The 57671-nt window shown below is 59.0% G+C and carries 50 protein-coding genes and 3 pseudogenes (1 of these 53 cut by a window edge); 26 read left to right on the plus strand and 27 right to left on the minus strand.

The features are described from left to right. Both V8P77_RS17815 and V8P77_RS17825 read right to left on the minus strand, forming a co-directional pair. Positions 1-214 (minus strand): annotated as a pseudogene (locus V8P77_RS17815) (DUF488 domain-containing protein) (its annotated part extends 39 nt beyond the left edge of the window); the annotation flags it as partial. Positions 215-1113: 899 nt separating this feature from the next. Then, a complete protein-coding gene (locus tag V8P77_RS17825; protein WP_170281502.1) occupies positions 1114-1467 on the minus strand; it encodes a MarR family transcriptional regulator in 354 nt (117 codons plus the stop codon). A gap of 91 nt (positions 1468-1558) precedes the next feature. On the opposite strand from V8P77_RS17825, the gene V8P77_RS17830 reads away from it, so the two are divergent. From V8P77_RS17830 to virB11, 13 genes are read left to right on the plus strand one after another with little or no spacing between them, the layout of a single operon-like run. Further along, positions 1559-2098: a hypothetical protein gene (locus tag V8P77_RS17830; RefSeq protein WP_335913618.1), complete on the plus strand. Its 540-nt coding sequence runs from the start codon at positions 1559-1561 to the stop codon at positions 2096-2098. Between the two features lie 3 nt (positions 2099-2101). Continuing rightward, complete coding sequence (locus V8P77_RS17835; RefSeq protein ID WP_335913619.1) at positions 2102-2764, plus strand: lysozyme family protein; 663 nt, start codon at positions 2102-2104, stop codon at positions 2762-2764. Continuing rightward, positions 2761-3060 (plus strand): TrbC/VirB2 family protein, encoded by a 300-nt coding sequence (locus V8P77_RS17840; RefSeq protein WP_065282894.1) that lies wholly within the window; start codon positions 2761-2763, stop codon positions 3058-3060. Before V8P77_RS17835 ends, V8P77_RS17840 begins: the two co-directional genes overlap by 4 nt. A gap of 4 nt (positions 3061-3064) precedes the next feature. Then, positions 3065-3403 (plus strand): VirB3 family type IV secretion system protein, encoded by a 339-nt coding sequence (locus V8P77_RS17845; protein ID WP_335913620.1) that lies wholly within the window; start codon positions 3065-3067, stop codon positions 3401-3403. Beyond that, positions 3396-5762: a VirB4 family type IV secretion/conjugal transfer ATPase gene (locus tag V8P77_RS17850; protein WP_335913621.1), complete on the plus strand. Its 2367-nt coding sequence runs from the start codon at positions 3396-3398 to the stop codon at positions 5760-5762. The genes V8P77_RS17845 and V8P77_RS17850 overlap by 8 nt, the downstream gene beginning before the upstream one ends. A 14-nt stretch (positions 5763-5776) precedes the next feature. Continuing rightward, positions 5777-6460, plus strand: coding sequence for a P-type DNA transfer protein VirB5 (virB5, locus tag V8P77_RS17855; protein WP_335913664.1), 684 nt, complete (start codon positions 5777-5779; stop codon positions 6458-6460). Beyond that, positions 6457-6690, plus strand: coding sequence for an EexN family lipoprotein (locus tag V8P77_RS17860; RefSeq protein WP_335913622.1), 234 nt, complete (start codon positions 6457-6459; stop codon positions 6688-6690). The genes virB5 and V8P77_RS17860 overlap by 4 nt, the downstream gene beginning before the upstream one ends. A gap of 3 nt (positions 6691-6693) precedes the next feature. After that, complete coding sequence (locus V8P77_RS17865) at positions 6694-7614, plus strand: TrbL/VirB6 family protein (RefSeq protein WP_335913623.1); 921 nt, start codon at positions 6694-6696, stop codon at positions 7612-7614. 52 nt (positions 7615-7666) lie between these two features. Then, on the plus strand, positions 7667-7957 hold the full coding sequence (locus V8P77_RS17870; protein WP_335913624.1) for a hypothetical protein: 291 nt from the start codon (positions 7667-7669) through the stop codon (positions 7955-7957). Position 7958: 1 nt separating this feature from the next. Then, complete coding sequence (locus tag V8P77_RS17875; protein ID WP_335913625.1) at positions 7959-8630, plus strand: VirB8 family type IV secretion system protein; 672 nt, start codon at positions 7959-7961, stop codon at positions 8628-8630. Next, positions 8627-9481: a P-type conjugative transfer protein VirB9 gene (gene virB9, locus V8P77_RS17880; RefSeq protein WP_335913626.1), complete on the plus strand. Its 855-nt coding sequence runs from the start codon at positions 8627-8629 to the stop codon at positions 9479-9481. The genes V8P77_RS17875 and virB9 overlap by 4 nt, the downstream gene beginning before the upstream one ends. Positions 9482-9490: 9 nt before the next feature. Further along, positions 9491-10663, plus strand: coding sequence for a type IV secretion system protein VirB10 (virB10, locus tag V8P77_RS17885; RefSeq protein ID WP_335913627.1), 1173 nt, complete (start codon positions 9491-9493; stop codon positions 10661-10663). Between the two features lie 7 nt (positions 10664-10670). Then, complete coding sequence (virB11, locus tag V8P77_RS17890; RefSeq protein ID WP_335913628.1) at positions 10671-11711, plus strand: P-type DNA transfer ATPase VirB11; 1041 nt, start codon at positions 10671-10673, stop codon at positions 11709-11711. A gap of 140 nt (positions 11712-11851) precedes the next feature. Here virB11 and V8P77_RS17895 read toward each other — a convergent pair whose 3' ends face one another. After that, entirely contained in the window at positions 11852-13633 is a 1782-nt protein-coding gene (locus tag V8P77_RS17895; RefSeq protein WP_335913629.1) for a sensor domain-containing protein, read from the minus strand. Positions 13634-14271: 638 nt separating this feature from the next. Between V8P77_RS17895 and V8P77_RS17900 the strand changes: the two genes are divergently transcribed. From V8P77_RS17900 to V8P77_RS17910, 3 genes are all read left to right on the plus strand, one after another. Beyond that, positions 14272-15204 (plus strand): NAD(P)/FAD-dependent oxidoreductase, encoded by a 933-nt coding sequence (locus tag V8P77_RS17900; protein WP_335913665.1) that lies wholly within the window; start codon positions 14272-14274, stop codon positions 15202-15204. 595 nt (positions 15205-15799) lie between these two features. Continuing rightward, entirely contained in the window at positions 15800-16255 is a 456-nt protein-coding gene (locus tag V8P77_RS17905) for an NUDIX hydrolase (RefSeq protein WP_335913630.1), read from the plus strand. Further along, positions 16236-17273 carry an extracellular catalytic domain type 1 short-chain-length polyhydroxyalkanoate depolymerase gene (locus V8P77_RS17910; protein WP_335913666.1) on the plus strand — a complete coding sequence of 346 codons (1038 nt, stop codon included), beginning with the start codon at positions 16236-16238 and terminating at the stop codon, positions 17271-17273. The genes V8P77_RS17905 and V8P77_RS17910 overlap by 20 nt, the downstream gene beginning before the upstream one ends. Positions 17274-17475: 202 nt before the next feature. Here V8P77_RS17910 and V8P77_RS17915 read toward each other — a convergent pair whose 3' ends face one another. Together V8P77_RS17915 and V8P77_RS17920 are read right to left on the minus strand one after the other, a co-directional pair. Then, positions 17476-17691, minus strand: coding sequence for a DUF3072 domain-containing protein (locus V8P77_RS17915; RefSeq protein ID WP_221977118.1), 216 nt, complete (start codon positions 17689-17691; stop codon positions 17476-17478). A 123-nt stretch (positions 17692-17814) separates the two neighbouring features. Next, positions 17815-18723 carry a nucleotidyltransferase and HEPN domain-containing protein gene (locus V8P77_RS17920; protein WP_335913631.1) on the minus strand — a complete coding sequence of 303 codons (909 nt, stop codon included), beginning with the start codon at positions 18721-18723 and terminating at the stop codon, positions 17815-17817. Positions 18724-19165: 442 nt separating this feature from the next. Between V8P77_RS17920 and V8P77_RS17925 the strand changes: the two genes are divergently transcribed. Together V8P77_RS17925 and V8P77_RS17930 are read left to right on the plus strand one after the other, a co-directional pair. Beyond that, entirely contained in the window at positions 19166-19408 is a 243-nt protein-coding gene (locus tag V8P77_RS17925) for a type II toxin-antitoxin system Phd/YefM family antitoxin (RefSeq protein ID WP_221972372.1), read from the plus strand. Then, entirely contained in the window at positions 19408-19842 is a 435-nt protein-coding gene (locus V8P77_RS17930) for a type II toxin-antitoxin system VapC family toxin (protein WP_335913632.1), read from the plus strand. Before V8P77_RS17925 ends, V8P77_RS17930 begins: the two co-directional genes overlap by 1 nt. Positions 19843-19930: 88 nt before the next feature. On the opposite strand, the gene V8P77_RS17935 is transcribed toward V8P77_RS17930, so the two are convergent. The 7 genes from V8P77_RS17935 to V8P77_RS17965 all read right to left on the minus strand — a co-directional run bounded on the left by V8P77_RS17935 (position 19931) and on the right by V8P77_RS17965 (position 28108). Then, positions 19931-21079, minus strand: a complete 1149-nt coding sequence (locus V8P77_RS17935; protein ID WP_335913633.1) for a site-specific integrase — start codon at positions 21077-21079, stop codon at positions 19931-19933. 367 nt (positions 21080-21446) lie between these two features. Beyond that, positions 21447-23804, minus strand: coding sequence for a hypothetical protein (locus tag V8P77_RS17940; protein WP_335913634.1), 2358 nt, complete (start codon positions 23802-23804; stop codon positions 21447-21449). A 296-nt stretch (positions 23805-24100) separates the two neighbouring features. Continuing rightward, the gene (locus V8P77_RS17945) at positions 24101-24487 is read right to left on the minus strand and encodes a hypothetical protein (RefSeq protein WP_335913635.1); all 387 of its coding nucleotides are present in this window, start codon (positions 24485-24487) and stop codon (positions 24101-24103) included. 414 nt (positions 24488-24901) lie between these two features. Further along, the gene (locus tag V8P77_RS17950; RefSeq protein ID WP_335913636.1) at positions 24902-25636 is read right to left on the minus strand and encodes a DUF6602 domain-containing protein; all 735 of its coding nucleotides are present in this window, start codon (positions 25634-25636) and stop codon (positions 24902-24904) included. Beyond that, positions 25633-26586: an AAA family ATPase gene (locus V8P77_RS17955; protein ID WP_335913637.1), complete on the minus strand. Its 954-nt coding sequence runs from the start codon at positions 26584-26586 to the stop codon at positions 25633-25635. The genes V8P77_RS17950 and V8P77_RS17955 overlap by 4 nt, the downstream gene beginning before the upstream one ends. Beyond that, positions 26586-27098 (minus strand): HORMA-1 domain-containing protein, encoded by a 513-nt coding sequence (locus tag V8P77_RS17960; protein ID WP_335913638.1) that lies wholly within the window; start codon positions 27096-27098, stop codon positions 26586-26588. Before V8P77_RS17960 ends, V8P77_RS17955 begins: the two co-directional genes overlap by 1 nt. A gap of 8 nt (positions 27099-27106) precedes the next feature. Continuing rightward, the gene (locus V8P77_RS17965) at positions 27107-28108 is read right to left on the minus strand and encodes a CBASS oligonucleotide cyclase (RefSeq protein ID WP_335913639.1); all 1002 of its coding nucleotides are present in this window, start codon (positions 28106-28108) and stop codon (positions 27107-27109) included. A gap of 79 nt (positions 28109-28187) precedes the next feature. On the opposite strand from V8P77_RS17965, the gene V8P77_RS17970 reads away from it, so the two are divergent. The 3 genes from V8P77_RS17970 to V8P77_RS17980 all read left to right on the plus strand — a co-directional run bounded on the left by V8P77_RS17970 (position 28188) and on the right by V8P77_RS17980 (position 35374). Beyond that, positions 28188-29081 (plus strand): WYL domain-containing protein, encoded by an 894-nt coding sequence (locus V8P77_RS17970; protein WP_335913640.1) that lies wholly within the window; start codon positions 28188-28190, stop codon positions 29079-29081. Positions 29082-29534: 453 nt separating this feature from the next. Then, positions 29535-32222, plus strand: a complete 2688-nt coding sequence (locus tag V8P77_RS17975) for a PD-(D/E)XK nuclease family protein (RefSeq protein WP_335913641.1) — start codon at positions 29535-29537, stop codon at positions 32220-32222. Beyond that, the gene (locus tag V8P77_RS17980) at positions 32222-35374 is read left to right on the plus strand and encodes a UvrD-helicase domain-containing protein (protein ID WP_335913642.1); all 3153 of its coding nucleotides are present in this window, start codon (positions 32222-32224) and stop codon (positions 35372-35374) included. Before V8P77_RS17975 ends, V8P77_RS17980 begins: the two co-directional genes overlap by 1 nt. A 59-nt stretch (positions 35375-35433) precedes the next feature. Here V8P77_RS17980 and V8P77_RS17985 read toward each other — a convergent pair whose 3' ends face one another. From V8P77_RS17985 to V8P77_RS17995, 3 genes are all read right to left on the minus strand, one after another. Continuing rightward, the gene (locus V8P77_RS17985; protein WP_335913643.1) at positions 35434-36042 is read right to left on the minus strand and encodes a DUF2026 family protein; all 609 of its coding nucleotides are present in this window, start codon (positions 36040-36042) and stop codon (positions 35434-35436) included. 74 nt (positions 36043-36116) lie between these two features. Further along, entirely contained in the window at positions 36117-36995 is an 879-nt protein-coding gene (locus V8P77_RS17990; protein WP_335913644.1) for a hypothetical protein, read from the minus strand. Further along, entirely contained in the window at positions 36995-38644 is a 1650-nt protein-coding gene (locus tag V8P77_RS17995) for an AAA family ATPase (RefSeq protein ID WP_335913645.1), read from the minus strand. The genes V8P77_RS17990 and V8P77_RS17995 overlap by 1 nt, the downstream gene beginning before the upstream one ends. A gap of 611 nt (positions 38645-39255) precedes the next feature. On the opposite strand from V8P77_RS17995, the gene V8P77_RS18000 reads away from it, so the two are divergent. From V8P77_RS18000 to V8P77_RS18010, 3 genes are all read left to right on the plus strand, one after another. Next, positions 39256-42483, plus strand: coding sequence for a site-specific DNA-methyltransferase (locus V8P77_RS18000; RefSeq protein WP_335913646.1), 3228 nt, complete (start codon positions 39256-39258; stop codon positions 42481-42483). A gap of 5 nt (positions 42484-42488) precedes the next feature. Continuing rightward, positions 42489-45311 carry a BPTD_3080 family restriction endonuclease gene (locus V8P77_RS18005; protein WP_335913647.1) on the plus strand — a complete coding sequence of 941 codons (2823 nt, stop codon included), beginning with the start codon at positions 42489-42491 and terminating at the stop codon, positions 45309-45311. Between the two features lie 230 nt (positions 45312-45541). After that, a complete protein-coding gene (locus V8P77_RS18010; protein WP_335913667.1) occupies positions 45542-46636 on the plus strand; it encodes a nucleotidyltransferase family protein in 1095 nt (364 codons plus the stop codon). A 130-nt stretch (positions 46637-46766) separates the two neighbouring features. Here V8P77_RS18010 and V8P77_RS18015 read toward each other — a convergent pair. From V8P77_RS18015 to V8P77_RS18045, 7 genes and pseudogenes are all read right to left on the minus strand, one after another. Beyond that, positions 46767-47034 (minus strand): annotated as a pseudogene (locus V8P77_RS18015) (GMC oxidoreductase); the annotation flags it as partial. A gap of 35 nt (positions 47035-47069) precedes the next feature. Then, positions 47070-47193 (minus strand): annotated as a pseudogene (locus tag V8P77_RS18020) (quinone oxidoreductase family protein); the annotation flags it as partial. Between the two features lie 208 nt (positions 47194-47401). Next, positions 47402-47551, minus strand: coding sequence for a hypothetical protein (locus V8P77_RS18025; protein ID WP_017957033.1), 150 nt, complete (start codon positions 47549-47551; stop codon positions 47402-47404). Positions 47552-47602: 51 nt separating this feature from the next. Further along, a complete protein-coding gene (locus V8P77_RS18030; protein WP_335913648.1) occupies positions 47603-47947 on the minus strand; it encodes a hypothetical protein in 345 nt (114 codons plus the stop codon). Positions 47948-48072: 125 nt separating this feature from the next. Then, a complete protein-coding gene (locus tag V8P77_RS18035; protein ID WP_077979868.1) occupies positions 48073-48474 on the minus strand; it encodes a RidA family protein in 402 nt (133 codons plus the stop codon). 127 nt (positions 48475-48601) lie between these two features. Further along, the gene (locus V8P77_RS18040) at positions 48602-49342 is read right to left on the minus strand and encodes an SDR family NAD(P)-dependent oxidoreductase (protein WP_335913649.1); all 741 of its coding nucleotides are present in this window, start codon (positions 49340-49342) and stop codon (positions 48602-48604) included. Positions 49343-49606: 264 nt separating this feature from the next. Continuing rightward, positions 49607-50464 (minus strand): alpha/beta fold hydrolase, encoded by an 858-nt coding sequence (locus tag V8P77_RS18045; RefSeq protein WP_335913650.1) that lies wholly within the window; start codon positions 50462-50464, stop codon positions 49607-49609. 132 nt (positions 50465-50596) lie between these two features. On the opposite strand from V8P77_RS18045, the gene V8P77_RS18050 reads away from it, so the two are divergent. Next, positions 50597-51169 (plus strand): TetR/AcrR family transcriptional regulator, encoded by a 573-nt coding sequence (locus tag V8P77_RS18050; RefSeq protein WP_111797260.1) that lies wholly within the window; start codon positions 50597-50599, stop codon positions 51167-51169. A gap of 126 nt (positions 51170-51295) precedes the next feature. Next, on the plus strand, positions 51296-52093 hold the full coding sequence (locus V8P77_RS18055; RefSeq protein ID WP_131709727.1) for a carbon-nitrogen hydrolase family protein: 798 nt from the start codon (positions 51296-51298) through the stop codon (positions 52091-52093). A gap of 138 nt (positions 52094-52231) precedes the next feature. Here V8P77_RS18055 and V8P77_RS18060 read toward each other — a convergent pair whose 3' ends face one another. The 5 genes from V8P77_RS18060 to V8P77_RS18080 form a co-directional block, all read right to left on the minus strand. Beyond that, the gene (locus V8P77_RS18060) at positions 52232-53830 is read right to left on the minus strand and encodes an MFS transporter (RefSeq protein ID WP_335913651.1); all 1599 of its coding nucleotides are present in this window, start codon (positions 53828-53830) and stop codon (positions 52232-52234) included. Continuing rightward, positions 53827-54270, minus strand: a complete 444-nt coding sequence (locus V8P77_RS18065; protein WP_131709729.1) for a DoxX family protein — start codon at positions 54268-54270, stop codon at positions 53827-53829. Before V8P77_RS18065 ends, V8P77_RS18060 begins: the two co-directional genes overlap by 4 nt. A 153-nt stretch (positions 54271-54423) precedes the next feature. Continuing rightward, the gene (locus V8P77_RS18070; protein ID WP_335913652.1) at positions 54424-56406 is read right to left on the minus strand and encodes an amidohydrolase; all 1983 of its coding nucleotides are present in this window, start codon (positions 56404-56406) and stop codon (positions 54424-54426) included. Further along, on the minus strand, positions 56406-56696 hold the full coding sequence (locus tag V8P77_RS18075) for a XapX domain-containing protein (RefSeq protein WP_028733436.1): 291 nt from the start codon (positions 56694-56696) through the stop codon (positions 56406-56408). Before V8P77_RS18075 ends, V8P77_RS18070 begins: the two co-directional genes overlap by 1 nt. 65 nt (positions 56697-56761) lie before the next feature. Then, positions 56762-57457 (minus strand): hydrolase, encoded by a 696-nt coding sequence (locus tag V8P77_RS18080; protein ID WP_028733435.1) that lies wholly within the window; start codon positions 57455-57457, stop codon positions 56762-56764. Between the last annotated feature and the right edge of the window lie 214 nt (positions 57458-57671).

Raw genomic sequence — 57671 nt, forward strand, 5'->3', positions numbered from 1 at the left:
ATTGTGGCCCACGTCTTTCGCCGCGTAGAGAAATGTCGCGTCCGCTTGTTCGATCTGGCGTTTCAGCTCCTCGACGGCGGAGGGGTTCTTCTCCAACTCGTCCCGATACCGGCGTTGGAACTCGGTCCATTTGGCGGGGTCGTGGCCAAAACCATCGGCGCAGCGCCGGGCTTGGCGCGATATCCTTCAACCAGATGTCGACTGCTCTCTCTCTCTCTCTCTCTCTCTCTCTCTCTCTCTCTCTCTCTCTCTCTCTGCTGCTGCTGCTGCTGCTGCTGCTGGCATTGCAGCGTCGGGCCGTCGGTGTCCAGCGGACGGCACTGACTAAACGCGGCGATCAGCGCATCAGGGCAGGCGGTGGGCTTGATCCTTCCGATCGCCAAAGACTTTCCCGCTGAGTGAGACTGGAGGCAGCGACCGATCGTTCTCCTATCCCGGCCCGGCCTGGAACCGTTGGCCTGGTCGGGGCTGGCAAAAGTCGCCACGAAGAACTTCTTTGATTCTTTGGCTGCGCCTGCGACCGGATCGCAATCTTCTGCAGAAGGTGTACGACGGCACCGATTTCTACAACGGTCGCAATGTGAACGTGGGCTCATCCAGGCTCGGTCGCCCACCGTCCATGCGGCCTTCGCCAGGCTGGCATTCGAGCAGCGACCGGCAGTCCTTCGCGTGATCAGCCCACGCGCGGGACCTGATAAACGACTACAGGCAGTCCAAGAACCGCGTGCCACCATCGCCTTGACGATGTCCTGCGACCGGTTCGAGTTGAAATGCTGCGGAACAAAGAACCACGTGGGTCAAGCGTCAACCGGTGGCGACCACCTGCCAGCGATCATATGCTGAACCCGCTATATTCTGATGGTTTGTGCGCATGATTGACGGATGCCATGGCTGGATCATGACATCGCAAGCAGGCCGATGAGGGGGCTGTCGACGTTTCGCCGTGAAACCGGCATCGGTCGCGCAGCATTTCAGAAACACGTCGGTCCCGAAAAGGCGGCTCCTGTTCGGTTTGTCAAGAACAGGCCGAGGGGTTGCAATCATTTGCCCAGCCCTGCGGCGATTCTTGATCGGTTCATTTTGAGCGGTTGAAATCGTCACTTAAATCCGTTTTCAGCCGGCCCCGAACGAGCTCAGTTTCTCCAAAAGCGCTTCTGAAATCTCGAACTGACGGGCCGTTCCACGTCCCATCGAATTTTTGACGATCGTCTCGTCCAGCATCCCTCGCTTGACCAGGAGATCGACCGTCTCTTTGACGCCACTGCGAGTTAGTGCAGTAATTTCCATGATATTAGAAAGGGTTAACTTCTGATGCGCCTGGTTCATGCTGTACAGGACCGTCATCATGCCGACCTGCTTCAGCCGTGCCTGAGGCGTCTCGTCTTCGAGGGGGTGATCGAGGATTTCGTGCAGGATGAGACCTGAGAAAGCCAGGTTACGCCACTGGGTTGTGAGTGCTCTTGTCATGCTATTTTACTGTGTTATATAAATCAGTATAAACGCGATTAAAGGCAAGCCACCTCTTCCGCAATGGGATGTCCTCTGGAGAGTCGTACTCATGAAAAACCTTCTGCTCAACTCGGTCGTCGCGGCCTGCTGCATATTGCCACCCTACCTTACTTCACCTGGCCAGGCGCAAGCAAATGAATGGGGCTGCGAGGTTATCCTGTGCCTTTCCAACCCTGGAGGTGCGACGCAGTTCGCGGCATGCCGCCCGCCGATCCAGAAGCTGTGGCGCGAGCTTGCCAAGGGACATTCGTTCCCGACATGCAGCGGCGTCGGCTTTACCAGTTCGCGCCCGGGCTATGAGCCTTATTACTGCGAAACGGGTTACCGGCTGGAAAGCGATTATGGTCCGCGCCAGCGAGAAGCAACCTGCGTGTCGACGTCCCTCCAGCCGGTGAGCGACGCATACTGCCCCACTGTCGGAGAGAGCCGCCGCTCCAGCAACGGCTCGGTTCTATCGCCGCGGTGGCAGATGTTGGACGGACGTCGCCAGTGCATGGGTCATCCGACCGCCCGCCCGAAGGTCAGATCGCAGCCGCACTATGTCGACGTGACGATCGACGGGTCGGCGACGCAGCGGGTCTGGTACTGATCGATGGCCGGCACTTTCATGGATCTCGCGCAGAACTGCGCACCTATGGTGGAGGTCAGAACGCTTGCCGCCGTCATCAGTCTCGAGAGCCGTTTCAGGCCCTTCGCCATTCGTATCAACAGCGGCCCGCCGCTTGAGCGCCAGCCCGCGTCGAAAGCGGAAGCCATTGAGCTCGCGACCTCGCTTGCCGCTGATCATCAGGACATTCAGATCGGGCTTGGCGGCCTCGGCATAGAGGAGTTGGGCAAATTCAGGCTTTCGATCTCGGATGGGTTCGATCCCTGCCTGAACTTAAAGGCGACGGCCACTCTGCTCAACAGCTATTATCGCCTCGCATTGCATGCAGGCGCCGATGCGACGCAGGCCGAGAAGGTCATGCTCCAATCCTATTATGGCCGGAACGATCCGTCGGTCGGCGAGATGGTCAAATATGACGAGCAGGTCCGCCATGAAATGGTCCGCCTGTCTTCCAACCTGGCACCTCTCACTGTCGCCGAGCCGCGCGAAGGAGCCCCTCGCGCGGAGCCGGAACTCCGGAGAAACGCGTCCTCAGCCGCGCAGTTGCCTGGTCAATCCGCCGAAGCCGCATCGTGGGACGTCTTCAACGCCCGGCGGCAGACTAAGGTCCTCGTGTTTCAGAATGAACGATCGGAGCAAAGCCAATGATCTCAACAGCAACCCTTCGCCCTGTCGCGGCTCCCGCGTTGATGGCAGTCGCCATCGTCGCCTGCCTGGCAGAACCGGCTTTTGCCCAGGCAGCCGGCGTCGAAACCGTCTTGCAGAACATCGTCGACATGCTGACCGGCAACATCGCCCGGCTGCTTGCCGTCATCGCCGTCATCATCATCTGCATCGCCTGGATGTTCGGCTACATGGATCTGCGTCGCGCCGGCTTCTGGATCATCGGCATCGGCGGGATTTTCGGGGCGACGGAACTCGTCAATACGATCGTCGGAAGCTGATGACATGCCGACAGCTACTGCCATCGAGGAAGACACCCTGTTTCTTGCCTGCACCCGCCCGGCGATGATCGCCGGCGTGACGATGGAGGCGATGGGCGTCAACGTCATGCTGACGACGATCCTTTACATCACCGCTGGATCGATCGCCTACGCACTGGTCGGCGTCGTCTTTCATTTCATATTCCGGACGCTCGTCAAGCATGACCACAACATGTTCCGGATCCTGATCTCGTGGCTCGACACCCGCGGCCGGTCACGCAACGCGGCCTATTGGGGCGGCGCCACGCTCTCGCCGCTGACGCTCATCCGGCACTATGACGAAAGGGACCTGAGCCTTGCCTAGCATCGCAACGCTTCGCTCACGCGAACTCGGCCCAGAAACCTTCATTCCGCACGTCCGCCATGTCGACGAGACAACGATCGCGCTGAAGTCCAGAGCGCTGATGGTGATGCTTGCGCTCGAAGGCGTATCCTTCGAAACAGCCGATGTCCTGGACCTGAACAGCCTGCACCGAGACCTCAATACGCTCTACCGCAACATTACCGACGAGCGGCTGGCGCTGTGGACACATGTCATTCGCCGTCGCGACAACGCCTACCCGGACGGAGAGTTCGCCAATCCATTCTCAAAGGGGCTGAATGCAAGGTACCGCGAACGCATGATCGATGAGGATCTGTTTCGAAACGATCTTTACCTCTCGCTCGTCTGGCATCCGGGCCGGGATCCCGCCGAAAAAGCCGCCAGCCTTCTCTCGCGCCTGCGCAGGGCAGGCCGCGCCGGCGTCGAGGTTGACGAGGACGCCCTGAAGCACCTGAAGGACAAGGTATCCGATGTCACCGCGGGCCTGAAGCGCTTCGAGCCTCGAGTGCTCTCCCTTTACGAGCAGGACGGCATTCTCTTTTCCGAACAAAGCGAGGTGCTGCATCAGATCGTTGGCGGCCGGCGGGAGCGCGTCCCGTTGACGGAGGGCAGGATATCTTCGGCGATCTATTCGGATCGGGTGATCGTCGGTCGGGAAACCATCGAGATCCGTCATGAGGCCGATAGCCGCTATGCCGGGATCTTCGGGTTCAAGGAATATCCGGCGACGACCCGCGGCGGCATGCTCGACGGCATCCTGACGGCCCCCTTCGAGCTCATCCTGACGCAGTCTTTCGCCTTCCTCTCGAAGGCCGATGCGCGCACGATCATGGGGCGCAAGCAGAACCAGATGGTCAGCGCCGGCGACAAGGCGGCCTCGCAGATCGAAGAGCTCGGCGATGCGATGGACGATCTGGAGTCGAACCGGTTTGTCCTCGGTGAGCATCATCTCGCGCTCTCGGTCTTCGCGCCTTCAGTGAAGGAGCTTAGCGACCAAATGGCCAAGGCACGGGCATACCTCACCAACGGCGGTGCGGTCGTCGCCCGCGAGGATCTCGGGCTCGAGGCGGCATGGTGGGGGCAGTTGCCGGGCAATTTCCGCTTCCGGGCAAGATCCGGCGCCATTACCTCGCGGAATTTTGCAGCACTCTCTCCCTTTCATTCCTATCCGACCGGCAGGAAGGACGGAAATGAATGGGGGCCGGCGGTCGCCATGCTGAAGACTGCCTCCGGTTCACCCTTCTATTTCAATTTCCATCATAGCGACCTTGGCAACACCTTTGTCTGCGGACCGTCGGGCGCCGGCAAGACGGTGCTCTTGAACTTCATGCTCTCACAGCTCGAAAAACATGATCCCGAAATGGTCTTCTTCGACAAGGATCGGGGAGCTGACCTGTTCGTCCGGGCCGCGGGCGGCACTTACCTGCCGCTTCGAAACGGTGTTCCCACCGGCTGCGCGCCGTTAAGGGCGCTGGAGCTTACCCCCGAGAACAAGGTGTTCCTCGCCCGCTGGGTCGGCCAGCTGGTCGGATCGGCGAAGCGCGATCTGACGGTCCCGGAGCTGCGCGACATCGCATCGGCCATCGACGGGCTGGCGGACCTTCCGGTCGAGCGCCGCTCCATCGGCGCCTTGCGCACCTTCCTCAACAACACCGATCCCGAAGGCATCGCCGCGCGGCTGAGGCGATGGGAGAGAGGAGGCCCGCTCGGCTGGGTGTTTGACAACGAGACCGACGACATCGGGATCGGTGCGAAGTTCGTCGGTTACGACATGACCGATTTCCTCGACAATCAGGAAATTCGCGCTCCGCTGATGGCCTACCTATTCTTCCGCATCGAGCAGCTGATCGACGGGCGGCGCATCATCATCGTCATCGACGAGTTCTGGAAGGCCCTGCAGGACGAAGGCTTTCGTGATCTCGCCCAGAACAAGCTGAAGACGATCCGCAAACAGAATGGGCTGATGTTGTTTGCGACCCAAAGCCCGCGCGATGCGATCGTCTCGCCGATCGCCCATACGATCATCGAGCAGTGCCCGACGCAGATATTCCTCCCCAATCCGCGCGGCGATCATGCCGATTACGTCGACGGGTTCAAACTGACGGAGCGCGAGTTCGAGCTTCTCTCCCGTGAGCTTCCGGTCGAAAGCCGCCGCTTCATCGTCAAGCAGGGGCACAACAGCGTCGTCGCCGAATTGAACCTCAGGGGTTTCGATGAAGAGCTCGACATTCTCTCCGGCCGCACCGCCAGCGTCGAGTTCGCTGAGGCGATCCGAAAGGAGGTCGGCGACCGGCTCGAAGATTGGCTGCCGGTGTTTCAGCAAAGAAGGAGAACGGATTGATGGAAAGGGTCAGAATGGGATTTTCTCTGGCAATGATGGCTGCACTGTTGCCTATTGGAGCGGCATTCGCACAGGGCATTCCGGTCATCGATGAGACGGCGATCGCCAAGCAGATCGAGAGCATCACGCAGCTGAAATCACAGCTCGATGCACTCAATCAACAGCTTCAGCAGGCCCAGCAGCTTTACGCATCGCTGAACAAGGTCACCAACATGGCCGATGTCGCCGGCCTGCTGAACGATCCTTCGATCCGCAAGGCGTTGCCGCAGGACTTCAATGCCATTGAAGGGCTGCTGAAAGGTTCGGGCACGGGGACCTTCGCAACCTCCGCCTCGAAATTCCTCGAGAATAATTCCACCTATCGCACCGATGCCAATGACTTCTATGCCCAGGAACTGGCGCGCGCCCAGAACCGGAATGCCGGCCAGATGAGCCTCGGCCAGCAGATCTACGATGCCGCCACCAAGCGCATCGATGGCATCGATCAGCTGCGCCAGCAGATCTCAGGTGCTGCGGATGCTAAGGATATCGCCGATCTTCAGGCACGGCTGCAGGCCGAAACCGCCTTCCTGCAGACCGACGTGCTGCGCATGCAGGCCCTGCAGATGGTCCAGCAGGCTGAGGTTCAGGTCGACGACCAGCGCAAGGCCGAGGATTGGCGCAAGCGCCTCGATGCCATGGGAGAGGCGCTCAAATGAAACATCTCCTTCTTGGCATCGTCATGTTCACCCTTTCTGGCTGCTTCGGCGAGGAAGACAGGATCTACACTGTCGACGAACTGATAGATGATGAGGTCCTGCTGGCGAAGATCACAAGTGAATGCCGCAACAACCCCGGCGCCTTGCGTCAGACCCCAAATTGCCAAAACGCCGAGGCGGCGGACTGGAGGGTTCGGCTTCATCTTCCGCGTAAATCGCCAGGAGCCTGAGTGATGTACCAGGTCTTCAGCTTCGTCGACGGCCAGTTCAAGGCACCGCTGGAAAATTTCATCTCGTCGGGCACGTCGAACATCGCCAGCTGGATCGGCGGCCCGCTCACCGCGGCGCTGACGCTCTACGTCGTGCTCTATGGTTACCTTGTCCTGCGGGGCTCGGTCCAGGAGCCCATTCTCGAATTCGCGTTTCGGGCGATGAAGCTTGCCATCATCGTCATGCTGGTGCGCAACGCCAGCGAATATCAGACCTATGTCACCAACATTTTCTTCGAGACGCTGCCCCGCGAGATCTCGCAGGCGCTGAACTCGGGGACGGCGCCCAGCGCGTCCACCTTCGACAGTCTGCTCGACAAGGGCCAGAAATGCGCCAAGGAAATCTGGGCGCGTGCCACCTGGCCGGCCGACATCGTCAACGGCATCGGCGGGATGATGGCGATCGGCGCGAGCTTCACCGTGGCGGCGATCGGCTATATCGTCTCGCTCTATGCACGGCTGGCGCTCGCCATCGTGCTGGCGATCGGCCCAATCTTCGTCGCGCTTGCAATGTTCCAGTCCACCCGCCGTTTCACCGAATCCTGGATCGGTCAGCTCGCCAATTTCGTCATTCTCCAGGTCCTGGTCGTCGCCATCGGTTCACTGTTGATCAGCTGTATCGACACGACCTTCACGGCAATCGAAAGCTACACGGATGTGATGATGCGTCCGGTCGCCCTTTGCGCCATCTGCCTTGCCGCTCTCTACGTCTTCTACCAGCTGCCCGGCATTGCCTCAGCGCTTGCGGCGGGCGGGGCGTCTTTGACCTACGGCTATGGTGCCAGCCGAGACGCCCATGAAAGCACGCTTGCCTGGGCCGCCTCGCATGGCACAAGAGCGGTTGGGCGAGGCGCCCGTTTCGTCGGCCGCCGGCTCAGATCCTGAGGGGCCGGATGACGACTTCTCCACGACAAACGTTTCAGAGGTTTGCATTTCAATGATCCGCATTATCGTCTCGCTCCTCCTTGCCTTGGAGCTCACTGGCTGCGCATCGAGGTCCCACCCTTTGCCCAAATGCGATGGCTATTCGCGCCGGCCGCTCAACCGCGCCATGTGGCAGTGGGAGGACAACAAGCCCGCCAGGCAAAGCGGCCCCGACGCTGTCCCGGCGACGGCGACCGGCACCGGCCAGGCGACCTCCTATGGCGAAGAACCGCTGACGGAGGCACCTGCCGCTTTCGCGCATATCGACGTGGTGGGTTCCTACCGGCCATGCCAGGAGGGGTGAGATGGTGAGTGAGGACAGTCTGAAGAGCTATTTCGACAAGGCGCGTCGCTTCGATCAGGACCGGCTTATCCAGGTGGAGCGGTCGGCGCGCATTGCCTGGTCCATCGCGGTCGCCGCAAGCGTGCTTGCCGCCACCTCGATCGTCGCCGTTGCCGGCCTCACCCCCTTGAAGACGGTCGAGCCCTTCGTCGTTCGGGTCGATAATTCGACCGGCATCGTCGACGTCGTCTCGGCGCTGACGTCGACGGCCGGCAGCTATGACGAGGCGGTGACCAAGTATTTTGCGGCCAAATATGTGCGTGCGCGGGAAGCCTATGTCTGGAGCGAGGGCGAGGAGAATTTTCGAACGGTCGCTCTGCTCTCGACCCAGCCGGAGCAGGCGCGCTTTGCGGCGATCTATCGAGGCGGCAATCCGGATTCTCCGCAGAATATCTATGGCCGCGGCGCGACGTCGCGCATCACTGTCGTCTCGATCTCGCTGATCAACGCGAATGTGGCTTCGGTTCGCTATACCAGGACCGTCACCCGCGGCGACGACGTCAGGACCACCCATTGGGTGGCGACGCTCACCTTCTCTTATGTCAACGCGCCGATGTCCTCGACAGATCGGCTGACCAATCCGCTCGGTTTCGCCGTAAGCGAATATCGCGCCGATCCGGAGGCCATCAATTGAAGCCGAGTTTCCTGATCGCCCTCCTAGTTGCCGGCCTTTCTACAACGGCGTTGGCGCTCGATATTCCGCGCGGCGCATCGCAGGATAGCCGCATCCGTTTCGTCGACTACCAGCCCTATAATATCACCAAGATCGTCGGCACCTTGCGGTCCTCGGTGCAGATCGAGTTCGCCGCCGACGACGAGATCGCCCACGTGGCGCTCGGCAACAGCGTCGCATGGGAAGTGGCGCCGGCCGGCAATATCCTGTTCCTGAAGCCCCGCGAAAACCAGCCCGTGACCAACATCTCGGTCGTCACGACCCGTCGGGACGGCTCGACGCGCAGCTACCAGATGGAGCTGACGGTGCGCGACGGCACCGTCGAGGCCGGGCAGAACACCTACTTCTATGTGAAGTATCGCTATCCGGCCGACGAGGCTGAACGCCGCAGGCTCGATGCCGCTGCTCGTGCGCAGGCGGCTCAGGCTGGCGACGCAGACAAGGTTCTTGCGCTTCACGAAGCCTATGGGCCACGCAACTGGCGCTATTCGGCGCAAGGGTCGGCGGCACTTGAACCGCAGGCGGTCTACGACAACGGCAAGGTCACAACCTTCGCCTTTGCCGGCAACCAGGAAATGCCAGCGATCTACATGGAAAATTCAGACGGCAGCGAGAGCCTCGTGCCGAAGTCCGTCGACAACAACCTGGTGCTGGTGCACGCGATCAGCCGCAAGTTCATCCTGCGCAGGGGAGGCGACGTGCTGTGCGTCTTCAACGAGGCCTATGATCGGATCGGCATCAACCCCGACACCAATACGACCTCACCCTCTGTCGAGCGCATCGTGAAGGCGCAGGCTGCGACAGGACAATAGGAGGACGTCATGGCCGAGGAAGAAAACACCCAAATTCCTGGTGAGCGCGCCGAAACGTCGACCGGCCGGAGCCTCGACACCAATCCGACGCTGAGACGTGGCGTCGTGGCGCTGGCGATCATTGCCTTCGTCGGCTTTGCGCTCTGGTCGATGCGCAGGCAGGATAAGCCCGTCGACGGGGTCCAGCCCGAACGCGTCGTGATCCGTCAGACATCCGATTTCGAGCCGGCGAAGGAGCCGGTCCAACCCGCCGCCCCGCCACCGGAATCAATCCTGCCGACGCCCGGAATGCCCGAGCAGGACGGCGAGGATGAGAAGCTTCTCGACGCTGCCCGCCGCGCGCCGGTCATGGCTTATGGCGCTGAAAAATCCCGCCAGCCTCATGCTCGAGACCAGGATGCCAGCACCGATGCCGCGTCGAACTACGTTCCCCTCGGAAATAATCCAGGCGGCTTCAGTGCCGAGGCGGAAAACGAGGACCAGCGCTTCAATCGCATGCTGACGCCGACACAGCTGCAGGGCTCGCGCGCCGGAACCCTTGGAAATCGCGACTTCATCGTCGCCACGGGAACCTCCATTCCATGCGTCCTGGAGACGGCGCTGTCCTCCGACCAACCCGGATTCACCAGCTGCGTCATCAATCGCGACGTCCTGTCGGACAACGGTCGCGTCGTGCTGATGGAGAAGGGCACGCAGGTCGTCGGCGAATATCGCGGCGGCCTTCGCCGCGGCCAGAAGCGCCTGTTTGTGCTCTGGAACCGGGCAAAGACACCGACTGGCGTGATCATCACTCTGGCGTCGCCGGCAACCGATGCCCTCGGGCGTGCCGGTGTCGACGGCTACGTCGATACCCATTGGTGGGAGCGTTTCGGCAGCGCGATCCTTTTGTCGATCGTCGGCGACGCGACCTCCTACGCTAACAGCCAGCTGCAGGATAGCGACGTCGAGGCAGACAACACGACGAGCGCCGGCAAGCAGGCCGCGACCATCGCCGTCGAGCAGTCGATCAACATTCCGCCGACCCTGTTGAAGCATCAAGGAGAGCTGGTCTCGATATTCGTGGCGCGTGATCTCGATTTCTCGAGCGTCTATCGGCTTCGCGTGAGCGAACCGCGTAACCGCATCTACGATCGGGCGGTTCTCGGCGACTTCAGTCCAGCTTCGACCCTGGTCACGAAATAGCCCGGCCATGACAGAGGGAGCCGACTCCGGCGTCGTGCGCGAGCTGCTGGTACCGCTGTCGCCTTTTCTCCGCGACAAGTCCCTCTACGAGATCATCGTCAATTGGCCGACCCAGGTGGTCACCGAGGGCACCGCCGGCTGGCAAACGCACGAACTGCCGGAGCTATCGTTTGACAAGCTGATGCGTCTGGCGCGGGCTGTCGCCAGCTATTCCAATCAGTCGATCGACGAAACCAAACCCATCCTCTCGGCAACGCTGCCGGGTGACGAGCGGATCCAAATTGTCATCCCACCCGCCACGACAAAGGGAACCGTCAGCATCACGATCAGAAAGCCGTCGTCGGTGTCGCTGAGCCTGAACGACCTTGATCAAGGCGGCTTGTTCGCCGAGGTGGCAAGGGAAGACGCAGACGTCTCTGCAATCGACCATAGGCTCCTGGACCTTTATCGAGCAGGGTCATACCAGGCCTTTCTTCGAGAAGCCGTATACGCTCGCAAGAACATCATCATCTCCGGGGCGACAGGATCCGGCAAGACGACGCTTTCGAAAGCGTTGATCCGCCATATCCCTTCCAGCGAACGCATCATCTCGATCGAAGACACGCCCGAACTCGTCATCCCGCAACCGAACCATGTCCGTCTCTTCTATTCCAAGGGGGGCCAAGGGCTGGCAAGGGTCGGGCCGAAGGATCTCCTCGAATCTTGTCTGCGGATGCGGCCGGATCGAATTCTGCTGCAGGAACTGCGCGACGGAACCGCCTTCTACTACATTCGCAACGTGAACTCAGGTCATCCGGGTTCGATCACCACCGTGCATGCCGACTCAGCCAGGTTTGCATTCGAACAGCTGACACTGCTGGTGAAGGAATCCGAAGGCGGGCGAGATCTGGAGCGAAACGACATACGCGAGATGCTGAAGATCGCGATCGACGTCATCGTCCAGTGCAAACGCATCGATGGTCGGTTTCGGGTGACGGAAATCTACTATCGGGCCGCTGCCGGAAGCAGGATCGTAGATCTTCCTCGCAGCGATCGCCACGGTGGCTAACGGCCTGAGTCCCTTACGCCCATCACTCACGAGATGAAGGGCCGGGCGCATCGCAGGTCTGCATCAAATGCAGTCAGCTTTGAGACGCGACCTTCGTTGATTCAGCAGGCGGACCCCACACGAGCCAGGTGTCCTAGCTCCTAGTCGCCATGTCCTCCTTTAGGGGCGTGGGGCCTAGCCCGAATGAAGGTTCCGGTTTCTTGCCGACCAATCGGCGCCGCGGATGCTGCCTTCTGCTCGATGAGGCTCAAGACCGCGCTGAACGGCATAGGCCGACCGTAGAGATAGCCTTGACCACATGGGCAACCCAAGGCCACAAGCGCCCCCTCCTGTTCGCGGGTTTCGATGCCTTCCGCGACCGTCGCCAGTCCCATGTCTCGGCTCAGGCCGATCAGTGCTCGGGTGATCGCGGCATCGTTCGGCCTGCTGCGGATCTGCTGGATGAAACCGCGATCGATCTTCAGCGTCGTCAGCGGATAGCGCTGCAACGAACTGAGGGACGCATATCCCGTTCCAAAGTCGTCGAAGGCGATGCCAACGCCAAGTTCCCGCAGGGCCGTCATCGCCTCCAGCGAACGGTCGTCATCCGCAAGTGCAATCGTTTCGGTGACTTCGAGCTCCAGTCCCTCTGGTGCAAGGCAGTGCTTTTGAAGTGCACTGGCCACTTTTTGGATGAGATTGGGTGCGCGCAGCTGCCCCGGGAACAGATTGACGCCGATCCTGATTTCGTAGCCTGACGCCTGCAGTTCGCTGGCGCGCTTTGCGGCTTCGTCAAGCGTCCACCAGCCAATATCCAGAGCCAGCGCGCTCTGATCGAGAGCAGGAAGAAAGGCTGCGGGCGTCAGCAGGCCTCTAATGGGATGATGCCAGCGGATCAAGGCTTCAAGACCGATGATCCTTCCGTCGGAGAGCTTTACCTGGGGCTGATAGAAGAGCTCCAGTTCACCCTGACGCATCGCGGCTAGCAGTTCGTCCCGCAGTTCGCGACGCGCCGACGTCTCGCTCCGCATGGTGGCGTCATACATCCGGATCGAGTGTCCGCCTGCGGCTTTCGCTCGATACAGGGCGTAATCGGCACTGGCAATCAGCTCTTCGGCCTCCACCCCGTGGGTCGGTGAAAGAGCAAAGCCGATGCTGGTGCCGAGTTCCAGAACATGTCCTCCGAGTTCAAACGGTTTTGCAAATGCCTTCAGGATAGCATCGGCTTGTGCATGAACGGCGCGCGGGTCGCTTACACCCTGCAACAGAACCGCAAATTCGTCGCCGCCGATGCGGGCTATATTGGCATCCGGGCGCAGCATGTATGGGAGCCTGACACCGATGGCCTGCAAAAGACAATCGCCGACGCGATGTCCGTGCGTGTCGTTGACTTCCTTGAAGCCATCGAGGTCCAAGAGAATGATGGCGGCAGCGTTTCCCGCAGCGAGCGTATCGGCAAGCAGCGCGGAAAAGCGATGACGATTAAGCAGTCCAGTCAAGGTATCCTGGCTCGCCAGTCGTAACAGGCGTCCCTCCCGCTCCCGTCGCTCCGAAATATCGGTGATGACGGCGCCAGCACAGAACCCGCGTTTGCCACGCCAGGTTGATAAGGTGATCTCGATCGGAAATTCCGTGCCGTCCTTCTTGACCGCCGACACCTCGACTGGCCTACCGCCGAGATTTGGCTTTTGCCCCGCGGACACCTTTTGTAGCCCTGCCATATGCGCGCCCCGCATCCGCTCGGGGATGATGATGGTGATAGGCTTTCCGATCATCTCCCCCTTGCTGTAACCGAACAGCGCGCACGCGGACGGATTGACAAACTCGATATCCCCGTGGCTGTCGATCGAGATCAGCGACAATTTTGTCGCCTCGGCAAATTTCGCCACGGTGAACGGTATGCGCCGCTTCGACCTGTTCAATGAAGATGACCTAGTTGCCATAAGTGCCTCGTGCATCGTACCGGGCCTGGTTTCCAAATCGTCACCGTTGGAACTCCGCTCGGCCAAGCATAATCAAGATGGAGTGTATGCGTGAACATTGATTTAAGTTGCGCCCATGCCGCTCGCAGAAAGTGCAGAAAAGCGCGATCCGAGAGTGACGCGTAGCACCTCGCTCGGATTGTTCCGATCGATGGTTATTGGCCGATGTGGAACGCCATCAGCGCGTTGTCCGCAGAGTCAGCCAGAGCCGCGACGACCATGTTACCTGCAAAACCGAGACATCGCCGCGATCCACATCGGGGCGACCTCGATGACGTCCACCCGTCCACTTTGGCTTTGTCCCCAGAGCTGGAAGCAGACCTGTTAATTGTCGGGCGTCGCTCATTGCAACCAACGTTCTGGTCCGTCCGCCGGGGGGATCTGAGCTCTTGCCAATAGCCTTGATCTTGGAAGGCGGGAGGCCTTCCGAATTTGGTGGACCCCAAGTGCCCCGGCAACCTTTGACGGCATCGCATGGATGTCAAGGACATGGTGAGTTGGGTTACCGGACAATGGAACTATTGCCCTTTGCCGAGGTTGGCCATGTCGCCCACACTGGTGGAATTCCGGTTGGGCCCAACAGGATACGGAATGGCATGATGACGAACGCACTTGAGGATAAAGTGAACGACTGTGTTGTCATCGGGGGTGGTCCGGCTGGCCTGACCGCGGCGATTTACCTGGCGCGCTACCATCTTTCCGTGACGGTCTTCCACGATGACTCCAGCCGGGCCTCTAGCATCCCTATGTCGCACAACCACGCCGGATTCCCGGACGGCATCAGCGGCACCGAGCTGCTGGCGAGAATGAACGCGCAGGCTCAGCTCTACGGGGCAGCCATTCGACGCCGCAGGATCACGACGCTGCATAAAGTCGACAACCTGTTCATGGCAGAATTCGAGAACGGCACCATCCGCTCTCGGACCGTACTTTTGGCTACCGGTGTCGTCAACCGCCGGCCTGCGATGCCACAGGCAACCCATGATGAAGCCGTGGCTCGTGGCCTTCTGCGCTACTGTCCCGTCTGTGACGGTTTTGAGGTAACGGACAAGCCCATTGGTGTTCTCGGAACTGGAACGAAGGGGTTCAAGGAGGCCGTTTTCCTTCGAAGTTACACGAAGGATCTCACGCTGATATCGCCCGAGGGCATACATGATCTCTCCGAAATCGAGACCTCGTCCTTGACCCACCTCGGAATAAGAGTGGAGGTCGGCCCCGTAATCTCGACCGATCTGGACAAAGATATGATCCGCGTCGCAACACCAACGGAAACCTATTCATTCGCTTCCATGTATCCGGCTCTCGGATCCGACATACGTTCGCACCTGGCATCACGTCTTGGAGCGAGGCTCTCAGACGAAGGATGTGTCATCGTCGATGGCCACCAGAGGACCACGGTTCCAGGATTTTACGCCGCAGGAGACGTCGTCGCCGGTCTTGACCAGATCAGCCATGCCATGGGGCAGGCAGGGGTTGCTGCTACGACCATTCGCAACGACCTTGGAGAGCAATCAGCGCTGGCGCGTTGTTGACCCTAGTTTCGCGGCTCTGGCGCATTTTGGCGGGCACGTAAAAGAGTATAGCTGGCGTCGCCGATTAAGCTGCTCAACAAAGGCAGACTTCCGATCGACCTCCTTGCTCAAACATCCTCGCCGACCACGAATGGATCAGTGGGCACGACGATGGCAGACGGTTGCAGGGGCAGCCATCCGCAAGCTTCACCGCTTCAGGCTCCGTCCAGATCCAGGGTGGTTTTAAAAGGTAGCACCGAGCGGCAGCCAGCAAAGATCATCAGCTGCCGTTCCCTCCGAGCGTCTACCGCCACGGGCTCAAGAAGGTAGGCGACCATACTCCCTCGCATCGGAAACGACATTGTTAGCGCGAATGACCTTGCGTCTATAGCAGAGTTGTCGCCCGTATTTGTCCACTGAAAGGCGTTCGCTACCAAGAAACGACGAGAATTACGCAGCCTTCTCTTGGGGATATCTTTAACAACCTCTGGGGAAATGGTGAGCGGGAACCAACGAGCATTTTCCGCTTGGTGCAGTTGCCGGACGTGATGAAGCGAACTGGACTCTTGAACGTCGCCCAGCTAGCTTGCGCGGGCTTCGAAACCGGAGGCGGACGATGCTCAACGAAAACGCCCAGACGGAACTTGTGGAAACCCTGTCTGGTCGCGATGTGGCGCAGGCCGGTGCTCGTTGCCACCGCCGGACCGAAAACGGTGGACTTGAAATGCTCTTTGTAGGTAGCCGACGGAACGGTCGACGGGGCATTCCGAAGGGGCACGGCGAAGATGGTGAAGCCAGCAGCGCTACGGCGCTGAGAGAGGCCTTCGAGGAGGCCGGAGTGGCAGGCATCGTCGACAAAACAGTGTTCGGTTCGTTTTCGTATCGGAAGGACATGAGTCCCAACCGCTACCACGTGGCCGTCCATCTTCTCCAGGCGTCGAGCATCGCGGAAAAGTTTCCGGAGAAGAGCATCCGTAAGACACAGTGGTTCCCGCCGAAGGACGCCGTGCGCGACGCCGCGCAGCCGGGTCTGCGAACGCTCCTGTCGCGGGCTGAGACCCTTAACCTATGAAGCTCGTCTCGGCAGATCGCTATTAAAGGTCCTCAAAGCCCAAAAGAAAATCAGCAAGCGGATCGAGAAAGCTCTCGAAACGACCCGAAGTAGAACGAAACGTTCAACGTCCCGTCCGGCGAAACCGATTTTAGTCGAGACAACCGCGTTTGGAAGCAATCCGGGCCGCCTGGTGATGAAATCCTTCGTTCCGACGACGCGGCTGCCGAAGAACCCCGCGCTTGTCGTCCTGCTTCATGGCTGCGGTCAGACTCCCGAAAGCCTGGATGTCGCGACCGGCTTCTCGAAGCTCGCGAAAGAGCGCGGTTTCGTTCTTCTTTATCCGCAGCAGAAAAGGGCAAACAATTCGCAAAATTGCTTCAACTGGTTTCGACCAAGCGCCGTCGCTCGAGACCGCGGAGAGGTGCGTTCAATCAAGCAGATGGTCGAGCACATATGTGAGCGACATCGCGTCGACCGCTCGAGGATCTTCGTTGCGGGACTGTCCGCCGGCGCGGCGATGACAGGCGCACTTGTCGCGAACTATCCCTCGTTGTTTGCAGGCGCCGCGATCATAGCCGGCATGCCATTCGGATCTGCCCGCGACACGATGTCGGCCCTGCGCGCGATGAAGACAGGTGCGACGCCGCCGCCGGGTGGATGGGGAAGTCCCATCGCTGAGATTTCCCCAGAAGCCAAGGCATGGCCTGCGATAACCATCTGGCAGGGTCTGGAAGACCGGGTGGTCAAGCCCGTCAATGCGCTCGCTTGTGTTGCTCAGTGGCTCGAAATCCAAGGCATTGCAGAAAATAACGGCCGTTTGGAGGAAAAACCATGGGGCAGGTTGCAGTCGTGGAAGGAGAGCGGCAAGCTGAAAGTGGCTCTCTATTCGGTCAGCAACATGGGCCACGGGCTTCCGATCAAGAAGCGCAAGAGCGTCACGGCGCTAAGGTCTGCAGACCCCTATGTGATCCCGGTAGACATCTCAGCTCCAGCGGAGATGATGCGGTTGTGGGGTTTGTCGAGGCTTCGAACATAACCAGTTCGCAGCATGTTCGGCCGTAGCTGGCAAATTCCGGTCAGCGATGGGTTCTACGGATGCAGCATCTCGGTGCGGGCAACGAAACACTAGGCGAGCACCCTCAGCTTGCATTCGAACAGCTTACACCGCTGGTGTTGCGGCGCGCAAACGTTCTCTTCGGCTTTCGGCTTCACCCAATTGGTTATCGCCAGGCGGCCGCTCATTCCAAATTGAGCGCCTGCTTTAATTCGTCGATCCTCTTGGACGCTTCCGCCTTGGTCAGATCCTCGGCATAGGCATCGGGCTGGTGCGCCTGTTCGGACAAGGTTTTTAGATAGGACCGCTGCGCGCCGGTCATCGGCTCGTCGCCGCTCACCCAATCGTCGGGGTCCTTTTGTGTGTTGGACGATGTCTTGGTTTTCGGATTGTCACTCATAGCGGGCTCCTCAATGCGTTCTCTAAACGTTCCAGGTGATGCCCCGGTTCCAGCCGCATGTCGATGTCGCATTGGGCTCGATCGTAGCCCCTTCAGTCGGGCGTAAAGGCCACACGCCACTAGCTAGTGGCTGTCGTGTTTCAGCCTTTCGAGATGCTCGGAGCAAACCATCCGGACCAATTCAAGCAGCACGGTTGTCCTCTCGCCAAACCAGGCGAGAGCCTCCTCGCTGATCTCGTAATGTTTTGAATAGCGCGCCTTCACATATGCCTCGTTCAATGTGTTGAACCACGCGCGTTCCCGGTGCTGATCACGTGGAAAGGCCTCGGCCAGCCGGCGGTCCTGCTCCTCGGCGAGCGAGCGCAGAAACTTGATGTTGTGCGATGGTGGACCGTAATTGGTGAGAGTAAGGAGAATGCAGGAATAGGCTTGCTCGAGCGACTGATGAAAAAGAAACCCCGCTCGTTTCCCGTAGCCCCTAGTACGTGCATGTTCGGCCAGATCGAGAAATTCCGTCGAAGCCTCGATCCGCTCTTCAAAATGCTCCTTCGCCACGCGAAGCCGGTCCTCGGTCGAAAGGGGCTCGGGCTCAGCCAACGGCTCATCGTCCAGTTCGTAGAGAACGATGCCTTCCTTGCGAATGTCAGAGAAGAAATACTGCCCCTCCTTGAGGTAGGTATTCACCTCGCGTCTGGAATGGACGATGAAGCTCACTGGTGTTTCGATCGCGGCTTCGTGGATCAGCCGGTCGGCTGCCTTGTGCCAGTATTCGGCGAACTCGCAGAGCTTGCGATTGTTGACGATGATCAGCAGATCGAAATCGGAGCGATACCCCTTCATGGTGAACGGTTCATCGACCCAGCCACCCTTGGCGTAGGAGCCGAACAGGACGATCTTCAGTATCCTGCCACGCTTCTTGAAATCGGCCGTGCCTTCCTTCAGCGCGTCCTCGAATTCCTCGTGGAGGATTTCGAGAACCCGTCGGAGTTCTCGCTGCTTGCGGAGCGGCATATGTTCAAGCGACGATTTCATAAGCAATCGATAGGCGAAAGATTTTGAATCGTCTACTCGCAGTTTTGAGAGGAAATATGTCGAACCTAATCGCCTTCGAGATCACGTTCTTTCGAGCTAACGTTAATTGAAACCGACCGTGAATGCCGCTTTCCAGGCGGACTCGCACTTGCTAGGAACTGGAAGAAAAACCCGTATCCGGCATGACGCCGAAAACGCATGTCCTTGCGCCTCCAAATGAGATGTCGGTCGTCTCAGTTGAGCGGCTCCGGGATTACTGTATCTACTGAGCTTTTCGTCTTCCACGACGGCTGGATTGTTTTTCACATCTTTTGTGGTGCTTTGTACAAATAAGGAACGCGCGAGAAAAGGAACGAATGTGAGCTTTTTCGAAAACTTCTAACTCTTGCTCAAATAACTTCGTCTTGTTATATGACTACTATAGTCACTGATGGAGGCCGATGTGAGAGAAATCCAGCTCAAGGATGCCAAGGCGACGTTTTCTGCGGTTATCGAACAGGCCATCCATGGCAATCCGGCCATCATCACTCGACACGGCAAAAAGGAAGCGGTGGTGCTTTCGTTCGAGGAGTATGAAAAACTATCCCGCGTGCCAAGCTTTGGCCGTTTGTTGGCAGCGTTCCCCGGCGATGAGACTGATATCCCTGCTCGCAGCAGCAAGCCGGCCCGAGACGTTGATCTCTGATGTTCCTAGTCGATACGAACGTCATATCCGCCCTCGCCCCGTCCAAACGGCAAAGTTCCGCCCAGCTTGTCGAATGGCTCGATAAGGCAAGTGCGCAATTGTTTTTGTCGGTCATTTCGGCCGCTGAGGTCAAATCCGGGATCGCCAAAGCCGAGCGGGATGGTGCGACCACCAGGGCACAGCGGCTGAAAGATTGGTGGGAGAGCATCGAATATCTCTACGCGCAGAAGCTGTTACCGTTCGATCTCAGGTGCGCGCATGCTGCTGGCCGGATTCTTGATGACGCTCGCGCCCACCAGCCGGGTTTTGAAGACATTGCGATAGCCGCCACGGCTAAAGTACATGGGTTGACGGTCTTGACCCGCAATATGCGCCATTTCCGGCCCTTGGGCGTTCAGGTACTCGATCCGTTTGAGGCATTGCCGGAGTTATAGGGGAGGGGGCTTTCTCGGGAAGTCCGGCAGCTCAAGTGAGATTGGTCGGGAGACGAGGACTTCTCCGTCGTACCGAGTTCATCCTGGTTTAAAGCAGCCGCGCCGCGCGACCACTGCGCCTGGTCGCGTTGTTATAGTAGCTTGATGCCTGTTGCACGGATCGGTGGCGCGACTGCTCCATAGCCTCGGGGAGGGGAATGCCGCGATTGGCGGCTTCCGTCAGATATCCCGACCGCAATCCATGCGCGGAAAACTCCCCACGGTCTAATCCAGCCATTACCACCCGCTGCTTGATGATCGCATTGACCGACTGCGGATCGAGCGACCGCCGCGAAACGGTCCCCCATCGGCCAATCGCCCGAAACACGCTGCCGCTGTCGATCTTCGCAGCCGTCATCCAGGCATTCAGCGCTTCGACCGGTCGGCCGGTCAGATAGACGATATCGTCCTGCTCGCCACTGCTGGTCTTGGTGCGACCGAGATGGATGGCGAGAGAGGGGAGGGGACGGCCATCAGGCACCTCAATCGGCGGCTCGACGGTCAGCTGCTCGCGGCGCAGCCCGGCGATCTCGCTGCGCCTCCGGCCGCCGGAGGCGAAGGCGACCATCAGGATCGCCCGGTCCCGCAGATCGCGCAGGCTATCGCTCGCGCAGGTCGCCAGCAGTTTGGCCAGCACGTCGCCGGTGACCGCCTTGGCGCTCTTGCGAAGACGTTGTCTTGGCGCGGCCCGGATCGCCAGCCGAATGGCTGATTTAAGGGCAGGCGAGGCGAAGGCGCCGTTAAAACCCCGCCATTTGGTCAGCGTCGACCAGTTGGCCAGCCGCCGGCGCACGGTGGCTGGCGTGTGCGGACCGACCGATTTGAGGAACCCCTGGCTCCGAAGGTTCTCATCGACCACGGCTGGCATGCCGTGATCGGGGTCTGTCTCGCGTCGCTGCGGGTCCCAGAGATGATGGGCAACGAATTTCTGCAGCAGCGCCTCGGGCGCCGGCCAGGGCAGCGACTTTCCGGTCGCCGCCAGTCCCCAGGCTTCGAGATAGGCGAGGTCCGAGGTTAAGGCCCGCAGCGTGTTGTCGCCCATGCCCTGGTTGACCAGATGGCGCAGCGTCTCGACATCCTGGTCGGTCAACAGCTCGGCGAGTTCGTCGCGGCGCTCGATCGGCAACACGGCGGCAATGGTGTCGAGTTCTTCGGCGCGGCGCTCAACGGCGGTCAGTGATGTTTTGGGTTTGGCCACGGGCTCTCCGAAAGGACGGCTTCATCGGCCGCTGGGACCGTGATTTGCTGCGATTCTTTCTGATTTGCACCACGAAATCAATCTACCATCGATAACCGATACTTATCGATGGTTAGTTCGCGTAGTTCAGGCCGTTATCGGTGACAGAAGTTATGGGTTAGATGGCTTCTGCAACAGAAAATAACATCGTTAATTCACATGGTTAATGAGGCGCAAACGTCACCAGCTTGCGCCAAGTTTGGCGATCACGGCCGCGCAGAATGAGACCACGTGCAATCGAGGCAGACCGAACCTGCCCGCGCGTCGGCGGCAGGCTCGGCCGAGTCACTGAGCGGACCGGTACTGTAGGCAAACGCCCCGTTCCGGCCTATGCCGCCTCCCAAACCTGGTTCAGGATTTTTGCCGCGAGCGCCGCCTTGTCCTGCGGCAGGAACCGGCCGTAGTGCTGCTGCACCACGTCCGGCGTATCCTGGATCGCATAGCTCGCCTGCTCGTATGATCCTGTCTGCTTGAGGATATGGGTCGCGAGAATATCGCGCACATTGTGCGGCCCGTGCGGCAAAAGGCCCTTGATGGCGCCGCGACCGGTGTACGGGTTGTAGATCCCATAGCGTTGAATGACGGTCCGCCAGGCCTCATAGAAGGTCGTTGAGTCGTAAGCGGCGTCGGTGCTAGTCGTCTTGACCGTCTTCACGAACAGGGTGCCGGGATCCTTCGCGCCGGCGAGCAACACACCGCGATGCCGGTCTATATAGGCGTCCAGGTAGTGGTAGAGGTCGAGCAGGTCGGGCAGGATCAGCCGGAACGGTTTTTGCCCGAAGAAGGACGAGCCGGAATTCTTGAAGGCGACCGAGGGGATGAGCACTTCCCAGCCACGCTCGCGCTCGCTCCAGCGCAGCTCCCCGCACTTCATGTCTTCCAGCCGCCGCTCCGCCGTCGGAAAATGACCACGCGGGCAGACCCGCAGCTGCCGAAGATTCTTCTGCCGCAGTCCCAGATGAAGTCCGAGCCGAAGCATAAGGAAGGAGCGGACAGCTTCGGCGGCCGGCCGCGGATAGAGATGTTCGTCCGGCATGCGCTTCAGGATCTCGTCGGTGATCTTGCGGTATTCGGCCAGCGGGCTGTCCGCCTCCAGGATCACCATGATCGGTTCGAACGGATCGCGATGCACGCGCATGACCCGTTGAACTTCCTTGGAGCGATTGGCGGCATGCCGATGAAACGCGTCGCAGGCGCCGTGCCAGTCGCGTGAAGCGAATTCGATCTCCTCTGGCGCGATCAGCCCTTCGATGGGGCGAACGTTCTTCAGAAGCTCCGGATGCTGCCGGATCCAGCCGACCTCGGCACGGGTGAGGGCCTGCGCCACCATCAGCATATCCTCTTCCCATTTGGTGTAGAAGCCGCGCCGCTGCTCGCGCCATTGCAGATACCAGTCCCAGACGCCCGGGAAGATCAGCAGACCGAAGGTTAGCTGGCTGAGTGGCACGCCGCGGCCTTTGACGATGCCGGCGGGTGAGGCGGCGAGAGCCCCGAACATCAGCCCGAGATGCTCGACCTTCTGCGATGCCGTTTCCTCGCCCCAAACACCGTTGCGCTGAAAGCCGATCTCCGTCAGTGTCGAGGTCTTGAAGCGGATCAGGTCCGCCATCTCCATCACCAGCCGCGGCGGCGCGTCGACCACGCCGGAAAGAAGGTCCGGATCCTCGAAGGATTCTTCCGCTCTGCGGTTGGCGCCGCTGGTCAGCACGGGCGATCGCGGAGACAGGGATCCGCCGCCATAGGTGATGCCGGGAAAGCGGATGGCATAGCGCTGCTTGCTGGCCGCCGCCTGGTATCGGCGATAATCGGTCGAGCCGGAGATAATGACGCGCCGCACCCAGCCGAGGATTTCCTCGCGCTTGGAAAAGGGCAGGCTGCCAAAGTCGTCCGGCAGATGCCAGGCCAGTCGCCGCCGCTCGGCAGGACTGATATCACCAAGGTCATGACCATTGAGCGAGCGGGATTGATGCGGAAGCTTGGCCTTGAAATATCCCGGTGTCAGTCGGTAACGCCGCTCGATGCGGGCGAGGATGTCGAAGCTGGCAATCGATCTCGGCGCGCGGTCACCCTGCATCCATGACAACAGCGTCTTGTGGTCGAAGGTCTCGCCGAGACGAATGATCGCACGATAGAGTTGCCAATAACTGTCACCGAAGCGGCGCATTTGGTAGATGAGCGCGTCCTGAAAACTCTCGGGATCGTCCGCCGCCTCGAACAGCGGTTCGGGAAATTCCTGGATCGGTTTCGGCTGCGGACCGGGCGATGCTGAGGCTGATTGGGTCGGGGTGTTGTCGCTGCCCAGCCGTTGGGGCTTGCGGGTGGGAGATGCGGTCGGTGCTGGCGCGCGACGAACGGGTTTGGTCGGTTTTGGTTTCGGCTTTGAATGCCGAACGTCTTCCGCCGCAGGCGGCAGGCGGAGCCATCGGAGTATGGCGTCGAGAACAGGGCGCAGCTGGTTTTTCAGCTCCGCTGTCATCTCGTCCTCGATCCCACAGGCTTTCGCGATCGTCATCCAGTCAAGACGGCCATTCAGCAAAGGCGGCGACTTGCGGTAGATGATGAGGCTGATGAGATAAGGCCGGATGTTCGCCAGCACCCGCTTTGATGCGTTCGGTGCAATGCGGACTTCGCAGAAGTTCGAGATTTTTCGTTGAAAATGGCGTGAGGAAATATCTTCTCTTGGCAAGTGTGCACTCCCTCTCGGCCCCAGTGCCGAGGGCGAGCGGAAATAGGAGTTGTCCTTTAACAAAAGGTATATCGGAAGAGCACAAGACCATCATCGCGAATCGTGTTTTGAGCTACCTTTGGACTCGACACCGATATCCGGTAGGTGACCGTGAAGTAGCTCCCGTGATGGCCCAATAAACGGGCTCTTAAGATCGGACGACTTATGTTGCTGACAGAATGTGCGGTTCTATGCAGAAACGCTGGCTAAACTGCGCTGACCGGCCGTGCGGTTGTCGCGACTGCTCTGGAGGTCGGTCAATCACGGTTTATGCCGTTTTCCAGGGCGGTGGTCGCTGATTGCGCGGCGGCTTCTGACGAACCGAAATGGGCGACGACAAAGCTGGTGCGTTCGAAGAATCGCAGTATCCAATGGCTCCGAATGTCATGGCCGACCCCAAGGCTTATGAATGCGTATTGTAGGACGTCGGGCTCGGCATGATGATATCGCATTGCATCTACAATCTCATCGGGAAGCGGAGACCGCATCACATCTGCAACGACATGATCGTCTCGTATAGCGGACTGTATGCCATGGAAGTGAGAAAGCCCCCTGACGATCTTCCGCACGGTGCCCAAGATGCGTTCGTCTCGCGCCGGATAGATCTTATAACGCTCGCCCTCTAGCTCTGGGGCGCGTTCCATCAGGGCAAAGATCTCTCGGGCCCGGCGTATGCCGTCCACCTGTTCGAATGCTCGGCGTGCCGGCCCATCCCACAGCTCTCTTACGGCGGTGTTAGGGTCACCCGCTACCAGTATGACGTTCCTGAAATGAGCGTCATCGTCTGAGGTGCCATTGTTGCAGTCGGAACAAGTGGCAATTGTTATCCTTTGAAACTTGCTCGTGGATTTGGATGAGGGATAGAGCGACCGGGGCACGACATGTTCGCGCGTTGTGAGACGGTATCGACCACAAAGTGCGCAATGATCCCATCGATTTCGTCTCCCCATATTTTCCTCTCTGCATAAAAGACAGTCCCCAAATACAGGCCCGGTTGCGCGACCGGGCGGCAGCACCACCTTCGGAGGGCGGAATGCAAGTGTCTGTTCCTTCGATTTTTAGGTCGGGAGGTCCACATCAAGCCAACGCGCATAAGCCCGGATGTCAATCATCGGAACGGTCGCCTTTTCCTGCAGCCGAGCGATCAGTTCGAAGAGAAACGCCGTTGCTGGTTTGCGCATCGGTGTCAGCTTATCGGTTCGCTCTAGATCGCGTGCAAAGATTCCATGCGCTGCCACACAGCCCAGGTCGAGCCGGTCGGCCTCGTTGCCGTCCGCCAGGGCTTTGGTGAGTGCATCGCCCAGTCCGGGTGACCAGTCGCTCTCTAGCGTCAACAAACCGCCGATAATATGCTGTAATGGTTTGGGTGGATACGTGCCGCCGGCATGTGGAATCGGCAGGCTCGTTCGATGCAGGGATCGCACACTTGCGACCTTCTTACGGGCGTATGCGACCTGTTCAGCATTGATAGACTGTTTGGCCTCGAAGACAGCATAAACGCTCTCGGCGGGAATGACGGTTTGCCCCTGGAAGGAGAAGATGAAGGGCGAGTATTGGCGATCAAACACGACCACATCGACCTGATCGCTAAAGGCACCGGTGCTGTCGACGACATGGGCCGATGCTGCTTTATAGCGCATAGGCAAATAAGTCTGCAGCATCTCAAGCCAGACGGCTTCGCTAGCGTCGCCCTTTGTTCCCGGATGACCGAAAGCCTTGCGGGCACGGCCGAGGCGCTCCTGGATATCGTCATGCAACTCCGAAAGGAGAGTCTGGATGGACCAATTGCTCATCTAGCAGCCTTTCCCGCGGGAAGCTCGTCTCGGAACGTTGGCGTCGGCTTCATTTCCCTGGCGATCTGCAATGCACGGGCACCCTCGACCGGCTTGCTTGGATAAGCATCAAGAGCGATTGCCGGCAGTAGGCGTTGGGTAAGGTCTGAGAATGTAAAGCCGGGTGTGTCTCCCGCCGCACCTGTCGCCTCAACCAGCATCTGCACCTGGCTTGCGGTGACGCCAAGCGGTCCGAGACGAAGTGAAAGAATGTGTTGCCGCTGCTCGCTGGTCGGTCGGGAAAACGACAATATATCGGCTGCTCGGCGACGCACCGCAGGATCAAGTGCATTGAGCCGGTTCGTGCACATGATCACCGCTGCCGGTAGCCGCAGGTTCGAAAGCCGATCGATGCCCCTGATAAATGCATTGACGCCAGCCCGGTCCTCATGATGCATCTGCGCGGCCTCTCGCGACTGTGCCAGAGCGTCGGCTTCGTCAACAAGCAAGATGATGCCACCTTTGGCCTTACGATCGCCCTTAAGTCTGCTTGCCGCTTGCACGGTGTGTTCGAATGCGGCCGACAGCAACTGGGTCATTTCGCCGACACGGCCCTGACCGCGAGTAGCCAGACTGAGCGGAAAGAGGGTGATCTCGATGTCTTCCTGCCGCGCGACGGCATCCCCGATCGTCTCGGCGAGCTCGGTCTTGCCCGATCCGACGTCTCCCGCGAGGACAACGAGTGGCGGGCGCCGCAGGATGACGTCGAGCAAGGGCCGCGCTTCCGCAGCGTGGAATCGGGCCGCCCATTTTTCAAGACCCTGCGGATTGACCATGAGGCCAAGGATTTTTGCCAGGCGTGACTTTTGGTTATCAAGACCAACGAGTCGCGCGAGCCGTTCCTGGGGCTCGAAATCAGGATAACTTTGACGGCGTTCGAAGAGCTCGTCCAGTCCAGGCATGTTCTGCATCAGTAACTCCTTACACAGGAGCGATCGAGCGCCCGGCCACCGGCAGAATACGTATGGTCGGAGGCGAAATAGCCGTTTACCGGCGGTTCAGTCCCGGTGGAACGCTGAAAGGGAAGCCCGCTTTTGAAAGCGTCACGATCGCCTTGGGGCAGGGCGAAGTAGGCGTCCGTGTAAGTCAAGAAACTGGTGAAAGATGCTCCGGACACATCTTTGCCGGGACGAATTTTACCAGGATCGTCGTCATTTGCGGCACCATTGGCGAGATCGCGGGCGGTGTACCTAAGGGTCGGTTCTATCCATGAACCGTCGCGCTTGAAGCCATAGATCACAGATGACAGATAGCCGGCCTTCATCATGGCGACGGCCTCCGCTTCATAGTCGGCGATCGCCTTATCGGCTGGCTTGCCGTAAAGGCGCTGAATGCGTTTAAGGTCAGTTGCTATCTTTGCTGCCATGTGGCGCGCATGCGTTACGGTGAATGTCGTGCTTTCCGTATAACTGTAGCTGGACATCATCGCCCTCAGACTTGGAACGTTGAACCGAAGACCTTCTGCCAGTAGCCGACGGTCAGTTGCCTGTTGGGGGCTGCCAATGCGGCGTCGATCGCGTCGCCAGCATCGAGCGCGGCATCGACGATGTCGTCAATGTTCGCACTTGTGTAGAGGCGCGAGACATTGTTCGAAGCGTTCACCGGGTCGATGATCCGCATGGGTTCGGTGAATGAGCCGATGGTGGAGAGCGGATAGTAGTCAGAGAAGGCGATCCGATCTTTGAGGCCGCTCGTCGCGATATAGGTGAAGAAGTGCTGCAGCGCTTCGGGATAGTCGGAGAAATCAAGACCATCATCGCAAAGCTTGGCCATGATCAGCTCGATCATGAACGATTTGAAGCGGAAACCATCGCGCTCTTGTTTTTGGCGGCGCGCCCAGAATTTTACGAGTCTGACGACCTGGGCAAAATGCTTTTCTTGCGCCTTCTTTCGTTTGCCCGCGAATTCCAGGTGAAGGGGAATACTGGTCTTGAGGAATGATCCATCATCTTGGCTGACTAGGTTTCCATTCCATTGCGGATCACCATCGTAGAGGATTGGCACGACATCGACGTCCAACCCGGATCCGCGGAACGAGACCGTTACTGAGTAGGTCTGGGGGGTCACCTGATCAGCTGCGAAGTTCGGAAAGGCCTTGCGTAGTCGCTCGGCCAGATAGGTGAGCAGGGCGCTCACAGAATGGGGTGCATCAGCCCCGCTGATGTAGCAGGCCACGTCAATGTCGTTGAGCGAGCGTAGCGCTGTTCCCTTTGCCAGGCTGCCCGAGAGCATCATTTTGCGAAGGGTGAAGTCGGGATGCTCGTCGATATACGACTCCAGCTTTTCCCGCAGCCGTCGTGCCTGTGCACGATATTCTTGCGCTTTGTCTTGAGGGAGGTTCACGCGTTCCTCTGCAAAGCTCAATATCTCTCGATGCCCTACATGCTCACGGCTCATGCCCATCTCCAAAAACGGCGTGTCCTTGACTTCCACGCCAAGATACTAGATTCCTGAATCATCCCGATAGGAACTATATGGGTATAAAAAATAGACCCGTCAAGGAATTATATGCATGGTTGATGAGAAACTCCCTTGGACGCAAAATCAACGCTTCGAGTTCATCGAGTGGAAGCTGTTCTGGGAAGGGGCACTCAACCGAAGTGACCTGGAAGAAATGTTTCAAATTTCCACGCCACAGGCGTCCATCGACTTACGTCGCTACCGGGAATTGGCTGGTGACAACATTGCCTATGACGCGGCCGACAAGAGGTTCAAACCAACGAGTGGGATCAAACCATCATTCCTGAAGGTTTCCGCTGATAGGCTGCTGTTACAGCTGCGTGCGTTGCTGACGGGTGCGCTTCCAAGGCGCGAGGTATGGTTCCGAGACCTGCCGCCAATCGATATGGCTCCAGATATCGTGCGACATGTGGACCCAGACTGCTTGCGTACGATCCTTGCGGCTATTCGGACGAAACAGTCCATTGAAGTTCGATATCAATCTTTGACTAATTCGAGGATCAGGGAGATCGCGCCTCACGCTCTGGCATTCGACGGCTACAGATGGCACGTTCGTGCATGGGCATGTGATCGCGACGATTTTCGCGACTTCGTTCTGACGCGCATCGATCAAATTAAACCAGGTATGGCGGCAGACTTCGATCCCGAAGACGACCTGGAGTGGAACACCACAGTGACGCTTGATCTTCGTCCGCATCCCGGACTAACGGACGAACAGGCACTCGCCATCCAGCGCGACTACGCGATGACCGATGGTCGGCGGACAATCGAAGTGCGCTTATCGATGGCATATTACTTCATCATGCGAATGAATCTGGATCTTACAGATCTTCCCCCGGCACGCGCTCAGATCTGTCTGCATAACCTTGAGGCGATTCAGAACAATATTACAGCAGCGCGAGCTCAGTCGAAACGGAGAATCATTGAGCGCAAAAATCGGAATTGAGCCGATCGCTTTTATGACTCGGGTGCATCGCTAAATTGCTTCTTCTCGAAGCATCGAGGTCATAACAGATGAAGGATCCAATCGTCCGGTTTCCGAGATGGCTCAATCGAAAGAATGTCCGTTGGTATTTGCGTTGTCGAGGTGGAGTGGTGTGTCGCGCTGCCGGAAGGCGTCTCGAACCACCTCGCTTTCATGAGGATCCGGATCCGTGCCGATCGAGCCATAGGCTACGCCGTATACGCGCTGAACAGCCAAGATTCGCGCCCGATCTTCCCTTTCCATTCTCGATCACGTCCTCTCGAATGCTGGCATGGGCTTCTCCAGGGCATTCGAATCAATCGACGTCAGTTTCTAATAATAAGAGCTGAATAATATCTGTGTTTCAGGTAGGGCAGATCTCGCATGCTAAGCCGAGTTCGTGCAATCTGTAGTAGGAGAATCGGGAATCGGCAAATGCAACTCATTTTCGGCTTAGCAGCGGATGGTCGAGTATACCCGGATGCGCATGATGCGGCCGGATCGCTAGATAAAGACATTGTCGGTCCCCTTGGACTGGTTCAGACGCTTGAAACCCAGCTTGGGATGCTTGCCCCCAACGTTCCAAAAGCTCTGCGCATTGCGACCTATCTCGCCAAGCTTCGCGCGTGCAAAGGGAACCGTTTCTGGACCTCGTCATTTTCGAAAGATCCCTGGTCTACGGCCGCCGCGATCCTCGAGTGGCGCGACACGCTGGTGGGCGGCGGCTGGAGTGGCACCGCGATCGGCAGCCCCCGCGTCGACGATTTGGCTGCGGTAGAGGCGATCGATCCGGCATTGCCGGCAGGCCTGGAAGACCGCGCCATCGCTCTGCTTGATGTCTTGACGACCCGCCCTGGCCTAAGAATCTGCCAAATCGGTTTGGTGGACCGGCGCGATCTTTTGTCGCCGTTATGGGCACGCATGGTTGAGGCTCTCGAGGCCGTCGGGGTCACGATCTTCGACCACGAGCAGGCCGAGCTGGCGATAGACGGTTCTGATCTGCGCATTGTGCAGAGGGTTTTGTCGGGCGAGCCGATCCAACCGCTTGCCGGCGATGGTACTTTCACTATGGTTGAAGCCGATACGGAACTCATGGCGGCCGAAACTGTCGCGGACTGGTTGGCGGCCGGGCCACCGGAGGACCTCCAGGGGACGGTCATTCTCGCTTCGGACGGCGATACCGCGCTCCTCGACCATGCCTTGCGGGCAAGGGGCGTTCCAGCCCTTGGGCTGTCCGAGTCATCTCCTTGGCGCGGAGCATTGCAGGTCATTCCTTTGGTTTTTGCCGCCGCGTGGCGCCCCTTCGATCCCCGCGTGCTTCTGAACCTCTTCCTCCTTCCGCGGCCGCCCGTTGCGGCTTGGGTAGCGCGGCGGCTTGCACGCGCGCTCAGCGAAGAGCCGGGCGTTGGTGGTCGCATCTGGCAGGATGCGTGGGCGCAAATCGAGAACCGGCTGCTCGAAATCAACACCCAATCCGACCCGGATACGGCGCGCCGAAAAACAGACACGACGCTCGCGGACTGGCGCGCTTGGACGGAGGTCGGACGCTTTGAGAGAGGCGAGGGGATCCCGCTGGCGGAGGCTATGGCAATTTGCGGGCGAGTGGCCGCCTGGGCGATTCGCACGGGCGGTGGCGAGGGCGACCGTTTGCTGAGGGCGGTCTCGAATGCGGCAGCTACCCTGTCCGACGCCTTGGGCCGTCTAGAGCTTTCGGTGATCCCCGCCCTGCTTCTCGAGCGCGTTGTCGTGCAGGTCTTGTCGGAAGGCGTTCCCAATCCGGATCATATCGCGGAAGCCGGCGCTGTTCGTGGAATCAAGGCGCCAGGAGCACTATGGTCCTCGGCCCAGCGCGTCATTTGGTGGAACTTCGTCGGTCCGGGTGAGAAGATTGCCGCCACACCGTGGGACAATGCAGAGCGCGAAGCCCTCATTGCGAAAGGGGTGGAGATCGATGCGTCGCCCGTGATCGCCCGTCGCATAGAGGCCGGCCATAGCGGTGTCATCCGGCGTGCCCATGAAAGCGTTATACTCGTGCGTCCAGCGCTTGCGCGCGATGAGCAGACGACCCTTCATCCCATGGCTCACCGTTTGCGGCCTCTTGTGAAGGAAAGCGGGTCGGCGATCAGCTTCAAGGCCGAACGGCTGCTGCGTGAACCAAATGCCGTGCTGGCCGACAGAATACTCGCCCGGCAGCTTTCCGAACGGCAAGTGTTGCCACCAGCAAGGATTCCGGTCTGGACCATACCGTCGGGTACGACGCGACTAGCGGATATGCGTCGTGAGAGCGCGACCTCCTTGACACGGATGCTGAATTGTCAATTGAGCTGGTTCGCGCAGGACATTCTCAATCTCCGACCGGGACGTTTCGCGCAAATTCCCGGCACCGACCAGCTCTTCGGAAATCTCGCCCACGAAATCGCCCGTCGGCTGCTGCTCCCGGGAACGCCGCCGGCCGAGGCCAGTATCCGGACGGCCGCAGTCGAACATTTTGAGAGCCTGTTGCCCGAGATCGCCGCGCCGCTCCTCCAGCCCGAACATGCCGGTGAGCTCGCCGCTGCGCGCGAAATGGTGCCGCGCGCATTGGAGGCGCTTGTACGCCTGCTCCATGCTCAAGACCTGGAGATCGTTGGTTCGGAACTCGATCGGGAAGCGGTCCAGGGGCAGCTGCTTCTTCAGGGCAGGCTCGACCTTCTGGTTCGTCGCGATGACCGGATCGCAGTTCTCGACCTCAAATGGACCCGCTCCGAACGACGATATAGGGAGCAAGTCGCGTCCGGGCGTGCCATCCAGCTGGCCGTCTATCGCGGGCTCTCGGCCGACGACGGGACAGGTGCTCCTGGAGGCTATTTTCTGCTGCGCCAGCGGCGCATCGTCGCCGGTCCGGGTTCCATTCTGACCGGCAACCCTATCGAAGCGGATATTGATGACCTCGCCACGCTTGGCCATGTGACAAACGATTGGCGTCTCTGGCACGATCTTGCCACGAATGGGACTCTGATTGCAGCCGGTTTCCCCGATACAGGTGATCTGCGACCCGTTGGACTTGCCATTGAAGCAGTGAAAGAACCCTGCCGGTTCTGCAATTTGCGCGGCCTATGTCGCGTCTACCAGGAGCTTGTTTGATGTCGCGACTGACGACCATTACGGCTGCCGCCGGCGCTGGAAAGACGACCAGGATCGTCAACGACATCGCTGACGAAGTCCTGGTGCGCATGCCCGAACAGATCCTGGCCACGACCTTCACGATCAAGGCGGCAGATGAACTTGTCGAACGCGCCCGCGCCAAACTGTTCCAGCAAGGCAAAGCGGACGCCGCTGCCCAGTTGCTGGGTGCCCGCTTCGGCACTGTCAACGCGGTCTGCAGCCAGATCGTCAACGAATTTGCCATCGACCTGGGGCGCTCGCCGTCGACCAATGTAATCGGTGAATCCAACATGTCGTTGGTGTTCAGCGTGGCCGCGGATGCGGCAATCGCCGCACGTGCCGAAATCCTGAACGAGCTCGCCGACCACTTCGGCTACAATGATCCACGTGCGCCGGGCACGGGAGAACCACCTGACTGGCGCCGGACGGTGCGCAGTATCGCGACCCTCGCGCGGGCAAACGGAATTGAGGCAGGCCAATTGGCCTCGTCGGCACAGCAATCAATTGAGACCTTTCTGGCATGCTTTCCGCCTCCGGCAGCAGACGGCGCGGATCTGGATGCCGCATTGGCCAGTGCGTTGAACGACGCCGTCGACATGAGGCCCGCAGTCGTCAGCAGCACGGGAGCGGATTCGGTCGAGACGATCAGAGCGGCGCATGAACGTATTTTGCGCGGCGAAATGTTGGGCTGGTCGACTTGGTCGCGTTTGACCAAGGTGAAATGCGCGCCCACTAAGGACGGGCAGCCTTACAATCAGGCGCTGACTCGCCTGATCGCTGCAGCGGGACGGCATAGCGAACATCCTCGGCTCCGATCCGAATGCGAGCAGTTTATCACCGAGACGTTTGATTGCGCAGCCGAGGCGTTAACAGCCTATCAAGATTGGAAGGCCGAGCGTGGGTTGCTCGATTTCACCGATCAGGAAGCCCTTGCGCTGGAAATCCTGAAGACGCCGGACTTGGCCGCAAGGCTCAAGGAGCGCGTCAGCCGTGTCTTCGTCGACGAATTCCAGGACTCGAGCCCCCTCCAGCTTGCCGTTTTCACGCTCCTCGGCGAGCTGGTCGAAGACAGCACCTGGGTCGGTGATCCGAAGCAGGCCATTTACGGCTTTCGCGGCGCCGACACCGAGCTGACCCAGGCCGCGTTTCTGGGTGCTGGCGGCGGGCCCGAGGACAATCCGGTCTTGTCCAAGTCATGGCGAAGCCGGAGAAGCCTGGTCGATCTCTTCAATGCGATGTTCACACCGGTCTTCGAACGGATGGGACTACCTGCGGCGCAACATGCATTCTCCGATGCGGCGCGGTCGGATGCAGGCTTCGATAGACCGTCGGCCGGCTGGTGGTGGCTGATTGGCAGAGTCGACGAGCAAGCCCAGGCCCTTGCGGAGGGCATCCGGCAGCGCCTCGCCGATGCCGACAGCTGGTTGGTCGAAGACAACAAGAATGATCATAGACCGATCACCCCGGGTGACGTCGCTATTCTTTGCCGCTCTAATACGGATGTCGGGCGCTTTGCCGCAGCCCTCAGCCGCGCCGGTCTTCCGGTCGCCGTCGAACGGTCCGGGCTGGCGCGCACGCCCCATGTCGAGTTCGTGCTCGCCTCATGTCGCCGCGTAGCGGACGCGACGGATCGTCTCGCGCTCGCTGAGCTCGTCCGTTTCTTTGCCGATGACGCTAACTCCGACGCATGGCTGCGCGCTGCTAGCTCTGACAAAGCCGACGCTGCCCTGCGGGCCGAGGTTCCGATATCGGACGCGCTCGAACGGCTCGCCGGTCAATTGCTCAATTTCACGCCAGCTGAACTGGTAGATGCCGTCCTCGCTCTGCCGGCTCTTATGGACCATATCGAGAGCTGGGGCGATACCGCGATGCGCTTCGACGACCTTGAGGCCCTGCGCGGGTTTTCGCGTGCCTACGAGGAGGAGTGCGCCGCATCCGGCTCGCCGGCGACTTTGCAGGGACTTCTACTTGCCCTCGACGGCGCGGAGCCGAAGCGGCCTCCAAGCCTTGCCAGTGACGCGATTCAGGTTATGACCTATCACGGATCGAAGGGCCTCGAATGGCCAATGACCGTCCTGACCGGCCTTTCCTGGGAATCGAAGGCGCGGCTGTTCGAGCCGGTTGCCGAGACGACTGGCGAACTCGATTGGCGCAACCCTCTGTCGGAACGGTGGATCCGCTTCTGGCCGTGGCCTTATGGCCAAAGCGGAAAAGGCAGCGCGATTGACGTGCAGGTCGCCGACTCCGAGATAGGCCAGCGCGCATTGCAGCGGGCTGTCGAGGAGGACACAAGGCTTCTTTATGTCGGCGCCACGCGAGCCCGCGATTATCTGATCTTTGCTCCGCCGGCGAAAGGAACTCTCAACTGGCTGAACCTTCTCAATGCGCCTGACGCGGCTGCGCATCTCGTGCCTCCCCAGGCAGACGAGAACCAACTCGGTGTCGGAAACCAGAATTTTACGGTCGATATGCGGGCCTTTGCAGCGAGTGGGGTGGCGACGGAACGTGATAGACTACACACTTTCGTTCGGGCGCGAACGACCGAAGCGGCGGTCCGCCTGCCGTTGTTCCTGAAACCAAGCGAGGCGGAAGGTGGAAGCTGGAAGGTCGTCGAAAGGGTTGACCTCGGCGGGAGGCTCCCGATTGACGGGATCGCCGATATTGCAGCCTTGGGCGAAGCGCTCCATTCCATCATCGGCTATGATGATCCGAACCGGGACCGAGACCAGCGGCTGGACGACGCGTCGTCTATCCTGACGCGTTGGAACGTCACTGGCTTTGAAGCGGATGATGCGCTGATCGCCAGCGAGAGACTGAACAATTGGCGCCGTAGTCGATGGCCGAAGGGGAGCGGAACCGCGGAGGTGCCAGTCATCGCTCCGGCAGCCGATCAGGTCCTCAAGGGTCGCATCGACATGTTAGTCGAAACCGAGACGGATTTTGCGGTCATCGATCACAAGAGCTTTCCTGGCCGCTTCGAACTATGGGAAGAACGGGCTGTTGGTCATGCGCCGCAGCTAGCCGCCTATGCAGGTGCAGTGGAGACAATCACTGGCCGACGTTGCTCGGAGCTCTGGATTCACATGCCGATTGTCGGCGCCTTGTTTCGCCTAGGCCCTGCTGGAAAATGAGGCGGAAGAAACACCGCTTTTTAAGACTTCCAAGCGAGCTTTAATTGGAGCACGGCCTATCACCAGGAGCCAATAAGCGGGTTCCCGGCCAACTTTACTAATTTGAGGTTGCCGTTTTGGTCAGCCACGGAAATCGAAGGTAGCATCTGCTTTGGAGATCGTCGGAACCAGTTCGCCGCAATGCTGGCGAGGTCGCCGATCATCGCAAATTTATCCCACTCTGCAAACCGGCGGGACGTTGCTTCCGGCTCTGATTGATAGAAGAAGGCGCCCGAGGCGTTGAGATCGTTGATCGAAGGCGCCATTGCCGAGATGGGCCGCTGGAACATTTTTGAAGGCACGCCCAGCGCACCGGCGGTTTCCGAAAATGCCGGTGCCATGAAGTCGATGGCCCAGCCTTCGGCCTCAACCCAACAATGAAAGTTTTCGCCGGCGCCGCTGACATACCCGTCGTCACGATGGTCGGCGAAAAGGAGCATCGCGCCATCGAGATTGTAGGCGGCGAGGCCGCCCTTAGGTGACGCTTTGACTTTATAGTGGTGCTCGAGGATAAACGCGCCGAAGGTGCTGAAATACATACACGCGAACGCTTGATTGCCGCCCTCGTTGACGACGAGGCTGTTAATAACCCGGTAGATTCTATGATAGTCCGTTTGTTTGATCAGCATTGAGTAGCGCCTTCTGCAGTTCTACGGTGAAAAGGCAAGGTATGAGGGTCGTTGCGCGCGGGCTCCGACATCAACTATGTGACCCCGGCGATGACCGGGTCATTGATCCCGCGGCCCGCAATAGCCAGTCTCGGATAAAGCCAGGCTATCACCGCGGGGTCCAGCAAGCCTTGCGCGAACATCGACTCCCAGTTGTTCGGCGAGCCCTGAGCATAGTCTCGCGAATCTTGATGATCGCGGATAGCTGCAATCAACTCTTGGTCGTTCGCGGGAATGAAGTTCAGACTACCCACGATCTTCCGTGGCGCGCGGATGAACTTCACCCATTGCGTTCCCAGCCAATTCAACACCCCCGTTCGCTTGATCACATTGTTCAGATGGAATTCGATCGCCGCCCGATCAGGATGGGTATCGGCAACCAGTATTTGAAGCTCGACCAGAGCGGTCTTACCCATGCCGGAGAACTTCGCCGCATAAAGCCGTTCGTCCATGCACGCATCGTAATATGGATGCAGGATTCGAGCGCCGGCGGCATTGCCTCGATAGTTCCGGCCACGTTTGGTATTGCAATCGCATGCAGGCACCAGGTTTTTGGAAAAGACCGCAAATGCCGGGTGGTCTTCTTTCGGGAGCACGTGATCTAGCGTAGAGGCATGCGAGGAACCGCACATCGAGCATGGCAACGCAAGATTTTCCACACGAATGCTATCGATCGGAAGATGGCTGGTGGGCAGTTTCTTGTAATGTTTACGCAACCACTCGTCTAATGGAGCCGGGATTGGGACGTGAGGGACTGCCTGAGCGTTGCCAGCGGCGGCGTGATATTGCGCGTAGCCATTCTTCAAAGCCTGACGAAATGCCTGGAGGCCCGGGTAGCTACCGAGCTTGGTGTTGTCGACGAGGGCATCAACGCCTGCGATGTCATCGAAGTTGGGATAAGGAAGCCTGCGCATCAGTTGGAAATCTTTGCCCGTAGTTCGTTCAAGAATTCCAGCGACAGCTCGTTACTGTACCTCTCGTGGATCTCATCCCAGGTCAGTCCCGATGACCGGATGTTTTTCTCCACCTCTTTTGCGAGGTATGAAGGCTCATCTTCTCCGAATACAAAATACGAAATTTCCCCGATGTCTGCTCCGAAGGTCGCAAGACGCGGTCGCTGAACTTCTATCCGTCTGTCGTCATCGGCCCTCAGGATCGAGATTTGCTCTCTGAATACTTCACGAAGGAAATAGGCCGAGTGCGTGGCAATGATCGCCGCGGAACCGGTCTGGGCCAGCAGACTATCTAGTATCGAGACGAAACGCGATATGAAATTCGGGTGTAAATGGGTTTCGGGTTCGTCGAAAAGAAGAAGAGAGCTGTTGTCGATTTCCAAGCTCACGTAAGCCGCGAACTTTAAAAAAGATATCTCGCCGCTACTCAGGCGGAGCGCGTTGCCGTCGACGAAACGCACGGGATCACGCCTGGTGTTGAGTGAAGCAAACCTCTGTAGTCTCTCCTGCTCACCTCCCTGGTTCAGTGAGCGCAATGGAATGACCCCGGCATCGCGGGTCCATATGGAAATGGACCTGGCGTCGCCGAGCGCTTCGATCGCCTTGAGAAAGATTTGCCAGCGAGACCCATCCTTTATCGCCTTGTTCGATCGGGCGACGCTGACGATCGCATCGATCAGCCCCCCAACCCGCCGATTAGAGGAGGATCTTGCGAGGGCATAGCGTGTATAACGGACATATTGTCGGCGTCTGGGCGGGCTAGGAAAGACGGCGAGCGCCTCCTGCGTCGGCGCGAATGCGAGCATCCGATTAAATTGAGCCCGCTCTTTCGTCAGGGGATCGATCAGTCCCCCGCCTTTCAGCGCTCGTTTTGCGATGGTGCCTAACGCTTGGCTTTTTCCAACCCCGTTTTTGCCGATCACGATCGCCATGCGCTTCGGCAAGAGCCCGCCATGCTCGAAGTTGAATCTGAGTTGATGCTCGTTTTCAAATGCGGGCAGCTTGAACGAGACGGCAATAGTTGGCGACATTCTTCCGATTTCTTCATGGCCCAACCCCCGCAGGATCGGTCCTGCGTTCTTGTAAGCAAAAAAGGCTTCGGCGGTCCGCGTCAAAGAAAACTGGAAGACAGCCGTTTTCGGTGCGTCGCGCAATGTCTGAGATTGCGCTGAAAATTCGCTCAGAGCGACCAGATCGCAGATTTTCATCAGTATCTCGCGAGCACCGGTGACCTGCGCATCTGCAACAAGGCCGCGATAGGCGTCGAGGTCAGGCATGAGCGTAAAGAATTTGGGAAATTCGTCTTCGGAGAGGAATTCTTTGTCCTCTGCCACCTTTTTGATGAGGTCGGCGCCATTCGCCTCGTCGTCGGAGCTTTGAAAAAAGCCGATCATGGTTGCGAATTCGGCTCTCAAATGATCGGAGTCCCGGCGAACGAAAACAGCCACCCTGGTCTTGAAGCGGAAATCGTCGAAGCGGTCTCCGGACGGGACGATTAGAATAGTATTGTCATCGATCGATCGGACATCGGCTGCGGTCTGGGAAGAGAATAAGAGCTTGAACTGTCCTGTTGGGGGATGAGAAGGCGAGGCCAGCATTTGGATTTCCATGTCATCTCGCGGAATCCACTGATTGCTCGCGTCGCATGCACGATACTTATTTTGGTCGAGCAAGCAATCTACATTCGCCTGATGGTAGCGGTCGTTGCACAGAGCACGCGGCCTAGAGCCGCCCATCGCAGCATGATTTTCGCAAGTCCTTAGAGGTCTGCGGGGTCAATCGCCAACTCGTTGGTGGTTTCCACGTCAGTGTGATGCTTGCTTTGTGTTTGCGGTTGAATGGTTGAATGCAGCTTTTTCGCTGTTTGGCATCTTGCTTGAGAATTTCAAATAACATGCAACTGCGACGGTCATAACGACCGACGCTGAGTGTAGAATATCGACTCGTCCGCGCCGAAAGGAGTCAAACTCAGTGCCGAATCACGTCCGTCAGGCGCCTCCATCCAGAACCGCCTCCTAAAACACGATCTTCAACCACGCCTTTGCTAATTTGGGAGTCCACTTTGTCAACAGGGCCGAAATCATCTGCGACAGAGACTTAGCAGAACGACAGGTCAACCTGCCGCGATCTGCCGTTTTAAGATTGAAACGTGCAAAGCCGCTATCCTCGCGTTATGGCTTTGTCTGATGAGATTCGTTTGCAACGATGGAAGTAGAGCTGCATGTCCGAGAGCCTCGCCGATCTGATCCTGTCCCTTACCCCTGAAGACGGCTCCTCCATTGGAAATGCGGCGATCCTTGCGAGGCTGCGCGATCACCTCCCTGATCTTACCGAGGAAGATTATGCCTCGGCACGCGACGCGCTGGTCGACGAAGGTCTGCTGGCCAGTGGCAAGGGCCGCGGCGGCTCGATCTACCGGGCTGACATAGCCGACCTAACCCTGGAAATGCAGGAGGAGGACGAGCCGCAGGAGCAAGGCGCAAGGCGCGCCAGGACCACGCGCTCCGCAAGCCAGCGTCGATCAAGTGAACCGGCTGAGATCTTGAGCTATCGCCATGGCGATACCCGCGTCAACAATCCTGAAGTCGGCATGGTCCATGCCGGCACCGACCCGGATGGCGCGAAGACCCCATGGGCCTATGACCCGCATTTGGATCCGGTCCTCAATTTCGATAGCGCCCGCGCCGGCATCGAAAATCTGATCGACGATGCGCTGGAAAGCGGTGACCCCGACCGCATGAAACAGGCGCTGGAAGAACTCAAGCGCATGCAGGCTCCCTATCTGAACTGGACCGGCAAGGCTGAACGCACCTCCTTTGAGGTGGATACGGTCTCGTTGCACGTCCACGAGAGGATCGATCCGGCAACCATTCTGGCCAATGTCGCAAAACGCCTGAAGGGCAAGAATGCAGCAAGCCAATGGCGCCAGCCCGACCTCTTCGCCGCCCCATTCGAAAACCTACCGTTGCGCCAGGCACTGGATTTCTATCACCACGAAAAGGGCTGGTCGAACCGCCTGATCGCCGGCGACAGCCTGCTGGTCATGAACTCTCTTTTGACCAAGGAGAGCATGGCTGGCAAGGTTCAGATGATCTATATCGACCCGCCCTACGGCATCAAATACGGCTCGAATTTTCAGCCTTTCACGAATAAGCGCGACGTCAAGGACAGGTCTGACGGAGACCTGACCCAGGAACCGGAAATGATCAAGGCGTTCCGCGATACTTGGGAACTCGGCATCCACTCCTACCTCACCTATCTGCGTGATCGGTTGGTGCTGGCAAAGGAACTGCTACATGAGAGCGGATCAGTTTTTGTGCAGATTTCGGACGAGAACTTGCACCATGTTCGGCAACTCTTGGCGGAGATTTTTGGGTCGAGTAACAGCATGTCGCTCATCAGCTACTCGACAACGGGCGGATTCGCCTCCTCCGGCCTAAGTCGAACTGGCGACTACATTCTTTGGTTTTCAAAGAACAAAGAGAAAGTGAAGTTCAACCGACTATACCTGGCTAAGGATGTGGACGAAGCAGTTCGGGGCGAATACGACCAGGCCCAGTTCTCAGACGGCCGTCGCGGACCCTTGCCGAAAGAACAACGCCTTAAGCCGCAAAGTATTCCTGACGGTACCAGCGTCTTCACCGATGGAGATCCCAGTTCTCAAGGTGAAGGTGCCGCGACCGTAGAGTGGGAGTGGTGCGGAATGAAATTTCATCCCGGCGCCGGAAATCACTGGAAGGCACCGGTTCCGCACGGAATGCGGCGCCTTACACGGGCCAATAGGTTCCTGATCACACCGCGAGGGAAGCTGAGATACGTTCGCTTCTTCTCAGACTTTGATCAGGTTCCCATTACCGACAACTGGTTCGATATTGCGGGTGCTGTTCAGGACCGCGCAGACCCTAAAGTTTACGTAGTTCAGACAAGCAACAAGATCATTGAGCGCTGCCTACTTATGACTACTGATCCGGGTGATCTTGTACTCGATCCCACCTGCGGCTCCGGCACCACAGCATTTGTCGCGGAGAAGAGGGGACGGCGGTGGATCACCTGCGATACCTCCCGCGTGGCGATTTCATTGGCCAAGCAGCGACTGATGACGGCGAGCTTCGAATACTACGCTCTGCGTTATCCCCATGAGGGGCTGAGGGGTGGCTTCGAGTATGAGACGACACCCCGCGTTATGCTGGGAAAGATTGCCAACAACCCAGACATCGATACCATCTATGATGACGCGCACCCGAAAATTGTTGCGGCACTGGAGAGCCTGAACGCCGCGCTGTTATCCATGCCCCCAAAGCCGTTCAAGCCCAATCACGGCGTGCGCAGGGATAAGCAGGTGGATTTCACCACGGGCGACACTCTGTCAGAGTGGGAAGTGCCCTTCGATTGGCCCGCACCCGACCAAAACTGGCCTGAATCCGCTCGCACCGCCTTTATCAGTTTTCATGCCGCCCGCCAGGCTATGCAGCGTCGCATGGATCAGTCGATCGCCGATAACGCCGAGCAAGAAACTCTTTATGATAAGCCAAGGGTCGACCCGTCCAAGCTTCGCATTTGTGGTCCTTTTTCGGTAGAAGCCGTTCCCGCTCCCACGGTCTTGTCGCTGGACGAGACGTTTTCACCAAAGGAGGCGGATGAAAGCATCGCCCGTTCTGGTGAAACCTCCCGTCAGTCTCTCTGGCGAGATGAACTTCTACATACCGGAGTGAGGGCAAAGGGCGGGGCAATGCTCCGTTTCGCCGAATTCGAAACCCTGCCCGGCTTGAAATATGTCCATGCCAGTGGCTCGCTAGCCGACACCGGCGAACGTGTCATCGTAAGCTTCGGCCCGGAACATGCAGCGCTGGAACAGCGCCAGGTCGAACTTGTTTTGTCGGAAGCAGAAACCCTCCGGCCGGCTCCAAAGTTCATTGTCTTTTGCGCCTTCACCTTCGATCCGGAAGCCGCCAAGGACATCGACGAGATCAACTGGCCAGGCGTGACGCTCCTGAAGGCCCAGATGAACACCGACCTTTTGACGGAGGACTTGAAAAAGGCGAGGTCTTCCAACCAGTCCTTCTGGCTGATGGGCCAGCCCGACATCGAGTTGCGCAAACGAAACGACGGTCTCTTCGAGGTCGAGGTCAATGGCTTCGACTATTTCGATCCGAAGGAGGGCGATCTCGTCTCCGGTGGTAAGAATCAGATCGCAATGTGGTCGCTCGACACCGACTATGACAACCGCTCTCTGATGCCTCACCAGGTCTTTTTCCCCATGGCCGACGACAAGGGTGGTTGGAATCGCCTGAAGGCCACAATTCGTGTTGAATTGGAAACCGATCTTTTAGGCCAGTTCCACAAAACCGTCTCGCTGCCCTTCGCCGCCGGCGACAACCGCCGCGTCGCCGTTAAGATTGTCGATGATCGCGGGATCGAATCCTTGAAGATCATGACGCTGGAAGGGTGAAAACAATGTCGCTGATCATCAACACCCCCTTTGTCTGCCCGCAGCAGCATTGGGTCGACGGCAAGGGCGGCCGCCTCGAAATCAGGGCCGAGCGCCGTCCAGCAAGTTACGAGATCTTCGACGCGCGCAACAACACCAAGCGCACGGAAACCCTGGTTCTCGTCAACCTCATCCGAGCCCGCGTCGACGCCTGGCGTGAAGCAGGCTGGCCCGGCATCACCATCATCACGCGCAAGCTGCTGGAACACTGGCATGGCCGCACCAGCCGCCTTCTGGAGTCGGAGGACAAGAGGCCCGAGCCACCCTATCCGTTTTATTTCTGCCAGCTGGAAGCGATCGAAACCTTGATTTGGTGGACCGAAGGTGCTGAAGCTTTTAAACAAGGCATTGCCATCCCAGGTGATGGCGGTCCATGGGAACGGCTCTGCAATAAGATGGCAACCGGCGCCGGCAAGACCACGGTCATGGCCATGATCATCACTTGGCAGGTCCTGAACGCTTTGACCTATCCGAAGCGCACCGGCGACTTCAGCCGCGCCATCTTCATCGTAGCCCCAGGCCTTACAGTCAAGGAACGCCTGCAGGTCCTGATCCCGACCGAAGGCAGCTATTATGACGAATTTGACCTCTGCCCCTCCGAAGCTTTGCGCCAAAAGCTGAACCAGGCCGAGGTTCTGATCGAGAACTGGCACAGTCTGATGCCCCTGAAGGATCAGGACCGGTCGGTGGTCAAGAAGGGCCGCGAATCCGACGAGGCCTTCACCCGCCGAGTGCTTGGCAAGTTGGCCGCCCATAGGGACATCATCATCATCAACGATGAGGCCCACCACGCCTATCGCAAGCCGCCTGAAGCGAAGATCAGCAAAAAGCAGGCCGCCGAACAGGGCATCGACCTTGACGAGGCGACCCGTTGGATTGAAGGTTTGGATCGCATCCACAAGACGCGCAGGATCAACCGCTGTTTCGACCTGTCGGCCACCCCCTTCGCCCCAACCGGCAAGAAGAGCACGGAAACGGCTTTGTTCGACTGGATCGTTTCCGATTTTGGTTTGAACGACGCAATTGAGGCGGGCCTGGTCAAGACCCCCCGCATCGTCGTCCGCGATGACGCGCTCCCCGACGCAAAGACGCTGCGCTCGAAGCTCTATCATCTCTACCGCGATCCATCAGTCTCTGAGGACTTGAACCGCGCGAAGGCCGAGCCCCATGAGCCGCTGCCAAAGCTCGTCCAGGACGCCTATACTTTGCTGGGCGCGGACTGGCGCGAAACGAGACGGGCGTGGCGCGACGCCGGCCACTATTCCCCGCCCGTGATGTTGACAGTCTGCAACAGAACCGAGATCGCGGCCCGCATCGAGACTTATTTCAACAAGGGCGATGCACACTGGCCGGAGCTGCACGCGCCGCAAAGGACACTGCGGGTCGATTCCAGGGTTTTGGAGAAGGCAGAGCTTGGCGAGACCGCCACCTCCGACAAGGATTATGAAGCGAGGCTTGAGGCGATCATCGAGGCGACCGATCTGCCAGAAACCAGGAAACAGCGATTAAAGGACCTGAAGAAGGAAGGGTTGCTCCGCGAGATCATCGACAATGTCGGCAAGCGCGGTGCAGCCGGCCAGGACCTGCAGAACGTCATCTCGGTCGCCATGCTTTCAGAAGGTTGGGACGCCAAGAACGTCACCCACATCATGGGTCTGCGTGCCTTCACCTCGCAATTGCTCTGCGAACAGGTCGTTGGCCGCGGTCTGCGCCGCGTCTCCTACGACACCGACGAGAACGGCCTCTTTCTCCCCGAATATGTCAACGTCTTCGGGGTGCCTTTGACCATCACCGAGACCGCCGAAGGCGGTGAAGCCCCGCCACCGCCCAAAGCCAGCACCCAGATCGAGGTCCTGCCCGAAAGGAGCAACCTGGAAATCCGCTGGCCCAATATTTTGCGGGTCGAAACGGTCGTCCGGCCGCAGCTGACGGTCGACTGGACCAATGTGCCGACCCTGGTCCTTGATCCCGCAGCAACGCCGATCACCGCCGAATTGGCGCCGGCGCTGGGCGGCGCAGCCGACATGGGCCAGATCTCGGCGATCGACCTGCAGAAGCTGCCTGACGGTTTTCGTCTGCAGCGTCTGGTCTTCCAGGCCGCCCGCAAGGCCTTTGCCCAGATGCGCCACGGATTTTCCGGCACCCCGGAGTATTTATGCACCCAGCTCGTCCGCATCGTGGAGACATTCCTGCAATCCGACCGTCTGGAGATCCCCTCGCTCTTCCACTCCGACGGGTTGCGCCGCCGCATCCTGATAGCGCTCAACATCGATCTCGTGGTCCAGCACGTCATGCGCCATGTGACCGAACAGAATGTCGATCGGCTAGCACCGGTCTTCGACGAGGAAAACCCGATCGGCAGTACCGCCAACATGCGGACCTGGTATACGACAAAGCCCTGTTTTCCGGCGGTCCGCTCTCATATCAGCCATCTGGTCGGCGACGCCTCCTGGGAAGGTTACGCTGCAAACCTCTTTGAAACCCGCAAGGAGGTGACAAGCTACGCCAAGAACGATCACTTGGGTCTGCAGATTCACTACATGTGGGGCGGCTCACGCCGCCGTTACCTGCCCGACTTTCTCGTGAGGTTTGCCAACGGCAGGACCTTGGTGCTGGAGATCAAGGGCATCAACAGTCCGCAAAATCAGGCCAAGCGCGACGCCCTGGATGAATGGATCAAGGCCATTAACACCGCCGGGGGCTTCGGCCTCTGGTCGGCCGATGTAGCGTTCCAGCCAGCCGAGATCCAAGACATCATCACCAGGCATACCGTCGATCCTGAGCTCTAAACCCCTTGCCCCACGGGCGAAATCCGCGGTCGGCTCACTCGCTTCTCCAGATAGGCCGAATGGCGCTTTGCATCGTAAATCTAATTTCCAATCAGGTGCTTAGATAATTGGCAAAGCTGGCCGTTGGTTCGATTCCCTTCAAGGCGATAGAGCCAGCATCCTATCTTGCGATCTATCCCCTCGACCGTTATACTGTTTTTGAAAAACAGTATAACACCGGATTCGAGCTTATGAAGTCCATCGACCTCATGTATCAAACGATGCTCGCCGAGTTAGGTCAGCGTTCGCTCGACGCCGCTTGGACGGCAGATTTCCCTCCGGAGGGTCGGTTCACCCCGGCGAACATCAAGGGGCGCAAGTACTGGTACTTCGACATCCCAGATGGACATGGTGGTACGAAACGTCGTTACGTCGGTTCTGCTGATGATCCGGATATCGCGCAGCGCGTAGCTGATCATAAGCGGGACAAGGATGACCTACGCGCTCGCAGGCGCTTGGTAAATACCTTGACCCGCGAAGGCGGGATGACCGCCCCTGACGCCATGTCGGGCGACATCGTCGAGGCTCTTGCCGATGGCGGTCTTTTTCGTCTCCGGGGTGTTCTTATCGGCACGGTGGCCTTTCAGTGCTATTCAGGACTGCTGGGCGTCCGCCTTCCCATGGCTGCGATCCTCACCGGCGATGCGGACATCGCCCAGGACTATGCCATCAGTCGGGAGGTTGAAGACAGTCTGCCTCCGATCGTTGAGCTGTTGCAGGGTGTCGACGCCAGCTTCCGGCCAGTTCCCCATCGATCGGGATCCGCGGCCTCGTCGGCGTTTCAAAATGCCGATGGCTTCAGGGTTGAATTCCTGACGTCGAACCGTGGTTCGGATGACTACATCGACCAGCCGGCGAAGATGCCCGCCCTTGGTGGCGCCAGCGCGGATCCACTACGCTTTCTCGACTTCCTCATAAGGGAACCCGTCAGGACAATCCTGCTCCACCGAAGCGGTGTCCCAGTCGTCGTTCCTGATCCATCCCGTTATGCGGTCCACAAGCTCATAGTCGCCAGCCGCCGACACACTGACGGGCAGGGGCCGGCGAAGCGAGAGAAGGACGTTCGTCAAGCTGCGCTGCTCTTTGAAGCCCTGCAGCAGACAAGGCGATCTGCCGACTTGGCGCTCGTCTACAACGAAGCATGGGAGCGCGGGCCTGCGTGGCAAGAAGGTATTCGAACCGGGGCAGGAATGCTGCCAGCACAAGATGCCGAGCGGCTCAACACGGTCCTGATCGAGGGCGCAAAGAAAAACCGCGAAGAAATTGAACTTCCGATTGGAGAATAGACTGTCTTCCGCTTCGAAAGCCAAGCAGTTGAATTAATTCGAAGTTGCGAAGAGAAATATGGTGCCGAGAGTTCGAGTCCGCTCAAGACCTGGTGTAATCGGGCAGTTGCTCATCTGCGTTAGAGCCTTTTTAAGAGGAATACTCTTCTCCATCAACGAGATGACGGCAGGCGCAAAGGGTCAGGGCCATGACGGTGAGGGTGGTGCCGGCAACTCCACTGCCGGGGAAGGCGCTGGCGTCGGTGACGATGAGGTTAGGCGCGTCCCAAACTTGGTTGTAGCGATTGAGCACTGATGGATATCTCCGGAGTCTCTCCCATCCGCGCGCCGCCCGTCTCGTGGATGGCAGCGCCCATGCACATGGTCTTGCGGAACCATGTCCGAAACATGAAGCGGGTGGAGCCTGGGTCAGCTCTCAGTGCAATTCACCAAAGAGGTCGCCTCCCTCAATGGAAATAGCCTCGACGGCAATGAGTACATCGCCCGGCCCGCAGGCAGGATCCGGCATATTCAAGAACGGCCGGAACACCAGGGTTGCCATAGACTGCAGCCTTCATCTGTTCTTCCTTTTCCGTAACTGCACGGGCTAACTGTCATTCTCCGATGAACCCAATTTGCAGCGCTCAGCCCAATCTGCTGAATTCCACTGATAAGGGATTGCCCAGCGATTGCGGGGCCAGATCGCGGTCGTCCCGCCCCTGCCGGGCGCCATTTGCATTGCTAAAAGGCAAGACGCCTGTAAACGCTTCAGTCCTTCGATAGTTGCTATAGCGGCTGAGCTTCCCGCTTGAAGAAATAATGAAAGACGAAATGCGCTGGTGAAACGACCGCAACTAATTCCCACCCGGCGTCACCAAGTTCGTTCATCTGCTGGTTATCGAGTGTCTTGTCGACTGTCAGGTATTCCCATTTCATGATGGACCTCGTTTAGTGCTGTGACCGATTGCCTGGGACAGGGAGTGCTTTTCAGGGCACCGTGGTCTGTGCTGTGTGGCTCTTCCAATAGGTATCAATGATGTTGCGACAGTTCCGAATGACATGTTCGCCAACCTCCGGGTTTCCTCCCCGCAGCGTATCCGGATTGCCTCCGCAAAGGCGCACGAATGTTGCCTGCTGAACCGCGAACATGAAGTAGCCTTCACTGGTCGGTTCAAATTCCAAACCAGCGTATTGCACGTTCCTCGTGACTTCGGCTGTCGCATCGGAGATGGCGCGCGACACCTTCTCAAGCATCGTCTGTTCGGCCGCTTGCTGGATGGCTAGGAAAGAGCGCTCCTGCGGTGTGGCAATGGGGCAACTGTCGGTGTTCATTACATTCTCCTCGGGAGGCTGAGATTCTGATCGCATTAAGGCGGTCACAGGCTTTGGCCATGGGTCGGTCGTTGCTAAACGCGACTAGCCTTTGCATCGTAATGCAGCCGTGGTAGGCGCCAGAGTCATTCCAGGATGGCAGTGACACGGATCTCAATTCGCATGGCGGGGAGCCCAAGGGCTTCCACACCGGTCTGCGTCCAGATCGGAGCTCGATCGGGCATGTACTCACGGAAAAGACCGGCAATCGTTTCGTTCACGATCGGTGGAAAGCCTCCGACGTGATAAGAGTTGACATGGACGACATCCTTCCAGTCCGCGCCAGCCGTGGCCAAGGTTCGCCGGACATTCTCAAATGCTCTCTCGATCTCGGTCACGATTGACTCCGGAATTTCGAGTTCATCGTTCCATCCGCCCTGGCCGGAGATCTCGACGCGATCACCAATCTTGAGCGCTTGTGAAAAGTGCAAAAGCTCATGGAATTTCTGCCCGTATCCGGCCGTGACGAAAAGTTCAGGCTTTGCCATTGAGGTCTCCTATTGTGAGGAAGGTATAAGCATGGAGATGGCGCCCACCGAAATGGTGTGTTGCCGGTTAGTCCGGGCGATCGAAAAGGTGGGCACCATCGCTCCATCAGAATCTTGCACGAGCAAGTCAGGCGATTGCACCGCCGTCTGCGGTGAGAATAGCGCCCGTGATGACACTCGCGGCCGGGCTTGCGAGAAATACCACAGTGTTGGCAATCTCCCGCGGTTCGCCGTAGCGTCCCAAGGAGGTCAAGCTTTTCTGCAAGTCTGCAGCCGGGCCGTCCGCCGGGTTGCTCTCCGTGTCGGTTGCTCCGGGTTGCACGAGATTGACGGTGATACCACTCGGACCAAGTTCCCGCGAAAGACCGCGTGTGAAGGATGTCAGTGCTGCTTTGGACATCGCGTAGGGTGTTATGCCGGGGAACGGTACTCGCTCACCCAGAGCCGAGCCGATTGTGACAATGCGGCCGCCTTTGCCGAGATGCGGGATGACGGCCTTCGCGAACAGGACCGGAGCTCGTACGTTCACATCCATCAACGTCTGATAGGCTGAAACATCAAGGTCTGCGATCATGCCGTTGTGGCCAATCGCAGCGCTGTTCACAAGGATGTCCAGCCCGCCCAAAACGGAGACGGCCTCGCTTACTGAGCTGACAATTGCCTCAGGGTCGGCACTGTCGGCCTGGATCGCAGCCACACGGCGCCCCAACTTTTCGATCGCTTCCGTTACCTTTGAAGCCTTCTCGGCGGAGCGTTGATAGGTGAACGCGACATCCGCGCCATTTTCCGCCAACGCCAATGCGATCGCAGCACCAATGCCTCGCGAGCCGCCGGTTACCAATGCTCGTTTGCCTTCAAGATTGATCATATTTCTGTTCCTTTCTTCCTAGCTAAGTTGATGTGTTTCAGGTCATTCGCGGGGGATGCCGAAGCAGCGAACCGAACTAGCGCACAATATTTCGTGGAGCCTGCTGGCATGCTGTAGGTGCGCGACGCGCAAAACTCTGTTGCGTGAGCTGGAACGCTGGCACTGGCTAATTAAACCTGTACCTGTTTCCCCGCGTAGCTTCATCATTGTCTCCTTTTCTATGACCCTGGAGCTCAGCTTGACCGCGAGACTGTCGTATCGAGCTCAGACATGTCTGATCAGGAAGCTCCGGATGAACTGAGCGATCTCATCCGCGTGTGTTTCCAAGGCAAAATGCCCGGTTCCGAGCAAATGGACCTCTGCGGTGGGCAGGTCACGCTTATAGGCCTCAGCACCCGCGGGTACGAATGCTGGGTCATGTCTGCCCCAGACCGCCAGGAACGGTGGCTGGTGATCCCGAAAATACGCCTGAAACTCCGGATACCGGTCGATGTTTGTTCTGTAGTCGAGAATTAGATCCAGTTGAATGTCTTCAGCACCCGGCCGCGACATGAACGCGATATCAAGTTGATAACCATCGGGTGAAAGACGCTCCTTTGATGTCCCGGTGCGGTATTGCCAGTTCTCGATCACGTCCGGAGACAATGATGCTCGACATGCCTCTCTCTTTTCGGCAGAGGGGTCCCGCCAATAGGCCTCCCACGCGGTCCATTCATCACTGAACCCTTCCGTGTAGGCGTTGCCATTCTGGCTGATTATGGCAGTGATCCGCTCCGGATTGGCCGTCGCCATCCTGAAGCCGACCGGTGCGCCGTAGTCGAACACGTAAAGTGCATAGCGGCTGAGGCCGAGCGCCTCTGTAAAGCCTGTCATGACGGCGGCGAGGTTATCGAATGTGTAAGCAAACTCCCCACGTGGAGGCGAGATCGTTCGACCGAACCCGGGAAGATCTGGTGCGATGACGCGGTACCGATCTGCCAACAGCGGGATCAGATCACGGAACATGTGGCTGGATGACGGAAAACCGTGAAGGAGAAGAAGGACTGGCGCTTCCTTCGAACCAGCCTCTCTGTAGAAAACCTCGATGTCTCTAACCTTTTGCGTTTTGTAGCTCACGACCATTTTGGAACTCCTTCTCAAAGGTCTCGGCAAACAAGCGGTAACGAATGGATGTAAAATACGACCGAACGGTCGGTTGTCAACCTGTCGAGGTTGCTGTATCAAGCGTCGAAGTACCTGGCTCGGAGAAGACGCATGAAAGTCTTGAGAGAAACGATCGTATCAACTGCGAGGGAATTGTTTCGATCGAAAGGGTATTCCGGGGCGTCGATGAACGACCTCGCGGATGCCGTGGGCCTGAAGAAATCATCGCTATACGTCCGCTTTCCCAACAAGGAAGCTCTCGTTCCGGCGGTCCTGGATCTCACCTTGCAAGAGACGTTCGGTGATCGAGACCGGGGATCAAGGCAATGGGACGCCGAGTTCGTCGAGGTCATAGAACTGATTGCGACAACGCTCACCGATCGCGGGCGATGCGTAGGCCTGCATCTTGCTTATGGCACGAGTGACGAGACCCCGATTGCCAAGGATGCAGTTCGAGCCTTTTTTCAAGCGCACCGTGATTACCTGGCGAGCATCTTGTCCCGCGCCATGCCTGCCGATGTAGCTCGGAACATCGCGACTGACACATTGGCTCGCTTAGAAGGTGCCACGGCTTTTGTTGCCATATTCGGGGAGAAGGATGCCATGAAGCGAGCGGTTCGCTTTTCCATCGAAGAAGCTAAGAGTGCAGCGGCTGCGACGTCATTGTCTAGAGGTAGCTCCTAAGCAGTGTGCCGATCACCTGGATTCGCCACGTCAATACCGGGCCGTCCGGCGGGATTCTCATGGCAGCCCAGGAACTCAGACCTGCTAGGTCAAGTACTAAGCTCAATCTCTCGAGTTGGAGGAAATATGCCCGTTTGTGCTTACGTCGAGATGATGGATGGTTTGCAACCGCATGGAGCGGCGTGGGACCAGGTCGCTCAGGCCCTTGCCAATCGCCGGCCCGATATACTGGTGATGAATGAGATGCCCTTCGGTCAGTGGCTGGCTCGAAAGGAAAATTTTGCCATGGTGGACGCGCGGCAAAGTGTCGAGATCCACGAGGCTGGAATTGCTGCTCTTGCCGCACTGAACATTCCGGCTGTTATAACAAGTCGCCCAACGCTGCTCGCCGAACGTCTTGTCAATGAGGCGATCGTCATCGAGAACGGCCAGATTCGCCCTCTGCATACGAAGACCTACCTTCCGCAGGAGCCCGGTTGGTCCGAGGTGTCCTGGTTCAGCCGAGGCGATGGGCACTTCAACATCCAGAATATTTGCGGGCTAGGTGTAGGCGTCCTTCTGTGTACCGAACTCATGTTCAACGAACATGCCAGACAATATGGCCGACGGGGAGCTGATTTGATTGCCGTTCCCCGGGCGACCGGTTCTGCCCGCGAAAGCTGGATAACTGCCGGAAAGATGGCCTCAATCGCGTCTGGGAGTTATGTCGTCAGTTCGAACAGGATTGGGCAATCTGGGGATGGTCCAATGTTCGGCGGGGGCGGCTTTGCCATCGCTCCCGGGGGCGATCTGGTTGGGCAGACGCAAACCGGTTCTGCCATCATGCTCATTGACATTGATCCGCAGGTTTCTGCTCGCCAGCGGCAGGAATATCCCTGTTACGTGGACGAATTGCACGACGCTGTAGGCCTCGAGGTCCCCTGATATCGATATTTGGTTGTCAAAAAACTCAGTCACCGTAGTTCTCGGCAGGACTGCCACTACGTTGCACTGCAATGTCGCTGCTTCTCCCACTATCGGGAGGGCTCGATCCGGCTTGCTCCTTCCAAAGGTGGGTTCGGATCAGGCCTTGCCCGGCCGGTTGATCGCCAGGAAGTGGCGGACGACCGGCTTATCGGGACCTTTGTGATAGGTCAGAAGCTTGCCCTGCAGATCGGCATCGGCATTCGAGACCCGCCTGTGCTGTCGCAGGTGCTCGGCCCAAGATTCGACCATGAACCATTCGACCATCTTTTGCGGATCGGCGCTGTCCTCGGTCACGCCCCATCCATAGGCGCCATCGCGTCGTCTTTCGTGCGAGAGCCGATCGATCGCATGCAGAAACGCCGTGCGATTGTGCTTTTCGACATGGTATTCGATGAGAATGAGGACCGGGCCGCGATCATGGCCGACCGGTTCCGCAACAAGCGGTTCGGGCCAATGGTTGGACGGCACCATGCCCGCATCGCCGGCCGGCAGTTTCAGCCGGTGCATGACGATGCCGGCGACAGCTAGGCCGGCGGCGCTGATCAGCAGCGTACCGGATAGGCCGGCGGCCTCGCCGACCGCGCCCCAGCCGATACTGCCCGCCGACATCGCGCCGTTGAAGACGGTCAGATAAACGGCAAGTCCACGCCCGCGCACCCAGTTGGGAAGGACAGCCTGGGCCGTGCCGTTGAGCGTCGTCAGTGCCGTGATCCATACAGCGCCCAGGAACAGGAGAGCCACGATGGCGATCCATTTCGGCGGGGCAAGCGACAGGGTGGCCATGACGGCTGCAGCGGTCAGCGCAGCACCAAGCAGAAGCCCGTCGGGGCTCAACCGTTCGCGCAGCTTCGGCATGACGAAGGCTCCACCGATCGCGCCGGCCCCGACCGCGCCGAGCAGGATGCCGTAGAAGCTCGCATCCCCGCCAAGCATTTGTCGGGCAACCAGCGGTAGGAGAGCCCAGACGGCGCTGGCAAAGGCAAAGAAGACTGCCGCGCGCAGCAGCACGACATGCAGCGGTCGGCTGGCGCGGGTGTATCGCAGGCCGGCCCGGAAGGCGCCGAGGAAACCTTCGGCCAGCGCATCATCGGCTTTGCTCGCCCTTGGCCACCAGATCAGTGCGGCAATGACCACGAGATAGCTCGCGACATCGACACCATAGGTCACGCCCGCTCCAAAAGCTGCAAGCAGCAGCCCTCCGGCCGCAGGCCCGATGGACCGGGCAATATTGATGCCGAGCGAATTGAGTGCGATGGCGCTTTTGACATCCTCGCGCTTAACCAGTTCCGGCACGATTGCCTGCCAGGTCGGTCCCATCAGCGCGGCGCCGACGCCGCCGAGAAAGGTGAGCCCGATCAGGGCGCCGACCGAGAGCAATCCCGTTTGCGCCAGGATCATCAGCGTGATGCTGACGGAGGCCAGAAGGAGTTGCACCGCGATCAGGAGCTTGCGGCGGTCGAGGATATCGGTCAGCACCCCCGCGGGAATGGCCAGCAGGAAGATCGGGAGGGTTCCCGCCGCTTGGACCATCGCCACGGCGGCGGGTGAGGCGGAGAGATCTGTCATCAGCCAGGAACTTGCGACGTCGCGCATGAAGCTTCCGGTATTGCCGAGCACGGTCGCTGCCCAGAGCACGGCAAAGACCGGCTGGGCGAGCGGCGCGAAACTTCCCCGCGGGGGGCTTGCCGGGCTCATTCGCCCGCATCCTTGCCGAGATCGATGGCGGCCACGAGAATGAAGGCACCGGCGAGCCCGATATGCTCGAAAAAGGCATTGGCGGCCATCGAGCGCTCCATGCCCGGCGCCATCTCCCAGAAACGCAGGGCGATGAAGGTTGCAAGGAGCGTGAAGCCGGACAGGGCAAGCGCGCCTGCCCAGCGCAGGATGCCGGACACCACCATGGCAGAGGCGACGAATTCGAAGACGATGACGGCGACAGCGAATAACGGCGCCGGGTGTAGGCCGAAATGCGTCATCTCGGCCAGTGCGCCGTTGAAATCGAGGATCTTGGTAATCGGACCCTGGATATAGGCGGCGCAGAGGGCGAGCAGCGCCAGCGTGCGGATCGGCGACGCGGAAACGAGCCGGGCAGCCAACGAGCCCGGGCGGCTTGCGGATGGAAGGTGATCGGTCATCTGTGCGTCTTTCAAATTGTCCTGCTGGCGTGAACTGCCGGTGTCAGGAGCGGCGGCTTCTACAAGGGACTTAAAATGGCGCGGCAGTCTGTCGGGAGCGGTCGACATGGGCGGGCAGCAATCGAGGCTGCCCGGCCCGGTTCTCGCCGGACCTCACACCGCCCAGCAGGAGCAGCCAAGGGCGCCGAAGAAACCCTTCAGATCCGCGACCGGCAGTTTCGAGGTCCAGGCACCGGCATGATCGTGGCCATGGACACCGCAATCACTGGCGCAGCCGCATGTCGAGATTGCCATTCGGCGGAGCGAGTTGCGGCCAGCGCCATCCGGCTCACCCCAGGCGGCGTAACCTCCGAATGTGCGCACCGGCGACCAGTCGGGCATGGCGGGCGGAACCTCGTTTTCATCGAGCTCCCTGAAGTCACCGGCGCCGTAGACAATCTTGCCGCCGACCATTGTGAGATCAGACGTAAGGAAGGAGATCTCGTCCTCGGGGCAGGAAAAGAAATCCTTGTCCGGCACGATCAGATCGGCGAACTGTCCCTTCTCGATCCGCCCCTTCTTGCCCTCCTCGTTGGAGAACCAGGTAACCTTCTCGGTCCACATCCTCAGTGCCGTCTCGCGGTCGAGGCAGTTGGCGCGCGGATAAAGCTGCATGCCGCCGATAGTCTTGCCGGTGATCATCCATGAGAGCGAGACCCAGGGGTTGTACGAGGCGACACGGGTCGCGTCGGTGCCGGCAGAGACGTGCACGCCCTTATCCAGCATCTTACGGATCGGCGGGGTGGCTTCGGCGACGCCATGACCGTAACGCTCGACGAAATACTCGCCCTGGAAGGCCATGCGATGCTGGGTGGCGATACCGCCGCCGAGCGCCGCTATGCGATCGATCGAACGATCCGAGATCGTTTCCGCATGATCGAAGAACCAGTTCAGCCCCTCGAAGGGGATATCCCTGCTGACCTTTTCGAAGACGTCGAGTGCACGCGAAATCGTCTCGTCATAGGTGGCGTGCAGACGCCAAGGCCAGCGATTTTCGGCAAGGATGCGCACGACGTCCTCTAGCTCGCTTTCCATCTCCGGCAGTGCGTCGGGTCGCGGTTGACGGAAATCCTCGAAGTCCGCAGCCGATGCCACGAGGCTTTCTCCCGCACCGTTGTGGCGGAAGTAATCGTTGCCCTGCTTGTACTTGACCGACGACGTCCATTTAAGGAAATCGGCCTTTTCCTCCTTCGCCTTCTGAGGAAACAGATTGTAGGCAAGGCGCACCGTCATCTGGCCTTCGTCGGAAAGCGTCTGGATAACCTGGTAGTCACCTGGATAGTTTTGGAAGCCGCCGCCGGCATCAACGACGCCGGTGACGCCGAGGCGATTGAGTTCGCGCATGAAGTGGCGGGTAGAGTTGATCTGGTAGTCCAGCGGCAGCTTCGGCCCCTTCGCCAGTGTCGCATAGAGAATGGTGGCATTGGGTGTGGCGATCAGCATGCCTGTCGGATTGCCGTTGGCATCGCGGCTGATCTCGCTGCCTGGCGGGTTCGGCGTTTCGCGCGTGTAGCCAACGGCGCGAAGGGCCGCACCGTTCAGCAGCGCGCGATCGTAAAGATGCAGCAAGAAGACTGGCGTATCGGGGGCGATCGCGTTGATTTCGTCTAGCGTCGGCAGGCGCTTCTCAACGAACTGCTGCTCGGTGAAGCCGCCGACGACGCGCACCCATTGCGGCGCCGGCGTGATCGCCACCTGCCGCTTCAGCATGTCCATCGCATCTGCCAGCGATCGGACACCGTCCCAGCGCAGCTCCATGTTGTAGTTCAGGCCACCGCGAACGACGTGGGTATGGTTGTCGATCAGACCGGGCAGCACGCGCTTACCCTTGAGGTCGATGATTTTGGTCTGAGGCCCGGCCAGACGCATGATATCGCCATCCGCGCCCACCTGGAGGAAGAGACCGTCTTTGATGGCAACGGCAGTTGCGCTCGGGTTGGTTCGATCGAGCGTGGTTAGCTGTCCGTTGTGCAGGATCAGATCAGGATGCGTCTTACTAGCCCCGGTTTCCACGGGATCTGCGGCATGGGCCAATGAAAAGAGCGATGGAAAGGCGAGGCTGGATGCTGCGCCGAGAAGGGTTCTGCGTGTAGGCATCAGATTTTCTCCTTTGCGGGCGGTGTCTGGTTGCCGGCGATCTCGGCGCTGCCATGATTGCCCTTCGGCAGATGGCCGAACATGTGGGGCTTGATGTGGTTGAGCCACGAGATGGCTGCGGGTTGCCTGCCCCAGATGGTTTTCGCAAGCGGACCGATCTGCTCGCCGACGAGAATGCCGAGCAGCCCCACCAGCGCGATGACTGGCGGCGCCGGCGAGCGGACATTGAGCAGGCTATAGATGACGCCGACGAGCAGCCCAGAGCCAAGCGACAGAAGATAGAGTTTCACGGCAAAAGCTCCTCCAGCGGTGGAAACCGCTCCGACAGGGACTATCGGAGCGGTGCGATCAGGCCTTATCGTGCAGCCGGGTTCGGGCCGATCCGCTTGCCGTGCTTGACGCGCTCAGCGCCGCCATGGACGTGGGTAACGGCGTAGTCGATGCCCATACCGTAAGCGCCGGAATGGTCGCGCACCAGCGAGGTGACGGCGTCGTAGGTTTCCTTGCGTGCCCAGTCGCGCTGCCATTCGAGCAGCACCTGCTGCCAGGTCACCGGGATTACGCCGGCTTGCACCATGCGATCCATGGCGTACTTGTGCGCGTCGAGCGAGGTGCCACCCGAAGCGTCCGCGACCATGTAGATCTCGTAATCTGGCACATCGTGGAGCGCGGAAAGCGCGAAGGTGATATTGCATACCTCAGTCCAAAGGCCCGCCACAACGATCTTCCTGCGGCCATCGGCAGCATTCTTCGCCAGCGCATCGCGCACATTCTGATCATCCCACGAGTTCATCGAGGTCCGCTCGAGGATGTCGTGTTCCGGGTAGACGGCAAGCAGCTCAGGAAAGGTGTTGCCGGAAAAACTGTCGGTCTCGACCGTCGTAATCGTCGTCGGAATGTCGAAGATCTTCGCAGCCTTGGCAAGACCGACGACATTGTTCTTCAGCGTTTGACGATCGATCGATTGGACGCCGAACGCCATTTGCGGCTGTTGATCAATGAAAATAAGCTGAGAGTTTGATGGAGTTAGCACCTGCAGAAAATTTGCCATCTGGATATCCTTACATTCAGCCACGGCGAAAGGCGCCGCCCAGCCTAAGTGGCCATCGGTTGAGAGAAAGCTGCTCGGCAAGAACCTAAGCAGCATTGTGGATCAGGATTGTTTTCTTCGGCGCTGCATTCCGAAAACTGGCCGAAGTTTCATGAGTTCGCTGTCCGAATACTTGCCACTCGAAAACCTATCTTATCGAGTGAGTGATCGATGC

The organism is Rhizobium aouanii (genome assembly GCF_037002925.1).
Classification (GTDB): Bacteria; Pseudomonadota; Alphaproteobacteria; order Rhizobiales; family Rhizobiaceae; genus Rhizobium; species Rhizobium aouanii.

What these genes read in the sequence shown, in the direction of transcription:
- V8P77_RS17825 (WP_170281502.1), bottom strand. Translation starts at nt 1,467, where the DNA reads ATGACAAGAGCACTCACAACCCAGTGGCGTAACCTGGCTTTCTCAGGT.
- V8P77_RS17830 (WP_335913618.1), top strand. Translation starts at nt 1,559, where the DNA reads ATGAAAAACCTTCTGCTCAACTCGGTCGTCGCGGCCTGCTGCATATTG.
- V8P77_RS17835 (WP_335913619.1), top strand. Translation starts at nt 2,102, where the DNA reads ATGGCCGGCACTTTCATGGATCTCGCGCAGAACTGCGCACCTATGGTG.
- V8P77_RS17840 (WP_065282894.1), top strand. Translation starts at nt 2,761, where the DNA reads ATGATCTCAACAGCAACCCTTCGCCCTGTCGCGGCTCCCGCGTTGATG.
- V8P77_RS17845 (WP_335913620.1), top strand. Translation starts at nt 3,065, where the DNA reads ATGCCGACAGCTACTGCCATCGAGGAAGACACCCTGTTTCTTGCCTGC.
- virB5 (WP_335913664.1), top strand. Translation starts at nt 5,777, where the DNA reads ATGGGATTTTCTCTGGCAATGATGGCTGCACTGTTGCCTATTGGAGCG.
- V8P77_RS17860 (WP_335913622.1), top strand. Translation starts at nt 6,457, where the DNA reads ATGAAACATCTCCTTCTTGGCATCGTCATGTTCACCCTTTCTGGCTGC.
- V8P77_RS17865 (WP_335913623.1), top strand. Translation starts at nt 6,694, where the DNA reads ATGTACCAGGTCTTCAGCTTCGTCGACGGCCAGTTCAAGGCACCGCTG.
- V8P77_RS17870 (WP_335913624.1), top strand. Translation starts at nt 7,667, where the DNA reads ATGATCCGCATTATCGTCTCGCTCCTCCTTGCCTTGGAGCTCACTGGC.
- V8P77_RS17875 (WP_335913625.1), top strand. Translation starts at nt 7,959, where the DNA reads ATGGTGAGTGAGGACAGTCTGAAGAGCTATTTCGACAAGGCGCGTCGC.
- virB10 (WP_335913627.1), top strand. Translation starts at nt 9,491, where the DNA reads ATGGCCGAGGAAGAAAACACCCAAATTCCTGGTGAGCGCGCCGAAACG.
- virB11 (WP_335913628.1), top strand. Translation starts at nt 10,671, where the DNA reads ATGACAGAGGGAGCCGACTCCGGCGTCGTGCGCGAGCTGCTGGTACCG.
- V8P77_RS17895 (WP_335913629.1), bottom strand. Translation starts at nt 13,633, where the DNA reads ATGGCAACTAGGTCATCTTCATTGAACAGGTCGAAGCGGCGCATACCG.
- V8P77_RS17900 (WP_335913665.1), top strand. Translation starts at nt 14,272, where the DNA reads ATGACGAACGCACTTGAGGATAAAGTGAACGACTGTGTTGTCATCGGG.
- V8P77_RS17905 (WP_335913630.1), top strand. Translation starts at nt 15,800, where the DNA reads ATGCTCAACGAAAACGCCCAGACGGAACTTGTGGAAACCCTGTCTGGT.
- V8P77_RS17915 (WP_221977118.1), bottom strand. Translation starts at nt 17,691, where the DNA reads ATGAGTGACAATCCGAAAACCAAGACATCGTCCAACACACAAAAGGAC.
- V8P77_RS17920 (WP_335913631.1), bottom strand. Translation starts at nt 18,723, where the DNA reads ATGAAATCGTCGCTTGAACATATGCCGCTCCGCAAGCAGCGAGAACTC.
- V8P77_RS17930 (WP_335913632.1), top strand. Translation starts at nt 19,408, where the DNA reads ATGTTCCTAGTCGATACGAACGTCATATCCGCCCTCGCCCCGTCCAAA.
- V8P77_RS17945 (WP_335913635.1), bottom strand. Translation starts at nt 24,487, where the DNA reads ATGGAACGCGCCCCAGAGCTAGAGGGCGAGCGTTATAAGATCTATCCG.
- V8P77_RS17950 (WP_335913636.1), bottom strand. Translation starts at nt 25,636, where the DNA reads ATGAGCAATTGGTCCATCCAGACTCTCCTTTCGGAGTTGCATGACGAT.
- V8P77_RS17955 (WP_335913637.1), bottom strand. Translation starts at nt 26,586, where the DNA reads ATGCAGAACATGCCTGGACTGGACGAGCTCTTCGAACGCCGTCAAAGT.
- V8P77_RS17960 (WP_335913638.1), bottom strand. Translation starts at nt 27,098, where the DNA reads ATGTCCAGCTACAGTTATACGGAAAGCACGACATTCACCGTAACGCAT.
- V8P77_RS17970 (WP_335913640.1), top strand. Translation starts at nt 28,188, where the DNA reads ATGGTTGATGAGAAACTCCCTTGGACGCAAAATCAACGCTTCGAGTTC.
- V8P77_RS17975 (WP_335913641.1), top strand. Translation starts at nt 29,535, where the DNA reads ATGCAACTCATTTTCGGCTTAGCAGCGGATGGTCGAGTATACCCGGAT.
- V8P77_RS17980 (WP_335913642.1), top strand. Translation starts at nt 32,222, where the DNA reads ATGTCGCGACTGACGACCATTACGGCTGCCGCCGGCGCTGGAAAGACG.
- V8P77_RS17985 (WP_335913643.1), bottom strand. Translation starts at nt 36,042, where the DNA reads ATGCTGATCAAACAAACGGACTATCATAGAATCTACCGGGTTATTAAC.
- V8P77_RS17990 (WP_335913644.1), bottom strand. Translation starts at nt 36,995, where the DNA reads ATGCGCAGGCTTCCTTATCCCAACTTCGATGACATCGCAGGCGTTGAT.
- V8P77_RS17995 (WP_335913645.1), bottom strand. Translation starts at nt 38,644, where the DNA reads ATGGAAATCCAAATGCTGGCCTCGCCTTCTCATCCCCCAACAGGACAG.
- V8P77_RS18000 (WP_335913646.1), top strand. Translation starts at nt 39,256, where the DNA reads ATGTCCGAGAGCCTCGCCGATCTGATCCTGTCCCTTACCCCTGAAGAC.
- V8P77_RS18005 (WP_335913647.1), top strand. Translation starts at nt 42,489, where the DNA reads ATGTCGCTGATCATCAACACCCCCTTTGTCTGCCCGCAGCAGCATTGG.
- V8P77_RS18010 (WP_335913667.1), top strand. Translation starts at nt 45,542, where the DNA reads ATGAAGTCCATCGACCTCATGTATCAAACGATGCTCGCCGAGTTAGGT.
- V8P77_RS18025 (WP_017957033.1), bottom strand. Translation starts at nt 47,551, where the DNA reads ATGAAATGGGAATACCTGACAGTCGACAAGACACTCGATAACCAGCAG.
- V8P77_RS18030 (WP_335913648.1), bottom strand. Translation starts at nt 47,947, where the DNA reads ATGAACACCGACAGTTGCCCCATTGCCACACCGCAGGAGCGCTCTTTC.
- V8P77_RS18035 (WP_077979868.1), bottom strand. Translation starts at nt 48,474, where the DNA reads ATGGCAAAGCCTGAACTTTTCGTCACGGCCGGATACGGGCAGAAATTC.
- V8P77_RS18040 (WP_335913649.1), bottom strand. Translation starts at nt 49,342, where the DNA reads ATGATCAATCTTGAAGGCAAACGAGCATTGGTAACCGGCGGCTCGCGA.
- V8P77_RS18045 (WP_335913650.1), bottom strand. Translation starts at nt 50,464, where the DNA reads ATGGTCGTGAGCTACAAAACGCAAAAGGTTAGAGACATCGAGGTTTTC.
- V8P77_RS18050 (WP_111797260.1), top strand. Translation starts at nt 50,597, where the DNA reads ATGAAAGTCTTGAGAGAAACGATCGTATCAACTGCGAGGGAATTGTTT.
- V8P77_RS18055 (WP_131709727.1), top strand. Translation starts at nt 51,296, where the DNA reads ATGCCCGTTTGTGCTTACGTCGAGATGATGGATGGTTTGCAACCGCAT.
- V8P77_RS18060 (WP_335913651.1), bottom strand. Translation starts at nt 53,830, where the DNA reads ATGAGCCCGGCAAGCCCCCCGCGGGGAAGTTTCGCGCCGCTCGCCCAG.
- V8P77_RS18065 (WP_131709729.1), bottom strand. Translation starts at nt 54,270, where the DNA reads ATGACCGATCACCTTCCATCCGCAAGCCGCCCGGGCTCGTTGGCTGCC.
- V8P77_RS18070 (WP_335913652.1), bottom strand. Translation starts at nt 56,406, where the DNA reads ATGCCTACACGCAGAACCCTTCTCGGCGCAGCATCCAGCCTCGCCTTT.
- V8P77_RS18080 (WP_028733435.1), bottom strand. Translation starts at nt 57,457, where the DNA reads ATGGCAAATTTTCTGCAGGTGCTAACTCCATCAAACTCTCAGCTTATT.